Here is a 57671-nt window from a genome sequence, read left to right on the forward strand (position 1 = left end):
CTTTGGCAAGCTTGGCTTTTATAGCTAAACACTCTTTTTCGGTTTTTACTAGAATGTGGTAGGCGCACGCTTTAGGCATGAATAAACTCTCATTACAAAAATAAAAGCGATCATGCAGAGCTTATGCGCCTATGGCAAGTTAAAATGTTACGCTAAAGCCAATAGAAGGGCGCATTTCAAAGTCGTCGCTTTCTTCTTCTATATATAAGTCATTGACTGACTTAACTCTATCATAATCAAGATCGACGTAGGCGGTGTTATCTTGGCCATATGCATTCATCAACTCCAAGATGAGTTTGCCATCTAGGCCAAATAGCGTTGTTTTACGTTCAAAGCGAATATCTAGTCGGTGATAGGTATCAAAGCGTTCAGAGAATGGGTCACCGTATACTGGTAAATATCGGTCCGCAAAGTCAGGATTTTCTTTTACGCCAACAATAGGAGTATAAGCTTGGCCGCTACGAGCGGTAAAATTAAAGCCTCCAGACCATTTTTCACCAAATTCATAATGGAATACAGCGTTAAGAATAAAAGGTGTATCGGCATAGTAATCGCGTGTGATACCAGTGACTTCATCTTCACGTTCACTCTTGGCAAGACTAAGGGCAACCCAACCGTACCAGTCATCGGTTTTGTTTTTATTAACAATAAAGTCAACACCGTAAGCAGTACCCGAAGTACCATTGATATAATTTACACCCGATAGCGGAGCACTTTTAGGAAGGTCATCCATGGTTTTATAATAGCTCTCAATAGAGTATGACCATTCATTTTGAAGCTCTTGTTTAAATCCAAGGGTATAATGTGTGGAGCGCTGTGCTTCAAGCTCGGGGTTACCGATCACCGGTAAAATGTAACCTAGGTCCTGAATTCGGCTGTAGGTTCCTGCTTTGGCCGAGATAGTGGTGTTGTTATCAAAGAAGTAATTGAGCGCAACGCGGGGATGAACAATCGTTTCATCACTGTAGTCGTAGTATTCACCAACCAGTCCTAATTCGCTTTGCCATTTAGGCGAAAACTGCCAAACATGGTTCACACCAATAAAGGCTGAGTCAGTACCAGCGCTTGAACGGCCCTTAATTCTTTCGCCCTTAGTTAAGTCACAGTCTGGATCGAACTCAGTACAGATGTAATTAAAGGCGTCATATCGATAAGTGGACTTTTTGTCATAATAACCAGCGTCAGCAATTAACCGTTGCGCTTTGTTTAGCTTATAGCTGGCACGTATTTTATAGCTGAGCTGTTCTTCTTCAAAGTTTTCAAAGTAACCATCAGACAACGTTGCACGCTGGCCATAGCGCATGGTGGCTTGATGATTGAGATAACCCACACCGGCACGAATGTGTAAATCTTTTGCGTAATGATCCCACAATATGTTTTGGCTGCTAAACTTACGAATATAGCGGGCATCGCCCTGATATTCTGGAGTTTTAAGCGCAAGATCAGAAGTGCCAGAAAATCCAGCTGCGACGGAATCTTCTGCGCCATTGATATTTATCGTCAGAGCGTTATTTGCATCAATATCCCAAAGCCACTTGGCTTGGTAATCGTGATCATCCGGTGGATCGTTGATGAACACTCCCGTTGGTTCCCCATCTTCGTCTTCAATTTCTTCACCATCACTGAAAAAAAGCGGTAAGGTGCTCTTGCGTGCAGAAAGATAAAAAGCGGTGTTTTCTGTTGCTTGACCCTCAACAAACACACCTGCGTTAAACATAGTAAGGTCGACTGTGGTGGCAATGTCTTGATATTTGGGGTTACGTAATGTGACATCAAAAACTGCACCTGTAGCATTGCTATAACTTGTACCAAAGCCTGCGGAGTTTAACTGAAAGTCCTGAATGGTATTGCGGTTGAAGATAGAGCTGCCAAAGTCATGGAAGATATATCCGGCAGGCATAAAATCTACTTCGAAGATATTGTCATCAGGCGAAGAACCCCGCACGGCTGGCGCACCCATTGAACCGCCAGCGGCAACGACACCTGGCAAGGCAAAAGCTGCCCTCAGTGGGTCGCCCATCGCCCCCGGCATGTCTACGAGCTTTTGCGCGTCTTCAGTTATCTCGGAAATGACAGAGCTACGTTTGTAGATAACTTCTATATGTTCAATATCTTTCTCGTTTGCTAGTACGTGAGTGGTAACTGTACCGCAGAGTACAAGCAATGCGAACTTGCTCAGTGTAAATTGGGGAGCGTGGTGCATGGTCGGTTTCCTATTCATCCTTTATTCAGATGTGCGCTAGCCTATAGGAAATAGGTGTTGATTAATTTCAGAGAGTTGTAAATAACTGTAAGCTTTTTCGGGACTTTTTTACAATCTGGCTCTTAAGCCAACCTCTGTTGAGTAACCCATTGAGCGTCCCGTGATGGTAAAGTTCTCATCGAGCACGTAATAGGTTGGGTAAGCTTTAACTTTGTATGCTTGAGCGATGCTTTTATTACCGAGCAAGACAGGCATGGTTAATTGTAGCGAGTTGGCAAACTCCGATACAGCTTCACTTGAGTCATAATCTAACGCGATGGCAACTGCGTTAACTTTACCTTGTTGGTGTAGTTTATCTATGTTTGGCATGCTTAACTTACAAACGCTGCACCAAGGCGCAAAAAAATAAACCACACTTTGTTGTCCTCTGAGTTGAATGGAAGAATAGGTTTGATTGGAGTCTAAGATTGGTAAGTGAAATGATGGCGCTACTTGATCCTGTGAATCCGAAAGCATATTTCGCTCTTGAAAGGCCGACACTACAAAAAACACTAGCGCAATGATGGCGACTTGGCCGATAAATTTGAGCATAAAAACAGGTCCATGATGCACTTTAGTTGATTAACGAATTATTTATCCCGAGTTTGGGTTAAATAATAAAGACCGCAGTGTAGCGATCTTTATTGCAATGGATCAATGCTTTTGTGTTAGCAAAAAGGGTTGTCGCCAAGGTAACGTTTTGCTTTTTGATCTTTTAATTTTGCCAAGTCAACTAAAACCAAACCATCGATACAGTTGTTGAAGTCAGGGTCTATGCTAAAGCTTAAGAAGTTAACCCCTTGTTCTTCACAGAGCTCTGTATATTGCTTAAACAAGGTTGGTACTTGTGCGCCCATATTGGCAAGAATATGCTTAAGCTCGGCAAAGTCTTCTTTGACATCGTTGCCACGAAACATCTGTTGATAACGACTGAGTTGCTCATTACTGAGTTTCATTTCGTTGTTGGGAGTGGCGACACCAGCTAGGTTAGAGAAGTAATGTTGGTAGTGATAAACCAGCATCGCTTTAGCTTCGTCTGGCAATGCGTTTGACAGGCTCACAGCACCAAACATATAACGGTGCTCTGGGTAGCGCTTAACAAATGCACCGATCCCATACCAAAGGTAATCTAGACTTTTACGTCCCCAATACTTGGGTTGTACAAAGCTGCGTCCAAGCTCTAGGCCTTTTTCAAAAAACGGAGCCATAGCTTCACTGTATGAAAATAGACTATCGGTATAAAGGCCAGCTTGTCCATGCTCTTCGATTACTTGTTTAGCACTGGCTAAGCGATAAGCCCCGACTAATTCAAGCTGCTTTGTATCCCACAGTAAGAGGTGATGATAGTGCATGTCGTATTTGTCTATATCACGGCGGTTGCCGCTGCCTTCGCCTACCGCTCTAAACGCGATTTCTCTTAAGCGGCCAAGCTCTCTAAAGATTACCGAGCTGCCAGTATACTGATAGACATATATCTGCATTCCATCTGGGGTTTCACCAATACACTCACAGGCTTCTACCGCTTTTTTTAGTTCTTTACGATTTTCAGGCACTGCAATCGGTGTTTGGGTTTTTAGGGGGAGGGGCTTTTTGCTCGCTAATCGGTAAAGTTGTTTGCGGATCAGTGCGACAATTTCTTTGTCTTTAAGATTGTCAATGAGGTAAGACTCAGGTGGAATACTGGCGCCAATTTCAAACTCAAGTGACTTCTGTCTTTGTTTGAACATTTCTTTAACCAATAACAAACTGGCAAGTGGCTTGTAGATCATACTGGTGCCATAAAAAAGCGGGCTGTTTTTGGCTTTAATAAAAATGGGTAAAATAGGGCAATTGGCTTTTTTCGCTATTCTAAAAAAGCCCGAGTTCCACTTACAATCTTTGATCCCCGTAGGGCTTAAACGCGAGACTTCTCCCGCAGGAAAGATAAGTAATGCGCCTTCCGCTTTTAGGTGTTTGTGGATATTTGCCAGTTCTTGCTTTTTACTGGCACCTGAGAGGTTATCTACGGGTAACAAAAGCGGGTGCATAGGGGTTACAGACATCAGCATGCGGTTGGCAACGACTTTTAAGTCTGGCCTTACTTGGGCAAGTACTTTTATTAAGGCTAGGGCATCCAAAGAGCCGATAGGGTGATTTGCGACAATCACCACAGGCCCCTCACTGGGGATATGCTCAATTTGTTTTGGTTTAAAGCGAGCATCAAAATCTAGCTCATCCAATACCTGTTCAACAAATTCAAGCCCTTCCAAATGCGGGTAAGTATCGGCAAATGCTACAAACTCTTGCTCGTGTAACAAATACCCCAATCCTTTTTTAACTAAACCTTTTACCTTAGGGGAGTTTTCAAGTTGCGGAAGATTTGCTTCAATGACTTTATCTACACTGATCATTTTTCATCACCTGTTGGCGCTTTTTTGCAAGAGTAGAAACTATTCATGACATGCATGTTGCATTGGTGTGTCATTTATCTTGCAGTGATAGAACGCGCCATAAATAAAGGAACAATATGGCTTTACTTATTTGTGTAACAGGGCGTAATAACGACAAGTTAATCGCCAAATTGACAGCGCTATTACCAGAACAAACCATACTGGAATGGCCGTTAGATGACCCAACTCAACTAGAAAAGGTTGAGTTTGTTCTGGCATGGAATGCACCACAGTTCTTATGGGAACAGCTTCCTAACTTAAAGGTGGTGCACTCTTATGGCGCAGGTGTTGACAGTATCCCTATCCACCTTTTACCTGAGCATGTAGAAGTGGCGCGCATCGTTGATCCAAACTTAGCGGATGACATGGCAGAGTATGTGTTAGGCCATATTCTTAGCCATAAACTCAGAGTACGGGAGTATCAACAGAATCAAACAGCACAGGTATGGAAGCCAAAGCGCGCTAACGCTGGCCGTACCGTTGGGATTATGGGCATGGGTCAATTAGGGCTTGCCGTTGCGAATAAACTTATTATTAACCGTTTCACAGTGAAAGGCTGGTCTAATTCAGCTAAACAGCTGGATAATATCGCGCACTTTAGTGGTGAAACAGAGCTTAGCGCTTTTTTACAGGATTTGGATTACCTTGTTTGCCTTTTACCATTGACTGAGCAAACTCAAGGTATGTTGGATGCAACTATTTTTGCTGCAGCGCCTTCGCATTGTGTATTAATTAATGTCGCCCGTGGCCGCCACTTAAATGAAGCAGATTTATTAAGTGCATTAGCTAACGAGTCTTTTGGGGGGGCAATTTTGGATGTATTTGAAACGGAGCCGTTACCTATTGAGCATGGCTTTTGGTTGCACCCCAAAATTACGATTACACCCCATGTTGCGGCATTAACGAGTTTAAGCACGGCAGCTGAGCAAATTGCTAACAATTTTATCGCAATGAGAAACAGCCAAGCGCTGAGTCATACTGTAAAAAAACACCAAGGGTATTAATTAAAAATCAATTGATTAGATAGAGCTGCTAAAAATCATAAGATGATTACACAGTAAAGCACTGTATAAAAAAACATCTTGAGTGTTTATGAACGATGCATTAATTTAACAAAAAAACAATAACAAAAAAGGTCTATCCCATGAAGCAAAGTCAAGGTGGCGCGAAATTATCACTCGTTGTCGTTTCGGTTATTTTGTTAGGTGTGTCTGCTTGGTTTAATCAAGCCGGTGCAAGCGAGCTTCAGGGGGAAACCTCAATCGCTGTTAGTAATACCAATTGAATTATTTCTGTGCTCCAAATAGCGCATTTACTTAATACATTTGGTATCAATAGCCGAGTTAATACTCGGCTTTTTTGTATTTTAGCGCTTTGCGTGGCGCTCTCTATTTTCCTGCTTCTTTTCTTCACTTTTTTTCAGCAGCACATAGGTCGAGCCACTGCCACCATGACATTTAAGTGCAGAATGAAAGGCGAGGACTTGGGGCATCTCTTGTAACCACTTATTGGTGTAACTTTTAAGTACGGCGGGAAATGGCTTACTTTTTAAACCAATTCCGTGTCTTAACAGTAGGACTCTAATACTTTTGCTATGACAGTCTACGACAAAGTCGAATAAAGCTTTTCGTGCCTCTCTGAAAGGCTTGCCATGCAAATCTAAGGTAGCATCAATTTGATACTTGCCGAGCCTGAGGTTTTTATAGACGCCATCTTGCACACCACTTTGCTTAAATGCCAGCAAATCATGTGGGTCTAGTAGCTCAACATACTCGGTAGATAAGTAGTTAGGATCAAAATCAAGCTCTTGTTCTGCCGCTTCTCGTTTAGCGAGTTGCGAAATGGTTGGTTCGTTCTTTTGGCGGCGTAATTGCGCTTTGTTATCTTGGGCGATAGGAGTGACGTCGCCCATCGAAGCTAAAAATAGCTCTTCATCAGTCATGGCCATACTGCTTCTCCATTAACAAGCAATGATAGCCATGATTTTAGCGCACCGAATTGGATTAGGGAACTAGTCGCTAGGAACTAGTTTATGAGAACTAGTGAACTTCCAGTTGACCAAACGTGTAGACTTTGAATAGATAAAATGTATTTATCAAAATCAGGCTAAGGTTAGAAATCACACTGGTATTCATCAGATCAAGGCTAAACGAGATAAAAAGTACGCCACATGCGCACACAGCAGCTACTCTTAGTAGCGTTTTATGGTTAATAAAAAAGGCACCGAAACCTAGCGTTAATAATACTAAGTTAAGTAACCAGTCGAGCTCGCTTGCCATTGTCTGTTTGGTTCTCCAAAGCTGTTTAAAGGAGCGCCATTATGGTGATCATTTATCCTTCATTCAACTGATAAATTTTATTGTTTTCAGATTAGAAATTTTAATGGATTAATGGTGGCTGAATAGTTATGTTGAGTGAAGTGCATAAGTTGCGGAAAAACCAAAATCAAGCGAAATACTTGATCTCACTGGCTGCGCGCGGAATCGGTATATTGCTATGATTTTAGTGAAAAATTTTATAAATCAGCGCAGATTAAGCAATGCATATCTATAATTAATAATAGATTCATAAATTCTCGTGAGATCCGCATAGCGGGATAACAAAAAGCTTTAGGCGACAAAAAATAATTAAGGAAAGGCAATGAAAATGCTCAAGTACTACCTGCTTGCAAGTTTTTGTTTGGCAGCGCTCACAATTTACAGTGTTGGCTCTTGGTTAATGCTACCTTTAGCATGGTTCACCGTCTCTATTTCTTTGGTCACTTTCGCATACGCCAGTAACTATCCACATATATTCAGAAAACACGGCACGGGTAAAATCCCTTGGTACATTACCTGGCTTTTTTGGCCCTATTTAGGTTGTGTTCATCTTTATAATGCCATTGAGCGAGGAAGAGATGTTGTTGATACGTTCCAACCGCTAACGGAAGACCTGTTTGTTGCTTGTCGCCTGTTTCCGAGCGATGTTGATATGTTAAAGGCTGAAGGAATTGAAGCTATTTTGGATGTTACTGCCGAGTTTGATGGCTTAAATTGGTCGGCTGAGCAGCAAGGGCTACATTACTTGAATATTCCCGTACTTGACCATCAAACGCCGACACCTGAGCAGTTGGCTCATGGTATGGCTTGGATAGCAGCCCAACATCAGCTCGGCCGTAAAGTGGTTGTTCATTGTGCACTTGGTCGAGGCCGGTCGGTATTTTTCTGTACAGCTTATTTGCTCGCCACGCATCCAGAATATACAGTGCGAGAGGCGTTGGAGAAAATTCAAAATAGACGTGAAACGGCTAGGTTAAACAAACAGCAACTCAAGGGGTTAACCAAGCTACACCATAGTCAATCGTTTACCCATAGCGCCAAGGCCGCTTTAGTGATCAATCCTGTGGCTGGGGCAAGTAAATGGTCGGAGTATGAGAATGATATTATCGGCATGCTCACAGAAAAGTATGACTTGTCGATCTGTTTTACAGAAAAAGACACCGATGTCGCAAAGCTTGCGGAGCAAGTCGTATCCAAAACGCAGCCGGATATTATTATTGCAGGGGGAGGAGATGGCACATTAGCCAGCGTGGCTCATGGTGTGTATCAACAAGATATTCTATTTGGTATTCTGCCTTTGGGTACAGCCAACTCTCTAGCAACGGTTTTACTCGGTTCTATGTCAAAGTTAGATCCGATCAACCGTGCCTGTGAAGCTATTTTGGCAGGTAAAGCCAAACCTATCGATATAATGAACTGTAATGGCAGAACAGCTTTGTTAGTTGCGGCTATTGGCTTCGGACAAGAGATGATTGAAAGGGCTGACCGAGAAGAAAAGAACAACTCTGGTCAACTGGCTTATATTCGAGGCTTATGGGAAGCCGTAAATGAGAATAAACCACTTGAATTTACAGTAAGTTTTGATGGTGCTGCACAAACACAGATAGAATGTGTTAGTCTGGTTGTAGCGAATGCAGCACCAAAAACGACCATACTAGCTCAAGGCCATGGTGAACCGGTATATGATGACGGTAAGTTGGATATTACCATTTTACCTGTTGAAGCCAAAGGTAATCAAAGCTTTACGGTAGCAGAGCTAATATTACCTAAATTAGAAGACAAACCATCTAATATTCGTACTGAACGATGTGAAAAAATATCGATAGCGTTTGAACAAACACAACATTTTGCCTTAGATGGTGAGGTGCTCAGTGCAAAAAATATTGAAATAACGATCCAAAAACATGCACTAAACGTAATGGTCCCAAATTATATCCATTAGCCAGCTGGTGCTTTGCCAATAAGCGGTTGCTGAAAGGGGATAGGGTTGTATTACGGTGATGTATTACTGTGCAATAGCGATTTAAACATCAAGGCGGAAATGAACTTGTTGTAATGAGAGAGGGACTCAGTTGAAAACCGTATTATTAGTAGACGACGATCAAGACTTTGCAGAGTTGGCATGTCGGATCATTGAATACCTTGGCCACGACGCCTGCTTGGCGATTGATTTAGCATCGGCGAGACAGTGGCTAGACACGCAAAAATTTGATCATATTTTCCTAGACTTTATGCTACCTGACGGCAGTGGTTTGCATCTTGTGGATGAAATTAGAGCTTCGGGAAATCAAACACCAATTACTATGGTTACGGGACATCCGTCGGTCAAATCGGCCTTATCGCAATTATGTCATGATGGTTTAACTTACTTGACTAAACCCGTCGACGCCGATGACTTTAGAAGCGCCTTAAGTCCATCAAAACAAAAAGCCAAGACGACCACGGAAACTCCAGCTCACTTTGGGGTATTGTTAGGTGAGTCTGCAAAGATGAAGCACCTATATAAGATGATCGAAAGGGTATCTGGTACTGATGCCAATGTGATGCTGATGGGCGAAAGCGGTGTCGGTAAAGAAATGTTTGCTCGCGCAATCCACAACGCAAGTCAAGTCAAAGGAGATTTGGTGAACGTAAACTGCGGTGCCATACCTAAAGATCTCATTGGCAGTGAATTATTTGGTCATGAAAAGGGAGCCTTCACGGGAGCAAACGCGCAAAAGGTTGGGGTGTTTGAGCAAGCTGAAAATGGAACTTTGTTTCTCGATGAATTAACCGAAATGCCAATTGAACAGCAGCCTAACCTGTTGCGTGTCCTTGAAACGCAGACAGTTACGCGAGTTGGTGGCACAAAACCCATTAAAGTCAATTGTAGAGTGATTTCAGCAACTAACCGCAGCGTAGAAGACATTGCGGCAAATGATGTGTTGCGTGAAGATATTTACTTTCGATTGGCAGTCTTTCCTATTCATATTCCACCGCTTAGGGAACGCAAAGAGGATATTCCACTGCTTGCCGAACACTTTTTGCAGGGGTTGAATAAAAAGGGTAATAGCCAGTATGTTATCAAAGATACAGACATGAATCGTTTGCTTGAATATGACTGGCCAGGTAACGTGAGGGAGCTCAAACATACCATTCATCGTGCCTATATTATGGCTGATCATGATGAGCAGAACTTAGTATTCGATGCTAATTTTGCCTCTCCGTTTGCCCAAGCAAAACGTATGCTTGAGCATGCTCAGTCAAATCCAGTGGCAATGCCTGCGAAGGTTGGCGGAGCGGTAAACTCTGTGCAGGTGCCAACACCAGAAATGAAGCCAGGGAAGACCATAGAAGAAGTAGAAAGAGAATTGATCTATCAAACATTAGAATCTGTAGATGGGAATAAAACCTTAGCGGCAAGAATGTTAGGGATCAGTACTAAAACGCTTTATAACCGATTAAACGCTTATGAGGGAGAAGTATCATCGTAATTTCAAAGGGGGAAAGATGAAACAAGCCGAGCGAGATGCACTCGCCAAGTTAGTTCATGATGCACGCAAACCTTTAAATCAAATTTCAATGAACGCTGAGCTAATTAAGCTTATGGCCGAACAGCCAGATTCAGAACAGCAGATAGTTGATATCGCCAATACAATTATTAGTGCAACCAAAGAGTGCAGCGCATTATTACAAACGCTGGTGGAGCAAGGAAATGATGAGTGAACAATGAATCAGCGTTTAGTTATTTTATGAATATCAGTAACAAGCTAAATTTTATCTGGTTTGCGGTCGTGGTGAGTGTTGGCTTAGTCGCGTCTAATGCAATGATTGGCTTTAATAACGTCAAAGAGCTCAACCAAGTCCAAGCAAGTATTCGCAATACCAGTGAAGTGATGATGTCTTTGGATCAGCTGCACATTGCAATGCTGAATGCTGAAGCTGGTCAGCGAGCGTTTTTAATATCAAACCAAGAAGGTGATTTAGCACCGTTTAAAAAAGCCTTACAAAATCTAGATAGCAGCCTACAAAACGTTGCGCAAAGCCACTCTGAAAGCGATTTACAGCAGCAAAAAATAAATCAATATGTTGAAGGTGTGAAAGCGCGCTTTAAAACGTTGCAAAGCACCGTGATCGTCGCCCGTAATGCCAATAGTATTAATGAAGCTCGGTTGTTAGAGCGAGCAACAGACTCCGGTGGAGACTTAAGGGAAGCGTTTACGCAAATTATGGCCGCTGAGGTGGACATTAGAACGATACAGTTAAATCAGCTCAAGCGAGTACGTAAAGAAGCACAAATGAATATTGTGGTGTTTACTTTGCTCAGTGCAGTGATGATTTTTGCAATTCTAGTGCTGCTTATTGTCAATTTACGCAGTGCAAAACGCGCAAAGAATGAGCTTGAGCAAGCTAACGACCACCTCGAAGAAAAGGTAAAAGCCCGTACAGAGGCATTGGAACATTATGCCGAAGAACTAAACAGAAGTAACCGAGAGCTAGAAGACTTTGCGTTTGTCGCCTCTCACGATCTGCAAGAGCCGTTACGGAAAATTCGGGCATTTGGCGATCGAATAGAAAAAAACTACGGTGAGCATATAGATGACAAAGGGAAAGACTACTTGGTTCGTATGACAGGTGCAGCGCAACGGATGTCGACCTTGATAACAGATTTGTTGGAACTATCACGAGTCACAACGAGAGCGAAGCCTTTCGAGCAGCAAGATCTTAACCAAGTTTTGCAATTTGTATTGGATGACCTTGAGATTGCCTTAAAAGACAGTAATGCCAACATCAATACGGCTCCACTACCGACGATAAAATGTGATGCAAGCCAGATACACCAATTGTTTTTAAATCTGCTTTCAAACGCAATTAAATTTAGAGTTGAAGGGCGGCAACCGGTTATCGATATCTCTGTTGAGCACAGCGAGTTAATGGGGCAAGAGGCTTTCACATTTGTTGTTGCGGATAATGGCGTTGGTTTTGATACTGAATACGCAGAGAAAATATTCTCGCCTTTTCAAAGGCTTCACGATAGAAAAAAATACGCTGGAACTGGGATTGGGCTAACTGTGTGTCGCCGCATTGTGGAAAGACACAGCGGGGTGATCTCAGCGACCAGCGAAAAAGGCAAAGGGGCGACATTCACCATTACCTTGCCCATTGAGCCAACACCAATAATTCAGGAATTGAAAAATGAACTATAGAAAATCCCAGCCGATCCAAATCTTGATGGCGGATGATGATGAAGATGATCGCCTCTTGGCACAAGATGCACTCGAGGAAAGTCGAGTATTAAATGCATTTCAGTTTGTAAAAGACGGTGTTGAGCTATTGGAATACCTTAGAAATGAAGGCGAATTTTCAGATGCTCAGCGATATCCAAGACCTAATTTAATTCTACTCGACTTAAACATGCCAAGAATGGACGGCAGAGAGGCATTGCAGGAAATTAAAAAAGACCCGAGTTTGCGCTCTATCCCTGTGGTTATCTTAACGACTTCAAAAGAAGAAGAAGATAAGCTCAGAGGGTATGATTCTGGTGCTGCGTCGTATATTACCAAACCGGTTGATTTCGATGGCTTAGTTGAGCTAATGAAAAATTTAGGCAAATACTGGATTGAAATCGTAGAGTTGCCAAACTAACTAGGTTAACTAATCGCGCTTATACACTTCAAGTATGGAGGTCAGTATGACGAAGGAGTCGATCAGCGAAGTCAATGTACTATTGATTGAAGATGACGAAGACGACTATATTCTAACTTTAGATTATTTACAGTCGATCCCTAACTTTAGCTTCAATTTGGTTTGGCAAAGCCAGTACGATCAAGCATTAACAGCATTAGAGAGTAACCGCTTTGACCTTTGCTTACTAGACTATCAATTAGGCCCTCAAACTGGGTTGAGTGTACTTAAAGCCGCAAGAGCGAGAGATGTGCACACACCTATTATCATGTTAACTGGGCAATCAGATGAACTATTAGACAACGAAGCGTTAAAGGCTGGAGCCGAAGATTTTGTACTAAAATCTGAAATTAGCAGTGCGCGGTTTATTCGCTCTATTCGTTATGCTTTAGCGCGTAAAGAGTTAGAGCGCGAACGTCTCGAACGACTACGTGTTGAATCGGATAGCCGAGCTAAAGACCGCTTCCTTGCACACTTAAGTCATGAGCTCAGAACGCCGCTGACCTCTATTCTTGGCTATACAAATTTACTGCTTTCTCGGGAAGAGTTGCAGAATGTTAAGCCTGAACTATCAATTATTAATAATAACAGTGAACACTTGCTCAACTTGTTGAATGATGTACTCGATCTTTCGAAGTTGAACGAAAACCGACTGCAACTGAATAAAGATAAAATTTGCCTAAATAGTTTTTTAAGTGATCTATATAGCTTGTTTAAAATGGCAGCGGCTAAAAAGGGGTTAAGCTTTAGCATAGAAGCTAAAACACCGTTACCGCAAACCGTGAGTATAGATAAAACGCGATTAAAACAGATACTAATCAACATTATTTATAACGCCATCAAATTCACCAGTTCCGGCTTTGTAAAAGTAGAGATAAAGCTAAAAACAGATACTCAATTACAATTTATCGTTATCGATACGGGAATAGGTATACCCAGTGAAAAACTCAAACGGATCTTCAAGCCTTTTGAGCAAGTTCAACATGTTACTACACGCAGCGATGAGGGAGCAGGGCTTGGCTTGGCGATAAGCTCAGCTTTGATCAAGCTTATGGGGGGAGAGTTATCGGTTGAATCGGTTCTCGGTGAGGGCAGTCAGTTTGGCTTTTGTATTGAACTCGACGAAGTGAATGCCGAAAGTTTAGCGCCCCTAACGCTAGATAAAACACAAGACACCAGTGATAGCTCATTGCCTAGCGATCTACACGGCCATATTCTTATTGTTGAAGATATCAGTGAAATCCAGCTTTTATTGCGCACCTTGATTGGACAAACGGGAGCAACTGCTGATATAGCCAATGACGGTGTTGAAGCGCTTGAGATGCTAGCGCAACATCCTGACAAATATCATTTGGTATTTATGGACTTACATATGCCAAGAATGGATGGTCGTGACACTATCGTAGCGCTTAGAGAGCGGGCCTTGCGCTTGCCGGTTGTTGCATTGACGGCAGCGGCACAAAAAGGCACTAAGGAAGAACTGGTGGCGCTAGGCTTTAACGATATGATGAGCAAGCCTGTTAATGTTGCAGAGCTTGGGCGTTGTTTAAAGCATTATTTAAGTGAAGAGCTGGTCGTACCAACACAGGTCGAGTCGCAGTCTTCGGGCAGCCTCAACTTTTTAGTCGTTGAAGATGACAGTGATACACGTAATTTACTTAAACTATTACTTAACTCTCTCGAGGTTAGCGTAGTCACAGCTGAATGCGCTCAAAGCTGCTGGCAGCAATTTAAAGGGACGCAACACTTTGATGCTATTTTGTTAGACATTGGCTTGCCTGATAAGTCTGGTTTACTCTTAGCAAAAGAGATAAAAGCAGAAAGGCCAGAGCAACATATTGTTATTGCGAGTGGTTTCGACCCAGAGCCAGAAAAGCTTGCTGAATCTCAAGTTGACGATGTGCTATTAAAACCAATAACGCTAATGGACTTGAAAGAAATAAAGCAAAAGCTGCTATAAAATGAATGCGCTAAAGTAGCTCAAGGGTTAAATAATACCTTGAGCTATTCGTTGCAGCATCACGACCTTTCTCAGTGCGCCAAAGCGCCCAAATTTGGCACTAAGTACACCAAATAAAAACATAAAGCCAACGCCCTGAGGCGAACTCATTGCTCCGGTAAATACTTTCTTGGCTTTAGTTTGGGTTAGTCGATTGAGCTGCTGTGCATCGATTAACTTTCTTTTTTCAGTCACGACTTCTTGTTGTAGCTTGTCTGTAATAAATTCAGCTAGCTTTGTCATTTTTGGCCTCCGACTTTGCAATAGGGATGTAAAACCCGGAAGTGAGATCATTGATGCTGTTATTAAATAGCCTGAGTCCTGTGACAATCAAGTAATAGATTATGGCGACATTGATGGTCAGCACTATGCCTGCAGAAATGAACCAACTCAACCCAGCATAGGTGAGGGCATAGGCAAATAAAATGTGCAGGCTAGCCCATACCATTGCGGTTAAAAGCAATGAAAAAAATATCAGGCCAAGTGCCACACACAAGGTTTTTAGATTTGCTCTGCACTTTGCGCCGAGTAAGTTAAGCTGAGCTTCGAAAATGTGTTGATAACTAGTAAATAAGAGAGAAACTGAGTCTTTAAGCTCAGCGAGCGCTGGGGTGCGCTCGTGAGCCGTCGCTCTATTACCTCTTGCTTGAGCTTGGTTTTGCATGGTTATTTATTCCTTAACAGCATTGTAGCCAACATACCGAGTGAAAATGCGATACCAGCCGTTTTAACCGGATTTTCTACCGCATACTTCTTAACGCCTGAGGTATTCCAAGCTTGCTCCCACTCTTTACGTTTAGCACCCATGGCTTCACTTGAGTGATGTCCTTTTTCTCTAAGTGCCGTTTCGGTTTGAGAAGCCGAAGCATGGAGAGAATCTACTGAAGCGTGCAAAGAATCTGCTATTTGGTCAGTCACAGGGTGACTTGAGTCGTGACCATTACCTTTAGATTTTGCAGTATTTGAAGCCTGCGTCTGATTTGTTTGATTACTCATAAAGAACTCCTTGTTTACTTGGTTCAAAATAATATGTGCAAATGGTTTGCCAACTAAAAATCCATTGATTATCAATAGGTTAGTGTTTTATTCAAAATAAGGTAAGTAGATGTGATACAGAGGATGTAAAAGTTACAAAGCAGAAACTACATGGAAGCGACTAATATTCAGGTTGTGGCTCGAAGCAACAAGGCAAAAGCGAGGGCGTGTTTAGAAACAATCGAAGGTATTAATGCAATGCATACAAAAAAGGCGCTATCAAAGGTGATAGCGCCGAAACCGGACTCTTTATGTAAGAGCCAGGACTGAGTCAAAGGGAATAAAATAGGGAGGCTATAAAGCCATTATCGCTGCTTAAAACTGATATTCAATGGAAACGGCAGCTACGTCCATATCAGGGTCAATATCTTCTTCTAGTTCATAGCGCGTGTATTCTAAGCGCATGTTTACGTTTTCGTGAATGTGGAACTCTACACCAGCACCGTAAAGCCAATCTCCGCCTTCAAGGCTAGAAGACACACGTCCTACCGCTGGGATATCAGCGTAGACATCGGCATCCCATTCAAGCCACCCACCTTTCGCGTACACCGAGAAATATTCGTTTAGCGGTGCTGATAGTCTGGTTGATAAAGAGATCCCATCAATGTCGGCTGAGTTGTCAATGTCACTGACTTCATCAAAATTTTCGTAGCCGAGCTCAATACTCCAGTAAGGGTTAATTTTAGTACCGACATAGGCCTTCAGCATCGACGAGTCATCGTCGAACGATGTATCATTTTCTCGGTCTTCCCACTGGAAGGAATATTGACCATAGCCAACACCTGTGTAAATTTTGTAATCATCTAGTCCAAAATCAGATTCTGCGTGAGCAGCTGTAGACAGTCCAAAAGTGGCAAATAGCGCAGCGGCGATAGTTAATTGTTTCATCTTTACTCCTTAAATCAATATAAAAGGCGAGGGGGAGCCGCCCCCTCAAACCAAAGTTGGATTATGATTTTTTCGAAACGCGAAGGTTGTCTTCCACTTCTTCAACATCATTGGTATTTTTTGCGATTTGCACTGCTAATTTTCGCTCGGCACTGCTTTGGACATGACCATTTAAGGTTACTACGCGGCCTTCAACATCTACGTCTATGTCTGTGCCATCTACATCGGTGTCAAACAGGTAGCGTGATTTGATAACGGTCGCGATTTTGGCGTCGGTGAAATCACTGTCACTCTCAAAATTGCGCTCTTTTTTACGCTCATCCGACATGTCAACAATGGTCAATTCATTGTCTACTTCTTTGACCCCATCGATCCCCAATACCAACTCCTCGGCAAGCTTCTTATCAACAGAGTGCTCAACTTCGCCTGTTAGCACTACAACACCGTTTTTCACATCTGTATTAATATCGAAGTTATTTAACTCGCCGTTAAACAGTAAGGTGGCTTCGGCTTTACCATCTATCCAAGCATCGCTTGCTTCCTTTTCCCAAGTGTTATCTGCAGCGAAAGCAGAAGCAGTAGTTAGTGAAGATACAAGTACAGTTGTAATTAATGTCTTTTTCATAATTAATCTCCTTTAATTTCGTAGTCGCTGTAACAGTTGCATCTGTTGTGCCAATATTTAAGCTGTTGATTTTTATATATTTGTTGTTTTTGTGATTTTCAACCGGAATAATTTACTGAGAAACAATGAAAGTATTTTTGTAATTATTACCTTTTTAATGAACGGGAAATTAATATAACCAGGAATGAATACTGCATTCCTATCTAAGTAAATCTAAAAGTTAAACTTACTTATATAGGAGTGTTAAGGAATGAATATAGATAAATTTTGGACACTAATTAATGACAAGTTACTATCTTGGCTTGAATCTGCTGTACAGCTACTTCCAAATATGATTTTAGCCTTAATGGTTTTGTTGCTTTTTATTATTCTGGCTAAAATATCATCATTTTGGTTTGCTAAAGCGATAAATAAGGCGATTAAGACGCCACAAGTTGCCTCCCTTATTAGTTCTATCTTTAAGATAGCAGTTATTGCAATTGGTATCTTCTTTGCGCTCGACATTGTTAAATTATCTGGAGCCGTTATGTCCTTGCTGGCGGGAGCTGGGATCATCGGACTTGCCATTGGGTTTGCGTTTCAAGATATGACTGAAAATCTAATTGCAGGCTTTGTGATGGGGGTGAGAAAGCCGTTTGTGGAAGGGGATATTATTCGCACTAAAGACTGCTTTGGTACAGTCACTAAAATTAATTTGAGAAATACACTGGTGGAGAACTTTTATGGCCAGTTGTCATATGTACCCAACAAAATCCTCTTTAAGCATGAATTGCAAAATTATACAAAGCTAGGAAAAAGACGGATTGAAATTCCTGTTGGCATTTCTTATGCGGATAACCCTGAACAAGCAAGAACAGTAATTGTTGAAGCGATAAATAAACTCGATTTTGTTGTGAATCCTAAAGAAACGGATGTGTACGCTGAGTCTTTTGGCGACAGCGCAATTAATTTGTTGCTTTGGTTTTGGATTGATTACCCAGCTGCACCTGGTTTTATGGCGGTGAGACACCAAGCTATTTGTACCGTTCACCAAGTATTAGCTGAAAACGATATTCTTATACCTTTCCCCATTAGAACTATCGACTTTAATGCAAAAGGTGGTGAGAAATTAAGTGCGCAATTATCACAGGAATAATTTACATCCCACTTGTAATATTTTCAGTAAAGCTAAAATTAAAATCAATAAAATCCATTTAAAACATGGTGTTATGTTTTGGCATCTAATCTGCATTAATCAGTTTGAAACAAACAAAACATTTATCACTTATTACTATTGCAATGAAAGGAGTTATTTATGGCAGATTCAAATTACGATATGGAGCCGGTAAAAGAGCTCATTAAAGTACTCAATGGTGGTGTGGATTTTTACACCGAAGCGAAGAAGAAATTGGACAACATAGAATTAAGCCGCGTGTTTGACCAAATGATTGTAGATAAGGCGCAGGCAATCTCTGATCTACAACCATTTGTTTTGATAGATGATGGTGAAATTGAGACAGACTCAGCACTTAGCGTTGAAATTCGAGAGTCTTATACCAAGCTAATTGGCGCAGTCAGCACAGACAAAGCGCATACTTATGTGTCTCAATTAGAGGAAGTGGAAGACAAAGTATTAAGCAAGCTCGATAAAGCGTTGAGCAAAGATCTTCCACCTAAATGCAAGAGTGTATTGCTGCAGATGCAAACGAATATGCAAGCTTGTCATGACCAAATGAAGCAGTTACAAGAGCTAACTGCCTAAGGAGAATATTATGTTGAGTTGGGCAGTTATGTTTCTATTCCTAGCATTGGTTGCTGCTGTGTTAGGGTTCACTGGAATCGCAGGTGCTGCGGCTGGTATGGCGAAAATTCTATTTTTTGTTTTTATCGCCTTTATGATTATTTCGTTTATTTTCGGTAAGGCACGATCTCCCAGGTAAAGGGATTTAATACCAAATGTATTAAGTAAATGCGCTATTTCATCCTTCAAATTGATTAGAGAATTAATTCAATTGGTATAAAGCACTGACAACAAATTAAGGAGTCACACTATGAAAACGGCAATCACATTAGCGAAAGTATTGGGTTTTGTATCTATTTTAGCACTTTTCGGTTGTAGCGAAGGGCCAGCAGAAGAAGCCGGTGAGCGTTTCGATGAAACCGTGCAAGAGGTCGAAAACAGTGTAGAAGATGCATGTGAAGATGTAAAAGAAAACATGAACGCTGAAAATGAAGAGTGTTAAATAAGCATTTCGACGTGGAACGTAAAGGGGAGGCATAAATTGCTTCCCTTTTTTTTGAAAATCTCAATAGAACAAAGCCTTGAGCTTATCTTAACGAGATAATAGTGTGATGCATATCAATAGAGAGCTGCTTTATTTGCAATTATTGTTTGTAATCCAAGCACTTTAAGTAATACTTTATTTTAGTGTTCACTCAATGAAAACTAGATTATGCTAAACAAGGTTTCAGTCAAAAGCAGATTGTTGTCGCTTTCAGGAATACCAGCTGTATTTTTCGTCCTTGCTACTACTTTTACTATCGCTACATTATCAAATCTAACCAATTACATTGACCGTATCTACGACGATAGAGTGGTTCCCCTTAGGCAAATTAAGGTCGTATCGGACAATTACGCGGTAGTCATCGTAGATACTTTCCACAAACTGAGAGGCAATCAATTATCCAATCGTGACGCATTAGCGCAAATAGAACAAGCCAGCGGAATTGCGCAAAAGGAGTGGGATAAATACTTAGCAACGGATCTGACGAAGGACGAGCAGAGACTTATTGCGCAGACTGAAAAAGCAGAGCGACAGGTTCAACAGTTGCTTTCTGACTATACTGCTCGCATCAACTCGGGTACGTTTTTATCTATCCCATACGATAAGTTTGTTCGTGATTTGTACGCGGCTTTTGACCCTTTAAGTGAGAGTTATAATGACTTAATTGAGCTACAGCTTGCCGAGGCGAAAACACTAAGAAGTGTTGGTCACGATGAGGCTGAAGACACCGAAAACTTTATGATTGTTTCGTCGGTTGTCATTGTGGTTGTTATGGTTTTCATTGGTATTTTGATATTTAAGTCAATTAACGAGCCGCTTAATCGACTGCGTATGCGGATAGGCAATATAGCCAGAGATGCCGACTTAACTCAACGCGTTATCGTGGAAGGGAATGATGAGCTCAGTGAGATTGGTAATGATTTTAACAGTATGGTCTCTAGCTTACATGAGCTGGTCATTAACCTGGTGACTATCGTTAATAGTCTTTCGAAGACCTCTAACGAGCTTAATGGGATCAGTCAATCGATTGCTGGAACCTCACAAGAGCAGGAACAACAAACGGTAATGATAGCAACAGCTGCCACAGAAATGAGTAGTGCGATACAAGAAGTTGCGCATAATGCAATGAACACAGCTAATAAAGCAGAAATGTCGGGCAAATTAGCAAAACAGGGAATGGAAGTGATCGCCCTAAACATTGAAGCAATTGAAAGGCTTGCCAGTGAAGTGGGAGATAACGCTCAATTAATCAAAGCGCTCAACGACCAATCCAATGAAATCAACCAGGTTGTATTGATGATCCAAGGGGTAGCAGAGCAAACAAACTTATTGGCTTTGAACGCAGCTATTGAAGCGGCTAGGGCGGGTGAGTCTGGTCGTGGTTTCGCAGTTGTTGCTGATGAAGTAAGACAATTGGCGCACAATACACAAAAGGCGACAGAATCTATTCGCGATATGATTGGTAAACTTCAAGGTATGGCACAAAATGCTGTGTCGTCAATGGAGAATGCGCAAACTAGCGCTGCCTCAGGTGTCGAACGCGCCAATGAATCGGCACAGATCATGACTGATATAGACCAAGCAGTCGATGAAATTGTTGGTATGAATATTCAAGTATCAACAGCAACGGAAGAGCAAACTACCGTGGTTGCTGAGATAAGTGAAAATATCAATGACTTCAGTAGTAGCATTTCGGAAATAACCCAAAACGCGCAGAGTAATGCGGATGTCAGTAATGACTTGGAAGAACTTGCACAGCAGCTAAACCGCCAAGTGCTAGTGTTTAAAGTGTAGGTGTAGGCACAACAGTGTGCTGGCCTACACTCAATCTATTTAACCTTCACTCGGGATAACAACTTGCTCTATGGCAGCTGTTATCCCTTACTACTAACGCTATTTCTCCGTTTCAAAATAGCTAGTTTACTTAATACAATTGGTATCACTTAATGAAGCAAAACGAAGCAAATTGGTATCAATATCTTAAAAACGGTACTTAGCACTTAATTGGTAAGCGCGTGGTTCATTATACTTTTTAGGAACAAAGCCAAAGGTATCGTAAAAGGTTTCATCTGTAAGATTGCTGACGCTTAATTTAAGGCTTAATTGTTCAGAATAATCATACTTGATGTGAGCATTTGCTAATATTTGACTTTCTTTCACAGCTCGCACAGCACCGCGTCGATCACCAGTAGGAAGGCCAAGGTCGACGCCTGGGACATTAAGAACATTTACTTGGCGGTCTGTATCCCAAGTTAGAGCCAGACCAAAGCTCCAAGTTTCGTAAGTGTATTTTGTACTGGCGTTAATTGACTGCCTAGGCGCATATAAATTGAGGTCATTGTCGTTTTCATCAACCACGTCAAAATCGCTATAACCCAAGTTTACCTGCCAGTCATCGGTAATATTACCTTCGATCTCAAGCTCAAACCCGTCGGCTTTAGCTCCATCGACAGAACGGTATCTTGCTGGTCGTTGATCGGCGTATTTGGGAATGACCACACCGAAATCTTGTTTTAAACTGTCAAAGTAAGCAAAGTTTACTCGTAAGCTGTCATCAAATAAATTTGTTTTAACCCCCACTTCAATATTGCGTGCCGTGATTGGGTCGAGTTGCTTCAAGTTCTCGTCAACTTTATCTAGTTGTGGCTCATAAGCGTCGGTATAGCTGACATAAGTACTAACTTGCGTATTAATATCGTAAACGAAACCAAGGTATAAGCTTTGACCTGATTCATTCCCCTTGTCGCTGGAAAAACCACTCCATGCAAAGTCACGCTCGTTACTGCGCTCATAATCGAATAGTTTGATACCAGCAATGGCATGAAGTGCATCTGTTAATACAAGTTTACTACTTATAGCTAAACTTTGTTCTTTTGTGGTTTTATCCCAATAGCCAATAAATTGTTTGTCTGTAGCAGTTAAATGCGATGCGGGATGAAGGGTGTTAATTGATTGCAGAGGGTAAAAAATGGTTCGTGCATTTTCATCTAGTTCCTCATAGCGATTATCGGTAGATTCAAAGTCAGCATTTAGATAAGTGATATTGACCTGATGATCGCGATCAAATAGCTCAAAGCGGCCAACAAGTCCCAAAATAATGTTGCTCCCATCAACCGTTTCAACCCACCTACGATCACCACCTAACAAGCCTAATCCCGTCTGTTTATCCGGATTACCGCTAAAATAGGTCATGGTAATGTCAGCTTTTGTTTTACTATACTGAGCACCAAAGTTCAGTGCCCAGTCTAAATTAATTTGATGGGATAGCTTAAAGTGGTAACTTTGATGCGTATTACTGTTGAAGCCATCTGGTGAAGATAAGTTGGTCTTTTTGTCAACATCAACTTCAGTGCCATCCGCGTAGAAGATGGGCAGCCCCCATGGTGACAGTTTTAGCTCATTGTCCTGATAGTGTATGGTAAATGAAGCTTCAGTCTCATCAGAAAAATAATGATGCAATTGAGTATACGCCACAACTTTATTGCTATTTTCTTTGTCTACAAAGCTGTCTTTGTCTTCGTAGGCTAGAATAATACGACCTGCAAGGGCTTTATCATCGGTAAGCGCACCTGTCGCATCGATGTGTGATCGCACTTTGTTCCATGAACCGAGCTCGGCACCAACTTCGATGAAACCATCGCGATCGGGCTGCTTGGTGATAACATTCAATGTGGCTGAAGGTTGTCCGGCTCCGGACATTAAGCCAGCTGCACCTCTAAGCACTTCAACTCGATCATAGACAATTGTATCTAAGCGGCTTTCTTGAGGCCCAGCAATAGAAGTTGGTAAGCCATCTTTCACCAGCGCATTAACTAAATAGCCCCGAGAGGTAAATTCTGTGTTGTCACCAGCACCATACTTGTAGCGAGAGATACCTGTCGCTTGTACCATGACGTCCTCTAAGTCCTCCAGCTCAAAGTCATCAATATAATCATGATTCAATACAGTAACTGATTGTGGAGTTTCTTTAATGCTCAGATCGAGTCCTGTAGGACCGGAGTTTCGCTTAATAGGCTGACCGACAATATCAATCCGTTCAATATCGTTATTACCTTTAGGAACATTAGCCAAGGTATACGGAGAGAAATATGCCAATGACAACAATAAGGTTAAAGCTGCAGATTGCTGAGCGTTGCTTCGCATGGGAATTCCTTTATTGAAATTATTCTTTGTTTGATTAAACACAATACTGTGCTTTATAAGGACGAATAATGGGAACGAAAATTTTGCGAAAGTTTGTAAAAAGCCGCTATACACGTTTTTAATGTCATAGGTCTTATCTCGTGTTGAAGTGTTTTTAAATAAGAATAGCTTCTGTTACCTTATTGGGTAAATTTGGCGCAGAGCTTAATCTGACATCGGGTATAAAATGACGATAAAAAAGTGGTTTCATTGGCATAGTCTGAGTGGAGTATGGTGTGGTTTGTTATTGTTTCTAATCTGCTGGACTGGCGCGTTTGCTAGCATCTCTTATGAACTAGACTGGTTATTTGATAACAAAGTCAGAGCTGGAAATGGTGTCCAGAAGGTGGATTTAGCGAGTGCTTATGAAAAAGTAAAGCAGACATACCCTCAGGCTCGAATAGGGATTGCATTTGCTGGGCAAGCAACTAATTTTGCTCATGATTTTGTGTTACGTTTCCCTGATGGCCCATGGCAACATGTTTATGTTGATCCAAGTACTGGTCGCATTCAAGGAAAAACGAGTTTTCTGAATACTCAGCGGTTTTTTCGAGATTTTCATATGCACTTTTTTAATGTGTTTGATCATCCAGTTTCATATTACTTAGTATTACTATTTTCGATTCCACTGAGTTTATCTATCATAACAGCGCTGTATTTATATAGAGGGTGGTGGAGAAAGCTGCTGTCGTTGCACCGAACAGGTGATACTCGGGCCAAAGTAGCCAGCTTGCATAAGCTATCTGGGGTATGGAGTGTGTGGTTTGCTGTTGTTATTGCATTAACCAGCATTTGGTATCTTTTTGAATTCATCAGGATGGACTTAGGCGACGGTAAAACAGCTTTTTCGGATGTCGGTATGTTTGCGGTACACTCATTACCAGAACTTAAGCCCCAAGATAAACCTAGGCTATCAGTGACTGCACTGACAGCCATAGTAAAAAAGATGAGACCAAGCTTTGAAGTAAAAGCTATTCGTTATTCTGGTGGGTATTTTTATGTTGAGGGACAGTCGGATGAGTGGCTGGTAAGAGATAGAGGCAATAAAGTGTACTTGAATCCCTATTCGGGGACTGTGGTATACAGCCAAACGGCCTCAAGCCAAGGGTTGTACTGGCGTTTGTCAGATACAGTAGATCCCTTACATTTTGGTAATTTTGCCGGTATGTGGGTTAAAATATTGTGGTGTGTATTTGCACTGTTACTTGCATTTTTAGCACTGAGCGGCACATATATGTATATTAAACGGCAGCTAAAGTTACGCCGTAAAGAAACTGTGTTGGGAGTGAAAATCTCGTTAGCTTTTAGTGTTGGCTTACTGTTATGTATCACAAATTATGCCTATGAGACTTTAATGAGTTATGGTGAAGGCGGTAATTTCCCACTATTACCAACCAGTACCTCATTGTTTTTACTGGGTTGGACCTTGCTAACTGGTTTAATCATTACACTTTGGGTTGGGGCATTAATACGCCTATGCCGAGAAGTAAAAACCAAAAACAAAGTTCACTTGAGGGAAAAAATCTGACACGCGTTCTGCGGTGCTTATTTAGAGCAACTAATACCGATTGTATTAAATAAACTAGCTCTTTTGAAGCGGAGGGGTAGCGTTAGTAGCAAGGCAAAAGTTTTGCTATTTAGTTGTTCTCAATGAGAAATTTTTAACGATACTAATATGGAATTTCAGCCTTAAAATTGATTGGAGACTGAATTCAATTGGTATAAATAGCAACGTTTTTTCCTTGCCTATATGGATATAGGTATTTTGGCGATAGCAGGGCGCGAGAGCTGTGCAGCTGAAGTTATTCTCCTGCTGAAAAATAGATCATTTACTTAATATAATTGCTTTGTATAAAAATAAAAAAACCTCGCTATGGCGAGGTTTTTTTAACGGGGTTGTTGTTAAACAACGCCACGAGGTAAGCGGCAATCGTGGTCTTTTGCTGCAAGTTCAGCAATCCACTGCTCTTCCGCTTTAAAGCCTTCTTCGTTTTCTTTAACGACAGTAAAGCTCACTGACTTTTCAGCTGCTACTTTAGGGGCCTTTTTAGTCGTTTTCGCTTTTTTAGCAGGCGCCTGCGTTGTCTCACTTGCTACAGCTGACCCTGAAGTTAGCTCTTCTGTTAATGCCGCTACTTCAGCAAGACGCATGTTTTTGCCGCCATCGATGCTATACCAACCTGGTTTTGCAGTGATCTCAGGCTTTTTGCCATGTGCAGCTTCGTACGCAGCTTCGAAAGCGCTTAGTACTTCAGTTTTATCTAGTTTACTCATCGTAGATCCTAGTCGTGTTGTACGCGGATACGCGGGTTAAGATTAAACTCTATTTATACCCATATTTGCGTAAATTTTCAATTTTTTACGTTTTTCAGCGCCAATTTATCGAAATTTCGCTATTATTTGTTCCCTTTTTCATCGTTCAGAGAGCCTCGGGGTCAATTGTTCGCCGGATCGAGATCCATGCACTTCCCACCTGCTCATGCCAAATTCGAGTGACAATTTCGAGCGCTTTGTGCTGGGGGATAAACTGTCTGCTCCATGGATACTGGTTAAAGTTATAAAACTCAGTGGGTGCCGAAATCACATTCACTCCTTGTGCTTCAAACAGATCTTTTGCCCTTTGCATATGTGAGGCGGAGGTCACTAAGGCAACGTCATAGTCTACCAGTTTGCTGGCCAGCATTCTTGCCTCATCTGCGGTATCTTTTGCACTGGGGTTTTGTTTGATTCTTGAAGCTGGAATTCCTAAGCTTTGCGCCGTTTTTGCCATGAGCCCCGCGCTTGTTGCATGACCGTACCCATAACCAGGTACAAATAACTGAGCGTTCGGATACATATTCGCAAGTCTAATGCCTTCGACAAGCCGAGCTAGGCCACAACTTCCAAGTTGAGCGTTACTAGGGAGGGAGTTATTTGGATACAAATCACAACCGAGGACGACAATTTTATCTATGTTCCTATGCTTTGCAGGGTTAAAAGCCCGAAGGTGATTGGAATCCCATTCAATAACGCGTTGGGCGACATAGGGGGTTGATATTCCCCAAATAGATAACACAGTAAACCAACAGGCTACATAGGGGGCTTTGCGTGTTTTTGCGACAAAAAGCAGCAATAGCATCAGTATTATCAAAGCAAGTGGTAACGGCATAAGCAATTGACCGATCACCTTTTTAACTTCAAACATCTAAAATCCTTGTGCTAGAACCATTAAGCTTATCGTTATGCTAGCACGGGAATGACATCCTACAAACGAAACGCACTTAAAAGTGCGAGTCTTAACTTGTTGAAGAGGCAGCTTCTACCTTTGTCACCTGGCTGTGGTTTTGCGGCAGGTGTTTAAGAAGTGGCGGTACACAGGGTTATCTTTCATGCTTTTTTTCATTGCCAAATACATAGGACGGTTCAATCCAAGTGCACCAAGTGGAATTGACTTGATCAACCCTTGGCTTTCATACGGCGTTACCAACCAATCTGGTAATGCAGCGACACCCATACCCGCACTGACGAGTTGAAAAATAAGTAACCCTTGATCTACGGTTTTTAATGTTCCGTCAAAACGGGCATTTTGGATGAAGTGCTTAAAAATATCTTGGCGTTCACGGGGAATAGGGTAAGAGATAATTGTTTCGTCTTTTAGGTCAAGCGCAGTGACGTAAGCTTTTTTAGCCAGTTCATGGTCTGGGGCGACGATTAGTTTTAATTTAAAGTCAAATAAATGGGCGTATTCAAGCTGTTCAGGTTCACGAATGTCTGAGGTTAGAACCAAATCTAGCTCATCTTCAATTAGGTCGGGGATCGCGTCGTAGCTAAATCCACGCTCGTAATCCACCTTAATATCTGGCCAAAAGGTGTTGAACTCTTTAATGGTAGGCAGTAGCCAATGAAAGCAAGCATGGCACTCTACACTTAATCTTAGCTGAGAAATCGGTTGATTAAGGCTTTCTTTCAAACGACATTTGGTTGCTTCTACTTTTGGTAAGACGTCATTAGCTAGTTCTAATAGCAACATACCTTGTGGAGTGAAGCGAACAGGCTGCGTCTTGCGCTCAAATAATTGACAGTCAAGTTTGCTCTCGAGATCTTTGATCTGATGAGATAAAGCGGATTGAGTGAGGAATAGCTCTCTGGCTGTGTTTACAAGAGAACCAGTTTCTTTCAAGGTGGAGATGGTTTTTAGGTGCTTAATATCAATCATTATCAACAATTCTCATATTTTAAGTGAGCAAATCTCAGCTTTGTTCAATATTACGATTATATTTACTTGTTATCAATGTCTAGACGTCTAAATGCCTGTGTTAAATTGTTCAAAAATTCACAAATCCACTATAGCACTAAAGATGACAGCGTTGTCAGTAGTTGTGTAAAAATTTTGCAAAAAATTACAATTTAGTTTTCTTCATATCCATTTTGAAAAAGGATCAGTTGTGATTAATGGACTTGGAGTTTAATTTTTAGACGTCTAAACATCTAAAAGGAAATATTACCATGGCATTAACTCACAACCTCGGGTTTCCACGTATCGGGAAAAAGCGGGAACTTAAATTTGCAATCGAAAACTATTGGGCTGGCAAGCTGAGTCAAGCCGACTTGGTCGCAGAAGGCAAACGGATCCGCGCTGAAAACTGGGCGTTGCAAGCTGAGTCTGGCGTCAATCTCGTGCCCGTTGGCGATTTTGCTTGGTATGACCATGTATTGAATACTTCGTTGCTTGTAGGGGCTATTCCAAGTCGTCATCAACATCAAAGTGACGTTGATTTGGATACCTTATTTAGAATTGGTCGCGGTAAAGCTCCAACTGGGTGCGCATGTGCCGCAAGTGAAATGACAAAATGGTTCAATACTAACTATCATTATATTGTACCTGAGCTGACAGAAAACCAGACCTTCTCGTTGACCTGGACCGAACTATTTGAGCAAGTCGCTGAAGCTCAAGCTCTTGGCTACCAAAGCAAACCTGTACTATTGGGACCGGTAACATATCTCTACTTGGCTAAATGTGCGGGCTCAGAATTTAATAAATTATCTTTGCTAGAGGGGCTATTAGAAGTTTATCAAACCGTATTAGCAAAATTGGCCGCGCAAGGCGTAGAATGGGTACAAATTGATGAACCCATTCTAGCGCTAGAAATTGATACAGCCTACCTTAACGCACTCAAGCATAGCTTTGATACGCTAAGTGGTCATGGTGTAAAGCTGTTATTAGCGAGTTACTTTGACTCTGTTCATGGTTATATCGATGAGATAAAAACCTACTCGGTCGACGGAGTGCATCTAGACTGTGTGACTGCTGACTATGAATGGGAATTGTTAGCGCCAATCGTTAAAGAAGAAAAGGTCTTATCTCTTGGGGTGATTAACGGGCGTAACATTTGGCGGTCGGATCTTGAGCGCATTTATAACCAAGTGGTTGACATCAACGCGCGACTTGGCGATAGATTGTGGTTAGCTCCTTCATGCTCTTTGCTACATACCCCGGTTGACTTAGACTTAGAGGCTGAACTCGATCCGCAAATCAAATCATGGCTTGCATTTGCTAAGCAAAAGGGTCAAGAACTAAATTTACTGCAACAAGCACTCTGTAGCGGCAATACGGAAGCATTAATTGAATATTCAAAACCCGTAAAGGAAAGGCAAACTTCAACACGGGTTAATAATATTCAGGTGCAACAACGTGTTGCAAAACTAAGCGAGCAAGATGGACAGCGTAGTCATGTGTTTGATGTTCGCATTGAAAAACAGGCGAAGTCCTTAAACCTGCCATTATTACCAACAACAACGATTGGGTCGTTCCCGCAAACTAAGGCTATTCGTAGGGCACGTCGAGATTATAAACAGGGGACAATCACCGAGGCTGCGTATCAAAATCAAATGGAAGCTGAGATCCGTTATGCAATAGAAGCGCAAGAAGCGCTCGACCTTGATGTTCTTGTGCATGGTGAAGCTGAGCGTAATGACATGGTTGAATACTTTGGTGAATTACTAGAAGGCTTCGCATTTACGCAATTTGGTTGGGTACAAAGCTACGGCTCTCGTTGTGTTAAACCTCCTATTATTTGGGGGGATGTCTCTCGCACTAAGCAAATGACAATAGAGTGGACAAGTTATGCACAAAGCTTAACGAACAAACCGATGAAAGGCATGTTAACGGGCCCTGTGACCATCTTGTTCTGGTCGTTTGTTCGCGACGACCTTGATAAACCAACGATTGCAAACCAAATTGCGTTGGCACTGAGAGATGAAGTCAATGATTTGGAGCAAGCAGGAATAAAAGTGATCCAAATTGATGAGCCTGCTTTTAGGGAAGGAATGCCCCTTAAAGCGAGTCAATGGCAGTCATACTTACAGTGGGCAGCTTATGCGTTTCGTGTATCGGCAAGTGGAGTACAAGACGAAACACAAATTCATACGCACATGTGTTATTCGGAGTTTAACGATATCATCGCAGCCATTGCAGATATGGACGCGGATGTGATCACCATCGAAACTTCTCGCTCCAATATGGAGTTACTGGATGCTTTCGAAGATTTTAATTATCCGAATGATATTGGGCCTGGTGTATATGACATTCATACTCCAAATATACCAGAAGTCGAATGGATAAAGAGATTACTCCACCAAGCGGCGAAAAAAATTCCGGTTGAGCGCTTGTGGGTAAACCCTGATTGTGGTCTAAAAACAAGAGGATGGCAGGAAACTCGGGCAGCGCTTCATAATATGGTAATCGCTGCAAAGTCGCTACGAGACGAGCTTGGCTGAAATTAGTCCTTGATACGAATAGCTCCCGCTACCTTCACTGTGTTGAACTAGAGGGAGTTATATCGCTGCGTTGTTTAGCTGCGGCTTAGCAAAAATGCCATCGCTTGGTCTGCAGGTAAAGGCTTAGAAATAATATAGCCTTGTCCAAATTGGCAGCCCTTTTGCTTCAATAATTGCCATTGAGTTTGTGACTCTATGCCTTCTGCTACCACGGTCAAGTTGAGAGATTGAGCCAGCTTTAAAATAGCATCGACTAGTGGGTTTTCCTTTTCAGTTAGCTGATCAATAAAGCTTTTATCAATCTTGAGCACATGGATTGGTAATTGGTGTAAGTACCCCAATGCGGAGTATCCCGTACCAAAGTCATCGAGGTAGAGTTTTACACCAAGTGACTCCAACCCCTTAATAATTTTAGTCGCAAGGGCAAGGTTTGCGATGAGTCCTGATTCGGTTATCTCTAAACAAAGGGAGCCAGGTGTTAGATCATAATCCTGATAGAGTCGTTTCACTATGTCGACAAACTCAAGGCTTGCAAAATGGCGGGAAGAAACGTTAACGGTGATCCGTGCCTTGGGCTGCTTTTGATCTTTCCATCGTTTGAGTTGTTTGGCAGCCAGTGTGAGCAGATGTAAATCCAATTCAATGATTTGCCCCGTTTGCTCTGCGATTGGTATAAAAGCATCGGGAGACACTAAGCCGTTTTTTGGGTGGAACCAGCGAACCAGCGCTTCAAAACTAACAATAGCCCCAGAGGTTAATGAAAATATCGGCTGATAATACAGAGTAAACTCGTCATTTTTGATGCCGTGTTGCAGGTCGTTTTCTATGTCAGCCTGTTGCTTGAGGCGTTTGCGCATCGCGTTATTAAAATAACAAATCTGACCACGGCCGGATGATTTGGCCTCATACATGGCCGCATCGGCTTGTTGTAGTAAGTTAATGGCACTGTCAGATTCTTTGTCTGTAAAGGCCACCCCTATACTCCCAGAGGCCTGCAGCACATGCCCGTCGATATGCAATGGTTTAGTGATAGCTTTTGTGATCCGATCAAGCAGTATCGCGACCTGTTGTTTGTCTTTTACATTCTCGATAAAAATAGCGAACTCATCACCACCTAACCGAGAGAAGGTGTCGGTCTTACGAATGCAGGCATTAATCTTTTCTACAATGGCGATGAGGAAGTGATCTCCAACATCATGCCCCAGTGAGTCATTTATGCTTTTGAACCTATCTAAGTCGAGATAAACCAGACAGTGCATATTGGCAGACTCTACTCTTGCGAGTCTCAAAATAGCGTGTTTAACGCGCTCTAATAGTAAATAGCGATTGGCCAGTCCTGTTAGGTCATCGTGTAATGCTCGGTGCTCAAGTGCCTGTCTCGAAAGCTGGCGGTCTATTGCCATGCTAACTTGACGGCTGATATAAGTTAAAATAGACAAGTCGTGGTTAATAAATGCCTGATCGTTATTATAACTTTGTAATACAATCACCCCTTGGTATTGCTCATTTACTAAAAATGGCACACCCAACCAAGAGCGAGGAGAGCGACCCACCATTTTGAAATCACCACGCTGAATATGAGCGCTAAATTGGTCATTATCACATAATAATGGGCGTTGATTTTTTAAGATAAAATAAGAAGCACTGTGTTTGATTTGGTCTTTAGAAACTTTTTGATGCGCGCTGCATTTTTCGCCGCCTTCAATTAAGTAGTCGATCTCTAGAATATCTTGCTGAGTATCGTATAAACCAATGAAGAAGTTTTCTGCACAGAGTTGTGAAGCAATAATTTTATATAAATCGTCGTAGAACGCCTCAAGGTTCTCAAAGCGATAGGTAATATTTGCAATTTTGAGCAAAGACTTTTCTAAGTTTTGTGCCTGATGCAGCTGAGCAATCGTCGATTGCAGGTTTTCTAAGGTTCTAAGTTGATGAATTTTGGCGCTGAGTAAATGGGCTACGGTGGACAATATTTGCAAATGCGCAGAAGTAAAGTAATTGGGCTGTGGATGCTCACAGTCAATCACACCGATTAAGTGCTCATCATATTCAAGCGGTACACACAGCTCTGACATAGCAGGCCTTAAATCTGCAATATACATAGGGTGAGATGCCACATCACCTGAGATAAAAGGCGCTCGAGTTATCGCCACTTGTCCGGTGATACCTGAGCCAATTTTTATTCTGGTTTGCTCAACACGATAGTCCCCATTATTGCCTGTGCCAGAGACGCCCATGCTGGCGGCTACTTCGAGGTATTCTTGATAAGGGTCGGCAAGATAAATAACACAATCGACAAACCCAAGCCTGTTGACCACTTGTGTGGTCACGTATTCAAATAGCTCGTCTAATTTTGTCAAGTGCAGCAGCGACGAGGAAAATTGGTTGATGATGCTAAGCTGCTCGGTTTTTGATTCTAATTTTTGATTCTCAGATAGCATACATATTTCTCATAAAAAGCTACTAATAAGTTAACTTAATTTGCACATATTTACCAATGTTGAAAAATTTAAAAGGTGTAGTGGGAGCCTAACAACGTGAAATAACCTAAGGTTTACCGTAAAAACTTTACTATCACGGTAGTGCGGCCTATGATCGGGCAAATTCAGCAGTGGAAGAGAGCAATGACCAGCAAACAAACTCTAACGATTACAAGACCTGATGATTGGCACGTACACTTGCGTGACGGCGACGTATTAGTTGATACGGTAAGAGATATCAGCCGTTATATGGGCCGGGCGATTATCATGCCTAATTTAGTTCCCCCTGCCACTTGTACTGACAGCGCCTTAGCCTATCGTGACCGTATCATGTCGGCTAATCCACAAGGTAACTTTCAGCCGCTTATGGTGTTATACCTTACGGATAATACGACTCCTGAAGAAATCAGAAAAGCTAAGGCTACAGGTCATATTGTTGCCGCCAAGCTATATCCAGCCGGCGCAACGACTAACTCAGCATCTGGGGTAACAGATATTGAGAATGTTTACCCAGCGCTTGAAGCAATGCAAGAAGTAGGTATGTTGCTGCTTGTCCACGGTGAAGTAACAGATTCATCAATTGATATTTTTGATAGAGAAAAAGTCTTTCTTGAGACCAAGTTATCAAAAGTTGTCGATAATTTTCCAACATTAAAAATCGTGCTTGAGCATATTACGACAAAAGATGCCGTTGACTTTGTCAATCAAGCACCAGACAACGTGGCTGCAACAATTACGGCACATCACCTTCTTTATAATCGTAACCATATGCTGGCTGGTGGTATTCGCCCACATTACTATTGCTTACCAATCTTGAAGCGTAATACGCACCAACAAGCATTAATTGAAGCAGCAACTAGCGGAAGTAAAAAGTTTTTCTTGGGCACGGATTCGGCGCCTCATGCCAAAGATAAAAAAGAAGCGGCTTGTGGATGTGCAGGTGCTTATACAGCCCATGCTGCCATTGAACTCTATGCTGAGGCATTCGAAGAAGCGGGTGCACTAGATAAACTTGAGGGCTTTGCAAGTCATTATGGCCCCGACTTTTATAATCTGCCGCGCAATCAAGATACAATCAGTTTAATTAAAGCACCTTGGCAAGTACCGGAAACGTATAAATTGGGTGATGGGTCAGTAGTGCCAATCAAAGCGGGTGGTACAATTGACTGGAAAGTTGAATGAGATTTAAACAAAATGTAATTAAAAGTTCTTAAATCTCATAAAAGGGCGCCATTAAGGCGCTTTTTTTGTAACAAATTTAAAATTCATAGAATAGAATTTGTTTTTTAAAAATTTTAATATAGTATTCAATATAAATATTAAAACAAAGCTTAAATGAGAGAGTATCAATGCGTGAGATCAAGTCTTTTGTAAAAAATGCAAGTTATAGTGATTTAGAAAAAGCGTTAGAGCTTATCCAAAAAGCACTGGACGAGCAAAAGGAACAACAACAAGCCAAGCAAGAAGTAATGGCAATGTTGAAAGAAAAAGGACTGACGCTTGATGATTTAGTAGGTAATGGCCCATCAGATCGTCGCTCAAAAGTAAAAGCGAAATATCGTATTGAGAAAGACGGTGAAGTTATTGAGTGGACTGGCCGCGGTAAAACACCAAAAGTTTTCCAAGGTGTAAACCTTGATGATTATCTAATCTAGGAATTATCTGATTACTGGCGCTTTATATATTGCGCTGGTTTAAAGCCTACACAAAAGGCGTATCATAAAGATACGCCTTTTTTGAATCTATTTGTTATGTCCTGAGGCGCTTATTTACGTATTACGACCTTATCAGCAAGAGGCGGTACAAAATACCTTGGCACACTTTCGTAAAACGAGTGAGTCTGCGGTAATTGTACTTCCTACAGGCGCTGGTAAAAGCTTAGTCATTGCGGAACTAGCAAAACTTGCTAAACATAAAATTCTGGTATTAACCCATGTAAAAGAGCTAGTTGAGCAAAATGCACAAAAGTATAAAAATTATGGTTTACAAGCCAGTATTTTCTCTGCGGGGTTAAGAGAAAAATCATTACAACACCAAGTCACTTTTGCTAGCGTACAATCATTGTCTCGAAATTTGTCACAGTTAGACCAGTTTTATTCTTTAGTGATCATTGATGAATGTCATAGAGTGAGCAATGAGGATAATAGTCAGTATCAAAAAATATTAACTCAGTTGATGCAGTTTAATCCTGACTTAAAGTTGCTCGGACTAACGGCAACACCATATCGCTTGGGGCTAGGTTGGATTTATCATAAACATTATCATGGCTTTATTCGAGGAAAAGAGGATTCGCCATTTAGGCATTGTATTTACGAGCTGCCACTTAGGTATATGATAAAAAATGAGTATCTAACACCGCCAAACAAAATCGATCCGGCAGTAGAAAATTACGACTTTTCCAGTTTAAGTACAGATTCATTTGGGCGCTATTCTGAGTCTGATATGAATACTTTACTCCAGTCTCAGACCCGAGCGACTAAAAGTATAATCGAACACTTATTGAGTATTAGCGAAGCCCGAAAAGGCGTGATGATATTTGCAGCAACGGTAATGCACGCAAAAGAAATACTAGGATATTTGCCATCTGATTGCAGTGCATTAATTACTGGAGAAACCCAGTCTCAGGTACGAGACAAATTGATCACACAATTTAAAAGCAAAAAAATTAAGTATCTGGTTAATGTTTCCGTACTGACCACTGGGTTTGATGCCCCCCATGTAGATGTTATTGCTATTTTGAGGCCAACAGAGTCGGTTAGCCTTTATCAACAGATTGTTGGTCGTGGGTTGAGATTGGATAACAGCAAAGAAGATTGCCTAGTGATAGATTATGCTGGCAATGACTTTGATTTGTTTGCGCCTGAAGTCGGCGCTAAAAAGCCCAACTCTGATAATGAGCCAGTGCAAGTGCTTTGCCCTGGTTGCGGCTTTGCCAACATATTTTGGGGGAAAGTGGATGAGCAGGGTAAAGTAATTGAGCATTTTGGTCGCCGTTGCCAAGGATTACTTGAAGACGATGAAGGGGACGCACAGCAATGTGACTACCGATTTAAATTTAAAGAGTGCGATCACTGTGGTGCAGAAAATGATATCGCTGCGCGACAATGCCATCAGTGTGGTGAAGTAATGGCCGATCCTGATGATAAGCTTCGTGCTGCGCTGAATTTAAAGCATGCTATGGTGCTACGTTGTTGTGGACTGAGTTGCGAGCCTCTCAATGGCAATAAACTAAAGCTCACCTACTTTGATGAAGACGGTGCCAGTTGCAGTGAAGTGTATGATTTTTCTAATCAAAAAAGTGTGTTTGTGTTTCACCAGCAATTTGCAAAAAGACGCAAATCAACAACAGAAGCTGGTAAATGGCAGAAGGCTGAAGAGGTCGATGGAACTGAACTTATCGCGCCGGATTTTGTGATAGCAAAACTACATAAAAAGTTTGGCTGGCAGGTATCAGAAAAGTTATTCGATTATCAAGGAAACTACAGAAAGGCTGACAAAAGTTAGCCTTTCTATTCTGTCAGCTGATTATTCGTCAGCCATTAAACCCCAGCCATCGCCATAACCTTCGTGACTATTTGCAATGCTCTCTAAGTATTGCTCGGTCTGACTGAGTAGCTCATGCATAGGAACCATAGTGACGGTAGTGATCACTTCCCATACACCAGTATCTGGGCATTTTTGTAATTGGGTTTTTGGTGCCAAGTCATCCTTCTCAATGGCGTCGATAAAGCGTTTTGCATCATCCGCTTGTTCAAAAAGAATATAAAAATCGATATTCTGCATTTGCGTTAAGTCAACGCCAGCAGCGGCTATTTCAGCTAAGAGTTCACCGTTATCATCATTTGGGAATTGCATAATTTCACTCTGCAGGTTCAATTGCTGCTATTGTCCGTCATCTCTGAGAAAATAAAAAGGATGAATGCGAATAAATGTGCGATAAAAGTGCGGTGTTACAACAAAATACACCTGATGTTCAGCTTATAATCAGTAAAATAGCGGTTTGTCTAAAAAGTCGTTTTACAGTATTCAATTTCACAAGCACAATGGCAGTAGCAAAGCCTTTAAATCACGATATGTAGGTCGTTTTACATCAATGAAGCCGTATTTCTTTTTTTTACATTTAGCACTACTGGTGTGTTATTTTTCAGCGTCTAAAGCGGTGGCCGAGTCTCGACCAACGGTGCCGAAAATAACCAGTATAGAAGTAAATGTCGATAACAGCGCAGTACAAGACAATATTGCTGGTTTTCTAAAGTCTTACCAAGGCAAACCCAAAGCACCAAGAGTGATCAAAGAAATGCGTGCAGATATACGCCGTGCTTTACATGCGTTGGGTTTTTATCATTTTACGATTAATTTGAGTGGTGAGGGCAGTGAAATTAAGGCTTTGGTCAAGCTTGAGGCTCCGCTTAAATGGAAAGATATTAAAATTGAGCTCATCGGCTCTGGAAAAGATAACTCAGACTTAGTTGCACTGATAAAAGATGTTCCTATTCAAATCGACAAACAAGTCAATCACAGTGATTACCAAGCAACGAAAAGCCGCTTCGAGAGCGAGCTTTTGGAGCTTGGCTATTTTGATTATCAATGGCAAGAGTCTAAGCTGCTGATCCATAAAGGTAATCGTTACGCGGGTGTACGTCTGTTACTAGATACAGGCAAACGCTATCAATTTGGCGCACTTGCCATTGAAGGCGATACCAAAGCGGCCAATTATATTCGCTCATTAAGCCCCTTTTCTAAGGGACAGCCATTTGAGGCAAGCTTACTCTCTGACTTTAACTTATCATTAAATGAAACGCCTTATTTTAGTGCCATCAAAGTATATCCACTACTTAAAGACCGAACTGGCGACCAGATCCCGGTGAGGGTTAGCGTTGAGGATAAGCCGGCAAATAGCTTTGAAGTTGGCGCCGGTTACAGCGACGATGTTGGTGCAAAAATGCGTTTCAAGTGGATAAAACCATGGATAACCGAAGATGGTCACTCCTTTGAGTCAAACCTCCGTGTATCTCAAAAACAACAGGATGTGACCGCAAGCTATACCATTCCAGTAGATAACCCCAACGACGATTTATGGCGTGTGTTAGGTGGGTATCAGTTGCAGGACGAGGTAACGGAAGGTATTAATAGCCGGATCTGGAATGTACAAGTACAGCGGCAATGGTTAACTGAAGATGATTGGGTAAGGACTGCCTTTATAAAACGTGAGCACGAATCGACAGAGCAAAAAAACGAAACACAAAAAACCGAAATGCTAATACCTGGGATCAGCTATTTGAAAAAAGAGAGCAAGGGTGGCGCTTTACCTTACTGGGGTAACAAACGCTTGATTTCTATAGAAGGGGCTGCCGATTCATTGCTGTCTTCAGCGAACATGTTAAAAGTGCGATGGAATAATGAATGGCTGAGAAGTTTTGACACCAAACATCTTTTCTTTGGCCGTTTAGACCTTGGCGCCATCGTTACTAAAAATATAGATCAAATACCGTTTACCCATCGCTTTCTTGCCGGTGGTGATCAGAGTATTCGCGGTTTTGCTTACGAATCGGTCGGCCCGCGAGACGACGAAGGGCGGATCTTAGGGGGTAAATATTTAGCAACGGGAACGTTGGAATACAACTATCAGTTCCACCCAAGTTGGCGAGCTGCTTTGTTTGTGGATGCCGGGACTGCGACCAATGACTTTTCCGATGCATGGGAAGTAGGCGCTGGGTTTGGTTTTCGTTATCTAACTCCAGTAGGCCCCATCCGACTCGACCACGCATGGGGATTAACGAAAGACAGTAAAAGCACTCGATTAAGTATTGTTATAGGGCCAGAGATCTAATGCAGTTTAGAAACTTAAGAATCAAAATCGTTACTGCCATTATCAGCCTGTTTATTTTATTGGTTTGCGTGTGTTTTACATTACCAGGGCAGAAATTACTGGTTTGGGTAGCCAATAAAACGGTTTCAGGTCTGCAAATTGAGAGTATCGACAAACGAATATTATCTGGTGCTAACCTTACGTTACGGTATGAAAATGACGATATCGCGATCCGCCTGCGAAACACTCAGGTGAACGTAGAATGGCTAACGTGTGCCAGTATTTGTATCTCCATGGATGCGAACACGATTGCCATAGTACAAAAGCGCGAAGGTTCCCGTGAAGCCAACGACGAAGCGTCCGGCCCAATAGTGCTGCCGTTACCAGTGGCGATAAAACAGGCAAGAATCCAGCAGTTATCTTTGGAAACGCCTACCATTACAGTGAATTTGAAAGCACTTAATATGCAGGTTGCTGGGTCTGATTCTCACTTTCAAGTGCCACAATTATCGCTAGATACACTGCAGCTGACGACCAAGGCTACGACGCCGCCGGCATCAGCTAAGTCGTCGGTGTCACTTGATGAGTTAGCGCCTTTGCAGCTGCCCAATATTAGTTTGCCACTGACAGCTGAGGTGGGTGAGCTAACCATTGATACCTTGTCGTTGGATGAGCAAACGCTCAACAATATTAAACTTGTTCATGTGGTGCTAGACAAAAACATTACAGTTGAAAACGCTCAGCTTAATTATCAATCCTACTTTTTATCCACGGCAGCTGATGTTGCACTCGAAAGTTGGACTGTTGATTTGCGAGCCACCTTAAGTGCGCCAGAGGGCTTGGCCAATTTTAACTTAACTGGGCAGCCAAGCGAGCTTTTATTGCGAGTGAACACACAAGGCATGGCGTTTGCAACACTTCAGGCCGAGGTTGACTTAACACGTCAGAACTGGCCATTTGAGGTGCAAGGGCAAATAGATAAAATGGTGTCACCGTCACAACCTGTAAGGTTAAACAATGCGAACTTAACGCTGCGAGGCGATGCTTCGAACTACAGTTTGTCTAGTGCATTGTCTTTATACTCCCGCCAGTTTGGTGACATAACCTCAGCACTCAGCGGACAAGGAGGGCTTCAAGCGTTTACCTTGGACAAAGCGGAGCTAGCACTGGAGCAGGCAAAAGCTCAGCTCAATGGGCAAGTTAATTGGTCTAAAGGGGTAAAAGGGCAACTCGCTGGTAATTTTTCAAAGCTTCCAATTGATAGGCTGCTGGGCATATTACAATACGACGCTGGGTTAACAGCAAGCGATATGTTGGGCGGACAGTTTGCGCTGGGCTTTGCTAGTGAACAACAGCAGTGGCAGCTTGATATAGATAGTTTTACGCTTGCAGGAAAAGTGGCAGGAACGCCATTGAATGCAGACGTGAAAGTGAAGGTGGATGAACGTCTACTCGGTGAGCTGAGCCATGCTCGCGTGAATTACGGAAAGAACACTCTATCGGTAAGCGGAGCGCTCGGTCAGACCTTAGATTTAGATGTTGATTTTCAGCTTGATCAAACCGCTAATGCATTAATTCCAGCAGATGTTAAAGGCCACGGTGAAGTCTTTATTCAGGGCAACCATCTGCAACCTGTCATCCAAACGAATGTACAAATTGAGTCAGTGCGATACCAAGATATGCTACTGCAAGGGTTATCCACTCATGGCAAAGTCGATATTGCTAATGCAGTGACGGGACAAGTTGGGGTGGCACTGGACAAGGTGGTGTTCAATTCAGAAACCGTTGAAGATATTCGCCTCAGCGCTAAAGGAGATCAACAAAACCATACAGTGACCCTTGATGTTCGTGATAAGCGAGCAATTGCGAGTATTACTGTCAATGGCAAAGTTCAGCAGGCTAAATGGCATGGCGAATTAACCGCAGGAGAGCTGACCTCACAAGGCCGAACGCTAGCACTGAGAGAGCCTGCAGCAATAATCCTAGGGAAACAAACTCAACAACTTGCGCAGCAGTGTTGGCAAATGGATAGCACTAATTTGTGTTTTTCAGCAAAACAAGAGGGTTTACAGGGACAAGCAGAGTTCAGCTTAGACAAGTTAGCGCTCGAACAGCTACAAAGCTGGTTACCTCAAACGTTAAAAGTCCAAGGTGAAACGAAGGCAAATGCTACCTTAGCCTGGAACAAAGGAAAAGTGACTCAAGCTAATGGTCAACTGGAGGTCATTGAGGCTGGAGTTACAACTCATGGCCAAACGTTTACTATTTCTGAGTTTAAGGCCTTACTCAACACCGATAACAAACAGTTGCACGCTGATTGGCATATGAACTCGGATACCTTAGGGCGATTTAGCGGCGATACCCAAATACCGTTGAACAAGCAAGTCCCTGAGCTGTTGGGCAATATTCAAATTGAGTCGATTGAACTGGCTAAGTTATCGGCACTTCTTAATCGGGTGACAGAGCAAAGTTTTGATCTACAAGGAGAGGTGCAGGGAGACATCAAACTTTCTGGGAGCTTGGCTGCGCCTGAGGTTAACGGTAAAGTAACCGCTCAGCGTTTATTTTTGGCGTCAGATTCATTACCTGTTGAAGTGGACTCAGGCCATATCAATGTGAATTTTAATACCACATCTGCTCAACTTGAAGCGCAGCTGAACGCCGCTCGAGGCGGAAATGTGGCGCTTACAGGGGAAGCGAATTGGGCGTCAGGTGTAGCGGCTGAGGTTAAAATAAAAGGGGAGAATATCTATGTACAACCCGACTCGCAAATTGAGTTAACCGCAAGCCCAGATCTGACCTTAGCATACAAAGATAAGGTTGCTCGGGTACTTGGAGAAATTATTGTACCGTTTGGACGAGTAAACATCGAGTCTTTGCCAGAGGGCGTAACCTCCCCGAGTGACGATGAAATCATTGTTGATGCTAAAGTGAAAAAGCAGATGTCGGTGCCTATTCAACATGAGATCGACCTCAAGCTTGCCGTAAAAGACAATTTCAGAGTTAAAGCATTAGGGTTAGATAGCTTTGTAACGGGGTCAATCGAGATCGACAAACAGCTAGAATCCCCTATGTTAGCAACAGGTGAGCTGCAACTGAGAGAGGGTAAATACCGTGCCTTTGGACAAGACTTGCTCATTCGTACGGGTCAAATTGGCTTTAACGGGGCGCTAGATAAACCTTACTTAAACATTCGTGCTATTCGTAATCCAGCAGCGACTGCCAATGATGTCATTGCCGGAGTTGAGCTAACAGGAAATATTGCGAAGCCAAGATTGACTGTCTTTTCTGAGCCAGCAATGGATCAGGCCAAAGCCTTGTCTTATTTGCTGAACGGCCAGCCGTTAGGCGAGTCTGAAACCTCTAATAATGCCTTGCTTACCCAGTTTTTGCTCTCACAAGGGATAGACCGAAGCGAAGGGTTTTTTAGTAAAGCAGGGGAGTCTTTGGGCTTTTCTGATGTGAATTTATCGGCAAAAGGCAGTGGCGACGATACCCAAGTTGAAGTGTCTGGTTATATCACCCCTAATGTTCAAGTCAGTTATCGTGTTGGAGTATTTGAGTCGATTAATGAAATTGCGTTGCGCTATCGGGTCTTTTCAAAGTTTTATGTTGAAGCAACGAGCGGCTTGTATAATAGCATAGACTTCCTATACAAGTTTGATTGGGATGATAAATGAGGTTGCTGTGGCTGGTGCTGAGCTGTATTTTGTTTTCGGCTAAAGCGCAAGAAACATCAGAGATAAGAATTAGCGCAGGTGCTGATCCCTATATCATTGAATTACTCACCCTTGCCTTGTCTTATCATTCAGAGCCAAGCAGGTTGGTATCGGTTCGAAGCATACCAACACAAGACAGAGCGCTCCGATTATTAGGAGAACCAGGCGGGCTAGATATTAGTTGGTTAGTAACCAATTCGCAGCGGGAACAGGTGGCGAGGGCTATTCGTATTCCTCTGGTAAAGGGGATCCTTGGTTATCGTATTCCCTTGGTACACCAAGACAATCGAGATTTACTTAAACCTGTGCGCTACATAGGCGATTTACGAGGCATTACTTTCGGTCTTCGACATGATTGGCCAGACCGAGAAATCTTTGAACAAAATGGGTTAACCGTTACTGCTTTTACACAAGAAGCGAGTGGCTATGAAATGCTTACAAAAAAACGCTTTGATATTTTGCCAAGCGATTTGATCAGCATTGAAACGGTAGTAAATGAGCCACAATTAGTCGCAGATCAAAATGTAGTGTTTTACTACCCATCGGCAGTCTACTTTTTTGTCGCAAAAGCTAATCAACAGTTACACAGCAAATTAAGGAGGGGCCTCAAAAGCGCACTTCAAGATGGTCGCTTTGAGGCACTCTTTTTGCAGTATTTCTCCACTCGCCTCGAAAAGCTGGACCTTAAAAACAAAACGGTCATAGAATTAGACAATCAAAACCTGCCGCCCAGTGCGCCGCTGGAGGTGCCATTTTATTGGTATAAACAAGGAAAATAATAATGAAAAAGGCCTTACTACTCATCGCGCTTGCCGCTACTTCATCACTTGTATTTGCAAAGCCATATGCAAAATCACCGTCGGAGGTGCTTGCAGCAGCAGAGCCCAAAGATTGGCAGCAACTAGACCCAGAAAACATTCTCAAAATTGATTTGCAAACGGGGCCTGTATATGTCGCACTGAATCCAGAGCTTGCGCCCAATCATGTAGCAAACATCAAAGCGCTCGCGCGCGAGGGGTTTTATAACAACTTAAGCATGTATCGATTCGTGGAGAACTTTGTGGCGCAAGGGGGTGACATGTCGGATAAAAAAGTACCACAGAAAGGCAAAAAAGCCGTTGCAGCGGAGTTTTATTATCCTACAGATACCAAGCTTGCCATTACTCCTATCAACGCTGTTGATGGGTATGCTCCTCGCACCGGGTTTCGTAACGGTTTTGCGGTTGCACAAAATGAAGCAGGGACGAAAACTTGGATGACCCATTGCGTAGGTGCTTTTGCCATGGCTAGAACTAATGAGGTGAACAGTGGCGGAACTGAGTTTTATATCACACTAACACCGCAGCGATATCTTGATAAAAATACAACTGTATTTGGTCAGTTACTGGCGGGGATGGAGCATGTTCAGCACTTAGATCGAGCACCAACTAAGGGGCAAGCTTACAACGTGATAAATGCCGTGTCGGTGCTTGCAGATATTCAAGGGGCACCTTCTTTTAAACGCTTAAAAACAGAGACACCCATATTTTCAGCACTGATTGCTGCACGTAAAAATAGAGCGGGGGATTGGTTTGTGGATACGCCTGATCACACCGATGTATGTTCGGTGCCTGTACCTGTAGAAATGCAAGAAAGCGCTGATTAACAATAAAGTAGCAGCACTAAGTCTAATAAAAAGCCATGTGTTACATGGCTTTTTATTATTTATTGTCTGTTGGTTCTGACCGTGTAAGGTGTTTGGTCTTGTTCGCTTGAGCGATATGGGTTGATGTCTAACCCTCCGCGCCGTGTATAGCGTGCATAAACCGATAGTTTCTCGGGATTAAATGTGCGCCATAACTCACAGTAAATACGCTCAACACACTGTTCATGGAACTCGTTGTGATCACGAAAAGAAATGAGATACCTCAGCAAAGCGGCACGGTCGATTTGCTTGCCGCGATAACTTATCACTACACTTGCCCAATCAGGTTGTGAGGTGATCAAACAGTTAGATTTAAGTAGGTGACTATGCAGTGTTTCTTCAACAATATCATCAGATGCAAGCTTGAGTAAGTCACTGTTTGGTGTATAGGTATCAACCTCAATGTCTAGCTCGTCAATGCACTCACCTGGAAGCCGAGAAAAAGGAATACAATCGAAATCATCGGCCCCAAACAGCGTTACCTTAACCTCGCTATTTGACGCAGCTGATAAATCGGCGGCAAGCGTTTGACGTACAGTTTCCATTGATTCAAATCGGCTTTGATTGAAGCTATTCAAATATAGCTTAAACGACTTTGACTCAATGATATGAGCGCTCTGACAAGGAAAAACAAAAGTGGCAACGGCGACTTGCGGTTTGCCTTTGTTATTCAACCAAGATAGCTCATAGCCAGTCCAAGTGTCTTCACCTTTGAACGGCAACGCAGCACCATCGACGTTGATTTGGTCACGGTTGAGCTTACGAGCGATTGGGTGCAGTAAGCTGGGGGTATAAACACTGGCATATTCTGTGGTTTTTCCAAGTACAGAAGATTGCAGCTCTGGCGAGTTATTGTAGTCTGTCATGTTCATTCAATTCTCGTTACAATGCGCTTATTATAACGAATGTTCACCACGGGATTAATCCCAATTTGCTTTATTATACCAATTGTATTTTATAAACGAGCTATTTTCCGCATTATCTTAGCTGGAGAATTAAGTCGATTGGTGTTAAGTGAAAAGGTGAGACAAATATCTAGAGAGCCTTATTTATGACTCAGTCTGTTGCGATGGCGCGCTTACATCAAGCCCATGCAGAATATTACCAAAAAACCTTTCAAGATTTACCTAGCACTGAACATGACGCCAGTTGGCCAAGCCCATGTGAGCAAGGCGAACCAAATAAGCTCAATGAAATCAAGTGGCAAGCGGTTGAACGTTCACCAGCTGGCCGCCTTGATGACTTAGCCCTTGCGTTAGAAACACCGTTTCCCGAAGGGATTAATGCGCTGTATGGTGATTGCTTTGCTGGCAATATTATTGCCTTTATTGAAGGTAGACAAATCGAGTTGTTGCAAGCTTGGAACGAAGATGACTTTGAGCGCTTGCAGCAGAACATCACTGGTCATATTTTAATGAAGCGCCGACTTAAGCAACCTGAAACCATTTTTATTGGCCTCACCGAGGCGGATGATTTACTGGTATCGGTAGATATCGCGACGGGCAAGGTTGGGCTAGAGTTTGTCGGGAAAAAACAGCATCATGTGCTGGCAGACTCAATTGCAGAGTTTGTGGATAGCTTGATTGCAAACTATCCATAAGCTGTTGGCAACTTGGTCAATGAAGTGAGCTATTGATGCACAAATTTGTCTTATATTAATAAAGAACTTCTGGCTGAAGTGATATTACGCTTTTTAGCTTAGGTTTCTTACTGAAAGTCCCAAGATATATTAGAGACAAGCTGACAGGTTTCACAGCGAAAATCAAATAGACCGAACCAAGGTGTTTCTAGCAGCCAATCCCCCTCACAGCTTGGGCATTTTCGGGCTTGCTCTGCTGCTAGGTTTTCTCCGCCAACACGGTATAAATAGTAGTAAACTGGCTTTTTCGTGAGGTAGCGGATACGTTTGCTCAAGTCCATTCCTCGCCTAAATAAGTCGCTATCAGTACTAGAGATCTCGTCCAGCGCTGCAAACTCACACCGTGTTGCACCATTTATTTGAATTTGGTCACACGCTTGCCAATCTTCTTTCCATTTGATCAAGGCTTTGTAGTCACCATTGGCAATCGCAGGAATTTTGTATAGCGGAACAGGTAAGAAGTCATCGCCACAATAAAGTGGGCTACAGGTATGCACGTAAGTTGTGTATAGAATGTAGCTTGAAGGCTCATGACAAGCATCGGTGCTGTTTGCATGTATGTCTTGCCCAAAAACTTTGACTTTGGGTGCGAGCAAGCCTGATTGCTGTAGTTGTTCAATCGCAAACTTAACAAATGGGCTGTGGTTCAATGGGTGTAACGAATCTTCTTCTGGGCACATTACACGGGTAACAAAATACCCATCTTTCAGTACGGTAGGGAATTCATCACCTATAATTTGACCGTTAAACCGCAGTGCGTTGACCACGCGATTAATGGCTTGCTCGGCTGCCTCTAGAGTCGTTTCTGCATAGCAATCAAAAGTTAAATCAACAACAAACACTACGCCTTCTCCAATAACGCGAGAAGCTTGTCTAGTTTTGCTTCTATTCTGTCAAGCTGAGTGGGCGAAGAGAGGTTGTTAGTCTCTTCAATAGGTTGGCACTGTTCGATACAAGTGGGGTCTTGTTTGTACGCAGCGATGCCCGCAATGATGTCGGGCATTGCAACGCTCTGGGTTAATTTACTTTTTGTTAGCGCGACGGTTGGAGTGATTCCACTGTCGGCCAACTTTTTAATAGCTCTGGCAACTGCAGGGTGCATAGAAGTTCCTAAACGCCTTAACTTAGTTTATTGGAGTGGATCATAGCACCAAGTCGTAATGCGGGCTATCTGTGTAGCCCTTATTACCGTTATATGATTTACCGGAGCATGGCGTCGAGTTCGTCGATGAGTTCGCTCCAATCAGCATCTTCTTTTAGCGATTCTTCAATAAAATGGCGCTGGCCTTCATTCCAAAATGGGGCTTGGCTCAATAGCATGTCATTAGGAAGGCGATGTTGTTTGACAAAGGTTTCTATAGCTTTGGGATCGTTATCTAATCCGAGTTGGGCAAATAACGTGCTCATGGTGTGCTGGCTGGTGTCCATTTCGTTCTCCCTCGTTTGCTTGAATTTTACTCACTAACTATAGTAAAGGTGGTTGCAAAACCTTTCGCAAGTTATGAGTGACAAAAACTAGTGTGACTTACGTAATGTGCAATATAGTCGATGAATATATTGTGACTTGTATCAATGTTGGACGCGACGCCTTAGCCGTACATTGGTGGAGTGTAACTAAAGAAGCTGGATTTAAGGGGGAGCGGATGTCAATTATCCCTTATTAACAGCGTGACTAATAACAATAAGGAACCGCTATGTCAGTACAAACCGCTGTAAATGAACTCGTTGTGAGATATTTAAGCCCTGAAGACGTTAATGTAGCCGCGAGCGTGTTGTATCAAGCTTACCATGATGATCCACTTCTTAAACAAGTACTTGAAGCAAAAGAACAGGCCACATTTGAGAAAAAGCTCCGCGCGTTAATCCGAGAGGAGTTGTCAGCGTTTGGTCATACTGGACAGCCCATGATTGGATTGTACAAAGAAGACAAGCTACTGGCTGTAGCTTGTGTGATTGCAAACAGTGGCGAGCTGGAAGCAAGCCGTCAGTGGCATTGGCGTTTAAGGTTGATGCTAAGCGCCGGTTACCTGCAGACGCAGCAGTTAATAGATAAAGAAAAGGCGATCAGAACCGCACTTCAAGAGCTAGAGCCCTATCACTTTTTATCTCTAATTGCCGTGGACCCACATGTACAAGGCTTAGGGTATGGACATTACCTATTAACAGCGCTGGATGATTTGATTGCCCAAAGCGATGACACCAAAGGCATGGCGGTGTTTATTACACAGCAAGCGCAAGCCCAGTTTTTTGAAGGTCATGGCTATCACATTTTACAGAATATGGTGTTTAGCTCAGTGGAGGGCACACTGCTATTTAAGAATAAATAGCAACAACGGAAATTACCCTGTGAGAAATCTCTTACATGGATGTGGGTTAAGGCGTTTTGTAGTACCGAATTTGTAGTTTGTTTCTAAGTTAAAGTGTTGTTTTTAAAGTGTTTTGTTTATTTGTCGTTAAAATGACAGCAAAAAGATAGCGCTCAGCTATCTGCCAAAAAAACCAGAACACCGTAAACTTAACAATGTAAGGAAACACAAGAGCAGGAGCTCAGCGTCAAAGGATAAGGAATTTGACAACAACAGAGGGAAGTAACTCATAAGGCAAGGAAGATCAGGAACTCGAGGAAGCGAGTGTGAAGCGGAGCTTCATAAAGGAAATGGAAGCACAGGGTGTGATAGGAGCGCGGGAAGCGAAGTGGAACATGGAAGATAATTAAGGACGAGCAAAGCTCTAGGATTAAGGAGCGCAATCCGGATGGTTGCGAAGTGGATGGGTTACACTGGACGTAACAATGTAAAGGGAGCACATAAGGAGTGTGTGAAGCGGAGCCAAGAAGGCATAGGAGCGCAGGAAGCGAAGTGGAGGCCAAGAGGCTAAAAAGGAGATGCACGGGATGTGCTTATGGATGACACAAGGATGAGAATCGGGTAGGTCGGAGTATATACCCGTTCAGGGGAAGAAAAATTGGCGGATTGCTTTTGGGTTGTGAAGCAGAGGGAGCGGAAACCTCTTGGGATAATCGTCAGGATTGAGGCGCGGCAAACAGGCTAGCGCCTTAGTTTTTTGTGCTACTTATAAAAATCAACATGGATGTAGTGTAGCACTGCCAAATTTTAAGCGTCTGTATGTCTCGTTACTGTAGCTATTACTTACTTTGAAAGCCCTAACATGTCCTCCTGCAAATCACCCTGTGATCCGATATGCAGGCAGCTCCTTTTTTACTAATCGTTCATTTTCTAGGTAAAGTTTGCCCTGGTAGGCAGACTCGCCATCAGAACTAAACTCAAACATAAATTGGCTTTTTATACCCAGTTTGCCGCCTTTTAGCACGCCTATTCTGCGCTTGGTACAAGCTACACTTAATAGTTGAACCTGCAAACTCTCAGCCTGATGCTGAGCGTGTCTATTTGCGGCCTCAGCAATTTGACGACTATACCAAAATAGTGCGATCACAGCTGAGACGATGATAAAAAGCCAAAGTGTTGTCATTTAAGAAAATAACCTTCCAATAGCGCGAGACAGAGTTTCACTGCGATTTTCTGCTCTAATCATCCCTAAAGCATGTGGGCGTAACATGGGGATTGCAACTAAGTCTGCGAAAATACTGTTGAACAGGCCATCAATTTGGTTGTGCTCAGCGGCTTTTTCCATGTAGGCATGTAGCCTGTTTTGGTCTGTAAGTGTTTCCCATGCACGTCCGGCAATCGTCAGTAAGCAATCGGCATCTAATGCAAGTTCAGAAGCCAAAATAGAGTCTACTGCTTGCGCTATAAGACCAAGCGCATGGCTACCAGACATTGCACGTAAATTTGTTACAACCGCATCTTTGTTTTGCTGCTGACAAGCGAGGGTGAGCGACCCCAGAAAGTCTTCCGTTTGTGTAGTGGACACCGCAACATGTTCGAGCATCGCTGCTAATGGGGTTTTAACCTCCATAGGGAGAGCTGTCCAAGCCTTTTGAAGCTTCTCGGCATTATTGCCATGGTCAAGACGCTGTGAAAAATCAGCGATCCCCTGCAATGCAATTTCCTGCCAGCGGTCAAACCCGAGCTTGCCTGAAAAATAAAGCTCAGCATGCTCATAATATTGTGACGCAGGGCGGTTTAATTCGCGTTTCAGTAAGGCGTTAAAAGCGGCTAATTTATTCGCATTTGGTGTAAAAACATAGGGATTGTTATCAAGCTTACCTTGCGCTGCTTCCCCTGTTAATTGTGTGCCTAACGCTTCAAGCACCATTGAGGCAAAGTGATCTCTGCTGGCGATAATGAGTTTACTTTGCTCATCCAGTGGAAACTTTAAAAACCACACATAGGGATCAACTGTTGCTTGGTTATCCCAAAATTGAATTGCCATAATAGCGTGACCACCTAACGGGTATGGGTAAGGAGCCTGTGTGTTTTCAATTTGCGCAAACTGCTTTTTATCGATCTTTGTGATGCGACGGCCCATATCGTACACACGCCATTGTGTGCCGGCATTTGTTAGTAGTTCACCTAAAGTAGAAATTTGCGCGCTCATGAATACTCTATTGTTACTGGTACATAAATTAGCGGCAATTATAGCGGTTTTTGCAGGCACTGATAAGCCTCATAAAAGTAGCAAAGAGAGAATAGGCTAGCTGAGCAATCGCGCATATAGTTATAATATCTAAAATTGAAAAAGAGAAAGTACCGATGACTTCGGAAGTATTGATTCAGTTAGATGAACTAGAAGCTTGCTTAAAGGCGGCAGGTCTTTGGCAGGAAACGCCAATTGCAGCAGAGGCATTAGCGTCCACAGAACCATTTTGTTGCGATACCATGGCATTCGAACAATGGTTACAGTTTGTATTTTTAGATAAAGTACGAACCATGATAGCAGAAGGTGAGGCGCTCCCAACAAACATGGCCATTGCCCCTATGGCCGAAATGGTATTAAGTGAGCACCTCTACTTCAATTCGGTGCACCAGTGTTTGAAGAACTTAGATAATACGTTTGCAAAGGGACGCTAATGCTTGAAATTTTGTATCAAGATGAGCATTACGTCGCCATCAATAAACCGTCAGGTTTACTCGTTCACCGCTCTTTTTTAGACAAACGCGAAACTCAATTCGCCATGCAGATGCTGCGTGATCAACTCGGTCAACACGTCTTTCCTGTGCATCGCCTAGATAGGCCAACTTCTGGGGTGCTGTTGTTTGCACTGAGCTCAGAGGCAGCGCGAGCCATGAATGAGGTTTTTATCGCGGGCAAAATTAAAAAGCGGTACTTGGCTTTGGTGCGTGGCTTTGCACCCGACTCCAGATTTGTCGATAAGCCGCTAAAAGAAGAGTTGGATAAGATTGCGGATAAGTTTGCTGATCAGAATAAAGCGCCCCAAGAGGCACAAACGCAGATCAACTGCTTATTACAGGCTACACTACCAGTCCCTTTTGGTAAGTATCCCAGCATTCGTTACTCTTTGGTTGAGTGTTTTCCCCAAACAGGTCGTAAGCATCAGATCAGGCGGCACTTGAATCATCTAGCACATCCAATTATTGGTGATGTAAATCATGGTGATAACAAGCACAACCACTTTTTCGTTGAGCACTTTGGTTTACGCCGGTTGATGCTATTTGCAACGCGGCTGGAATTTGTTCATCCTTACACCAACGTTGAAATTTCAATTACCGCCAATCTAGGAGAAGCTGCGCTTGCGGTCTTTTCTAGTCTTGGTTGGTCAGACAATGAGAAGGATTATAAATAATGGCAAAAGTTTCCATTTTTGTGGGCAGTATGTATGGCAACGCAGAAAACTTGGCGAATGATAGCGCTGAGTTTTTGAATAAGTCAGGGCATGAAGCACATGTTGTTGAGCCTGCTACGTTGGCAGAGCTTAAACAAGCCGAGAACATCTTGTTTATATCGTCAACAACTGGGTCGGGGGATATTCCTGATAACTTATTGCCTTTGTTTTTACAGATGCAAAGCGAATTTCCTATGCTCACCGGTAAGCAGGTGGCAGTTATTGCGCTAGGAGACACAAGTTATGGTGATACCTATTGTGGTGCGGGTAAGCAAATTGATGCACTTATCGAAGAATTAAATGCCACGCGAGTGCAAGCGCGTTTAGATATTGATGCTTGTGAGTATTTTGAACCTTGGGAGTGCGCTGAGCCTTGGCTTCAAACGTTAGCCGATAAACTATAAAAAATAGAGCCAGTAGGCTCTATTTTTCGTTTTGTTGCTGAACGTGTACTACACGCGTTTAGTCTGTACTTTTAGCTTTAACTTTTGCCCTGGCTGTAGGTACTTTTGCCCGGCCAGGTTATTCCACTTTACGATTTCGTTAACGCTCACATTAAACTTAGTAGCGATACGAGCAAGTGAATCACCCTTGCGCACTTTGTAGGTAATGGTACGCTGCGAGTCGATTAGTACCGTTTGACGTGCAGCTTTTTCGTCTTTAAAGACGGTAAGCTTTTGGCCTAGGCGCAGTACTGCATTGGTTTTGAGCTTGTTCCAGCTTGCAAGTTGTTTCACGGTGACATCGTATTCACGACTAATATCCCACAAGGTATCGCCAGATTTAACAGTATGACTCAGTTTTTGCTTCGTCACCTTGTTGGCTGCTAGGCGTACTTCAGGAGGTAAATGTTCGCTTTGTAATTCACCGTCACTAAGTGGTACAAGCAGCTTTTGGCCAACGCGGATCATATTACCGTCAATACTATTGAGTGAACGGATCGCGCCAATACTGGTGTTGAACTTAGTTGCGACCACAGAAAGGCTATCGCCTCGTTGTACGGTATAGTATTGCCAGCGTAATCGGTCCTTAACTTGGGTTTTTGCCAGCTTGTCCTTGAATGCATCGACTTTCTCCATCGGCAACAGTAATTGATGCGGACCATCAGGGTCGGTTGCCCAGCGGTTAAAGCCTGGGTTTAATCGGTAAAGCTCCGTTAAGGAAATATCCGCCATTTCTGCTGCTAGTGCTAAATCAATTTGTGAACCGACTTCTACAGTATCAACCACTTGTGCATTAATTATCGGTTGCCAAGTGACTTTAAACTCGTCTGAGCGCTTCAATAAGTCAGATAAAGCCAATAGCTTTGGTACATATGCGGTGGTTTCTCTTGGTAAGTCAAGAGACCAAAAATCGGTAGGAAGATGCTTCTTACGATTCTTACGTATTGCTCTGAGCAGCCTGCCTTCACCTGAGTTATAGGCGGCTATGGCATTGAGCCAGTCACCTTCAAGTGTCTTATGCAGGTAGGTTAGGTAATCAAGCGCTGCTTGTGTCGAGGCCACAATATCGCGACGGCCGTCGTACCACCAATTTTGTTTTAAGTTAAAGCGCTCACCCGTTTGTGGCATAAACTGCCAAATACCAGAAGCGGTTCGGTGAGAATAACCAAAAGGGTCAAATGCACTTTCAACTATCGGGAGTAAGGCAATCTCTACGGGCATATTACGCTTTTCCACTTCCTCGACAATATAGTAAAGGTATGGCTCAGCACGTTTTGCAATACGGTCTAAGTATGCTTGGTGACGTTGATAATAATTGCGCTCAGCAACCACAGGACGGTTTTGTGGCACTTCAATAGAGAGTTGATAACGGATCCGCTCCCATACGTCATCAAATACAGGTACTACTTCTTCATCCTCATCTTGCCATGAGGTGCTAAGTGTTTGAGAGATATCATAAGGGCTCGCATGGTCTAAATTAGCCTGCTTAACTTGTTCTGTTGCAGTCTCTAGGGATGTTTCTTGGGTGATTTCACAACCACTTAAAATTGCTGCAGATGCAACAATGAAGGCGAGCTTTTTCATAAATGCGTTCTTTCGTTTGGAGGTTCGGACAAAAACTCGGCAATATTACCGAGTTTGTTTCTGCATTTAAAGCTTCTTTATTATTTTCTTTGCATCCATTTTGATGTGTCGCAAGTCGTATTGTGCCACGAAAGCGAGAAATAAATCGTTTTTAAGTGGCAGCGGGGACAGGCAACGTCAAAGAAAATGCCATATTGACGTTACACTCAGTCACTGTTGATTATTTTAAAAGTTATCTTTCCATTTTCGTAGTGCAGCAAAGCGAGCTTCAGGTGTATCTTTAGCCTGGATAAACTGTTTTGGTGTATGTGAGAGAATATCTGGCTGAGCTGCTCGCGCAAATGGGTTAATCGCCTTTTGCTGCCCGATGGTTGTCGGGACGGTGCGTCTATTGGCTTTACGCAGAGCTTGCGCTTGTTGATGATAGTGGGCGATAGCATGATTGTTTGGCTCAACCGCTTGTGCAAACGTTAAGTTCGCCAGTGTGTACTCATGAGTACAGTAAACTTGGCAGGTGTCTGGCAGGGTGAGGAGCTTACTAAATGAGTGCCACATGTGTTCGGGCGTTCCTTCAAATAATCGTCCGCAGCCGGCGTTAAACAGCGTATCTCCAGTAAAGGCGATTTCATTATTCACATAGCAAATATGATCTAGGGTATGCCCAGGTGTGGCGATAACGTTTAGGGTAATCCCCGCTAAGACGATTGAATCATGTTCCACGAGTGGCTGTGTGATCCCTTGATATTTTCCATTTTTTGGTCCATATACGGTAAGGTCTGGAAAACACGATAGCAACGGCGCGATGCCATCGGTATGATCCCAGTGATGGTGGGTAACCAAAATGCCTTCAAGGGTAAGATTGTGCTGGCTTAAGTAGTCTAGAACGGGTTTTTCGTCACCGGGGTCGACGACCCAACAGGTTGAGTGAGTAGGGTCTTTTATCACCCAAATATAATTATCATCAAATGCTTTGATTGCATCGACTTGCACCATAACGCAATGCTCTATAAAGTGATTGATAACACCAGTATAACGAGCTTAGTAAATGAAACCAGCGTTAAGTTTTTTACAAGGACCTAAACCGGACGAGTGGCAAGACTTCCCTCACGGTGAATACTTAAAAGTAGGGATCCAAAAACGACTGGATGCATGGTTGCCGAGAATGTTCGGTTATCACATGTTAAAACTCGGGTGTTTAAGCGGTCAAATAGATACATCAGCAAGCCCGATCAAGCATCAGGTTTGTGTGGCACCGCAAGGTAAGCACGTGGGAGTATTTGCCGAGATTGATGAACTGCCGTTTTATGAAAACTCGGTGGATGCTTGTATCTTAAGCCAATGTTTAGAATATCACTCCGATCCCCATCATATTTTGCGAGAAGCCCACCGAACCTTGATCCCCGGTGGCTATATTGTGATCTCAGGCTTTAACCCATTTAGTCTTTGTGGGATAGCACAAATGTTGCCCTTTAGCAGAGAAAAACTGCCTTGGTCGGGGCGTTTCTTTACGCCGTCGCGGGTAAAAGACTGGCTAGATTTGCTTGGCTTTGAAATTGTCGGCGATGAACGCTTTATTTATGCTTCGTTGGCACGAGGGTCGAGGTTATCTCGCTTTGCCCCTTGGCGTCGTTTTTGTCGGCATTACTTAAAGCCGATGGGCAGCGTTTATATGCTGGTGGCAAGAAAACGAGTAATGCCTCTAACACCAATTAAGCCTAAGTGGCATGTAAAGCCTAAGTGGACGCCTGCTGTAAAAGGAGCAGGACTCAGACAAACCTGCCAAGACAAAGACTAAGGTCATGTGTTCAGGGCGCTGCTACATAACGCACTGCTCTTTCGAAGTGTTTATTAGGGCCTGCTACCTTTGCTGCTGCAAAAACAAACTGGAAAGCTCAACAGGCCCAAGCATTAGATACTGGCTTCGTAGCCTTCATCGACGAGCAAGTTCGAACCTGACGCGGCTTCTCGTGCTAGGTCATCGACCAATTCGTTATATTTGTTTCCAGCATGGCCTTTTACCCAACGCCATTGGATAGTGTGACGACTAGTTGCAGCATCTAACCGTTGCCATAAATCGACATTTTTAACTGGCTGTTTTGCAGCGGTTTTCCAATTGCGCTTTTTCCAGTTTTCTAGCCATGACTCGATCCCTTGTTTCACATATTGGCTATCGGTGTACAGAATCACCTCGCACGGGCGCTTTAGTGTTTCAAGTGCAACAATAGCAGCGAGCATTTCCATGCGATTATTAGTCGTGAGCTTATACCCCTCGCTCATTTCTTTTTCATGTCCTTGATAGGAAAGATAAACGCCATATCCCCCTGGTCCCGGATTACCTAAACATGAGCCATCGGTATAAATCTCTACGGTTTTTTGCACTGATTTGCCTATTTTTATGTAAAATGTGCGAATAGGGCAAAATAATAGCAAAGTTAAGCGAGCAACGATATGCACACTCGGCAAATAGTACTGGATACAGAAACCACAGGTATTGACCCTAAGGCTGGACATAGGATCATCGAGATAGGTTGTGTTGAGCTGGTCAATCGCAGACTAACGGGAAATAACTTTCACGTATACATTAACCCTCAACGTGATATTGAAGAAGAGGCTATTGATGTTCACGGTATTACTAATGAGTTTTTGCGTGATAAACCCTTCTTCCATCAGGTTGCTCAAGAGTTTTTCGACTATATTAAAGGGGCTGAGCTGGTTATTCATAACGCACCATTTGACGTCGGCTTTATGGATCATGAGTTTGCCAAGTTAAATCAAGGCTTTCCGGCAACCCATGAGTATTGCAAAGTACTCGACACGTTAGTAATGGCAAGGGATCTTCACCCGGGTCAAAAAAACAGTCTAGATGCCTTATGCCGCCGTTATGATATAGATAACTCTAAACGAACATTGCACGGCGCATTGCTGGATTCCGAGATCTTAGCTGATGTGTACCTGTCGATGACCGGCGGACAAAAGAAATTAAATCTAGCGAGCCAAAATAAAGGCAATCAAGACAATTCAGCAGGTGGCATTGTTAGACTAGACAGCAACCGTCCAGCACTTAAAGTTTTGCGTGCAACTGCCGATGAAGAACAAGCACATACAGAACGTTTAGAACTCGTTAATAAAGCCGCAGGGCAAAGTCTGTGGCAACAATAACGAGAGACGTACAATCAACTTTTCCACCAAAGTGACAGAAGGTTAATGCATGAATCTACAGCGGCTTATCTTGGGACTTATGTTGTTAGTCAGCACGGTAGTGAGCGCGCAAACACCGCAGATCACTATGTTGCAGCGAGATGGTAAGGTCAATGAGATCCCGCTATTAGATAACCGCTTTCGCATCGATCACAATATAGAAGAGATCACGCTGTTGTTCTTTCGAGCTCCAGGTACACCCGCGGTGGTATTAGTAAAACCCGACGGTAGTAAGTATTATGCGACGAGCTCTTTGGATGATGAGTCGTTACAATGGTATGACGAAGTCAGTTATGATTTGATCATTTTAAAAAATCCGACGCCAGGGCCTTGGCAGGTGATTGGGCAAATTCAGAAGAACAGCCGGATTATGGTGCTGGGTGATATAGAACTTGAAGTGGAAGCCCTGCCACCGTTACTTTTTCGTGGTGAGATTTTAAAAGTAACAGGTCAGGTTACCAATGACGATCAACCCATTGATGTGGGCTATTTTCGCGATGTCGTAACTTTATACGTAGAATTTTCTAGTACCAATAATGATGAATATGCCAACTTTGGGGCAGGCACCCAAAGTGTAACTGACTTTAAGGATGATGGTCGTGAGTTTGACGAAAGACCGCTGGACGGTATTTTTACCGGTGAGTTTAAACTTAATTTTCCGGCAGGAGAGTGGCAGCCTGAGTTTTTTATAGAAACGCCAATTCTGAAGCGCAGGGTGATTAAGCCGCCTATTATTATCGCTGAGCCACCATTTAACTTTGAACTGATGTTGGCGGGGGAGAATGAGTTTGAACACGGCCTCACAATCTCGATAGACGACTCGGTGGTAAAACCAGAGACTATTATTCTACAAGGTAAGATCTTCTATCCAAACGGTGAAGAGCAAATGTTTACCCTAGATGCACAGGAGCGCCTGTATCGTCAGTTAGCAATAAAAAATTATGACTGG

56 protein-coding genes (2 of these 56 cut by a window edge) are annotated in these 57671 nt (G+C 42.7%); 30 read left to right on the forward strand and 26 right to left on the reverse strand.

Annotated elements, in window-relative coordinates:
- The 4 genes from CEX98_RS15005 to CEX98_RS15020 form a co-directional block, all read right to left on the reverse strand.
- Positions 1-79: the start of a peptidylprolyl isomerase gene (locus CEX98_RS15005; RefSeq protein WP_099642858.1), read on the reverse strand. Its footprint begins 200 nt before the window's first position; the window shows 79 of its 279 coding nt (coding positions 1-79); it begins with the start codon at positions 77-79; its stop codon lies off the left edge, out of view.
- Positions 80-139: 60 nt separating this feature from the next.
- The gene (locus tag CEX98_RS15010) at positions 140-2203 is read right to left on the reverse strand and encodes a TonB-dependent receptor plug domain-containing protein (RefSeq protein WP_099642859.1); all 2064 of its coding nucleotides are present in this window, start codon (positions 2201-2203) and stop codon (positions 140-142) included.
- A 108-nt stretch (positions 2204-2311) separates the two neighbouring features.
- Complete coding sequence (locus tag CEX98_RS15015) at positions 2312-2794, reverse strand: TlpA family protein disulfide reductase (protein WP_099642860.1); 483 nt, start codon at positions 2792-2794, stop codon at positions 2312-2314.
- A gap of 116 nt (positions 2795-2910) precedes the next feature.
- Positions 2911-4632: a GNAT family N-acyltransferase gene (locus CEX98_RS15020; protein WP_099642861.1), complete on the reverse strand. Its 1722-nt coding sequence runs from the start codon at positions 4630-4632 to the stop codon at positions 2911-2913.
- A gap of 116 nt (positions 4633-4748) precedes the next feature.
- Here CEX98_RS15020 and CEX98_RS15025 point away from each other — a divergent pair, with 116 nt between their 5' ends.
- Both CEX98_RS15025 and CEX98_RS22905 read left to right on the forward strand, forming a co-directional pair.
- Positions 4749-5675: a 2-hydroxyacid dehydrogenase gene (locus CEX98_RS15025; RefSeq protein ID WP_099642862.1), complete on the forward strand. Its 927-nt coding sequence runs from the start codon at positions 4749-4751 to the stop codon at positions 5673-5675.
- A 140-nt stretch (positions 5676-5815) separates the two neighbouring features.
- Positions 5816-5956 (forward strand): hypothetical protein, encoded by a 141-nt coding sequence (locus tag CEX98_RS22905; protein ID WP_172439782.1) that lies wholly within the window; start codon positions 5816-5818, stop codon positions 5954-5956.
- A gap of 81 nt (positions 5957-6037) precedes the next feature.
- Here CEX98_RS22905 and smrA read toward each other — a convergent pair whose 3' ends face one another.
- Both smrA and CEX98_RS15035 read right to left on the reverse strand, forming a co-directional pair.
- Entirely contained in the window at positions 6038-6619 is a 582-nt protein-coding gene (gene smrA, locus CEX98_RS15030) for a DNA endonuclease SmrA (RefSeq protein WP_099642863.1), read from the reverse strand.
- Between the two features lie 91 nt (positions 6620-6710).
- Positions 6711-6950, reverse strand: coding sequence for a hypothetical protein (locus CEX98_RS15035; RefSeq protein ID WP_099642864.1), 240 nt, complete (start codon positions 6948-6950; stop codon positions 6711-6713).
- Positions 6951-7311: 361 nt separating this feature from the next.
- On the opposite strand from CEX98_RS15035, the gene CEX98_RS15040 reads away from it, so the two are divergent.
- The 6 genes from CEX98_RS15040 to CEX98_RS15065 all read left to right on the forward strand — a co-directional run bounded on the left by CEX98_RS15040 (position 7312) and on the right by CEX98_RS15065 (position 14613).
- Positions 7312-8931, forward strand: coding sequence for a diacylglycerol kinase family protein (locus tag CEX98_RS15040; RefSeq protein WP_099642865.1), 1620 nt, complete (start codon positions 7312-7314; stop codon positions 8929-8931).
- A gap of 130 nt (positions 8932-9061) precedes the next feature.
- Positions 9062-10462 (forward strand): sigma-54-dependent transcriptional regulator, encoded by a 1401-nt coding sequence (locus CEX98_RS15045; protein ID WP_099642866.1) that lies wholly within the window; start codon positions 9062-9064, stop codon positions 10460-10462.
- Between the two features lie 16 nt (positions 10463-10478).
- A complete protein-coding gene (locus tag CEX98_RS15050) occupies positions 10479-10694 on the forward strand; it encodes a histidine kinase dimerization/phospho-acceptor domain-containing protein (RefSeq protein ID WP_099642867.1) in 216 nt (71 codons plus the stop codon).
- A complete protein-coding gene (locus tag CEX98_RS15055) occupies positions 10691-12175 on the forward strand; it encodes a sensor histidine kinase (protein ID WP_099642868.1) in 1485 nt (494 codons plus the stop codon). Before CEX98_RS15050 ends, CEX98_RS15055 begins: the two co-directional genes overlap by 4 nt.
- A complete protein-coding gene (locus CEX98_RS15060; protein ID WP_099642869.1) occupies positions 12165-12614 on the forward strand; it encodes a response regulator in 450 nt (149 codons plus the stop codon). Before CEX98_RS15055 ends, CEX98_RS15060 begins: the two co-directional genes overlap by 11 nt.
- A gap of 46 nt (positions 12615-12660) precedes the next feature.
- Positions 12661-14613 carry a response regulator gene (locus CEX98_RS15065; RefSeq protein ID WP_099642870.1) on the forward strand — a complete coding sequence of 651 codons (1953 nt, stop codon included), beginning with the start codon at positions 12661-12663 and terminating at the stop codon, positions 14611-14613.
- A gap of 27 nt (positions 14614-14640) precedes the next feature.
- On the opposite strand, the gene CEX98_RS15070 is transcribed toward CEX98_RS15065, so the two are convergent.
- From CEX98_RS15070 to CEX98_RS15090, 5 genes are all read right to left on the reverse strand, one after another.
- Entirely contained in the window at positions 14641-14895 is a 255-nt protein-coding gene (locus CEX98_RS15070) for a hypothetical protein (protein WP_099642871.1), read from the reverse strand.
- The gene (locus CEX98_RS15075) at positions 14879-15316 is read right to left on the reverse strand and encodes a hypothetical protein (RefSeq protein ID WP_099642872.1); all 438 of its coding nucleotides are present in this window, start codon (positions 15314-15316) and stop codon (positions 14879-14881) included. Before CEX98_RS15075 ends, CEX98_RS15070 begins: the two co-directional genes overlap by 17 nt.
- Positions 15317-15318: 2 nt before the next feature.
- On the reverse strand, positions 15319-15648 hold the full coding sequence (locus CEX98_RS15080; protein ID WP_099642873.1) for a hypothetical protein: 330 nt from the start codon (positions 15646-15648) through the stop codon (positions 15319-15321).
- 354 nt (positions 15649-16002) lie between these two features.
- Positions 16003-16575 (reverse strand): outer membrane beta-barrel protein, encoded by a 573-nt coding sequence (locus CEX98_RS15085; protein ID WP_099642874.1) that lies wholly within the window; start codon positions 16573-16575, stop codon positions 16003-16005.
- A 61-nt stretch (positions 16576-16636) separates the two neighbouring features.
- A complete protein-coding gene (locus CEX98_RS15090) occupies positions 16637-17200 on the reverse strand; it encodes a BON domain-containing protein (RefSeq protein WP_099642875.1) in 564 nt (187 codons plus the stop codon).
- A 250-nt stretch (positions 17201-17450) separates the two neighbouring features.
- Between CEX98_RS15090 and CEX98_RS15095 the strand changes: the two genes are divergently transcribed.
- The 5 genes from CEX98_RS15095 (at position 17451) to CEX98_RS15115 (ending at position 21258) form a co-directional block, all read left to right on the forward strand.
- The gene (locus tag CEX98_RS15095) at positions 17451-18335 is read left to right on the forward strand and encodes a mechanosensitive ion channel family protein (protein WP_099642876.1); all 885 of its coding nucleotides are present in this window, start codon (positions 17451-17453) and stop codon (positions 18333-18335) included.
- 159 nt (positions 18336-18494) lie between these two features.
- Positions 18495-18941: a PA2169 family four-helix-bundle protein gene (locus tag CEX98_RS15100; RefSeq protein ID WP_099642877.1), complete on the forward strand. Its 447-nt coding sequence runs from the start codon at positions 18495-18497 to the stop codon at positions 18939-18941.
- Positions 18942-18951: 10 nt separating this feature from the next.
- Positions 18952-19119 carry a DUF1328 domain-containing protein gene (locus tag CEX98_RS15105; protein ID WP_099642878.1) on the forward strand — a complete coding sequence of 56 codons (168 nt, stop codon included), beginning with the start codon at positions 18952-18954 and terminating at the stop codon, positions 19117-19119.
- A 111-nt stretch (positions 19120-19230) separates the two neighbouring features.
- Positions 19231-19422, forward strand: coding sequence for a hypothetical protein (locus CEX98_RS15110; protein WP_099642879.1), 192 nt, complete (start codon positions 19231-19233; stop codon positions 19420-19422).
- Between the two features lie 210 nt (positions 19423-19632).
- Positions 19633-21258, forward strand: coding sequence for a methyl-accepting chemotaxis protein (locus CEX98_RS15115; RefSeq protein ID WP_099642880.1), 1626 nt, complete (start codon positions 19633-19635; stop codon positions 21256-21258).
- Positions 21259-21444: 186 nt separating this feature from the next.
- On the opposite strand, the gene CEX98_RS15120 is transcribed toward CEX98_RS15115, so the two are convergent.
- Positions 21445-23607 carry a TonB-dependent siderophore receptor gene (locus CEX98_RS15120; RefSeq protein ID WP_099642881.1) on the reverse strand — a complete coding sequence of 721 codons (2163 nt, stop codon included), beginning with the start codon at positions 23605-23607 and terminating at the stop codon, positions 21445-21447.
- Positions 23608-23833: 226 nt separating this feature from the next.
- Here CEX98_RS15120 and CEX98_RS15125 point away from each other — a divergent pair, with 226 nt between their 5' ends.
- Positions 23834-25174, forward strand: a complete 1341-nt coding sequence (locus CEX98_RS15125) for a PepSY-associated TM helix domain-containing protein (RefSeq protein ID WP_099642882.1) — start codon at positions 23834-23836, stop codon at positions 25172-25174.
- A 374-nt stretch (positions 25175-25548) separates the two neighbouring features.
- Here the strand turns inward: CEX98_RS15125 and CEX98_RS15130 are convergent, their stop codons facing one another.
- The 3 genes from CEX98_RS15130 to CEX98_RS15140 form a co-directional block, all read right to left on the reverse strand.
- Positions 25549-25920, reverse strand: coding sequence for a hypothetical protein (locus tag CEX98_RS15130; RefSeq protein WP_099642883.1), 372 nt, complete (start codon positions 25918-25920; stop codon positions 25549-25551).
- 145 nt (positions 25921-26065) lie between these two features.
- Entirely contained in the window at positions 26066-26830 is a 765-nt protein-coding gene (locus CEX98_RS15135) for a YdcF family protein (RefSeq protein WP_099642884.1), read from the reverse strand.
- Positions 26831-26953: 123 nt separating this feature from the next.
- Entirely contained in the window at positions 26954-27841 is an 888-nt protein-coding gene (locus CEX98_RS15140; RefSeq protein WP_010370874.1) for a LysR substrate-binding domain-containing protein, read from the reverse strand.
- A 290-nt stretch (positions 27842-28131) separates the two neighbouring features.
- Here CEX98_RS15140 and metE point away from each other — a divergent pair, with 290 nt between their 5' ends.
- Positions 28132-30402 carry a 5-methyltetrahydropteroyltriglutamate--homocysteine S-methyltransferase gene (gene metE, locus CEX98_RS15145; RefSeq protein ID WP_099642885.1) on the forward strand — a complete coding sequence of 757 codons (2271 nt, stop codon included), beginning with the start codon at positions 28132-28134 and terminating at the stop codon, positions 30400-30402.
- A gap of 74 nt (positions 30403-30476) precedes the next feature.
- Here metE and CEX98_RS15150 read toward each other — a convergent pair whose 3' ends face one another.
- A complete protein-coding gene (locus tag CEX98_RS15150) occupies positions 30477-32843 on the reverse strand; it encodes a bifunctional diguanylate cyclase/phosphodiesterase (RefSeq protein ID WP_099642886.1) in 2367 nt (788 codons plus the stop codon).
- Between the two features lie 183 nt (positions 32844-33026).
- Between CEX98_RS15150 and pyrC the strand changes: the two genes are divergently transcribed.
- The 3 genes from pyrC to CEX98_RS15165 all read left to right on the forward strand — a co-directional run bounded on the left by pyrC (position 33027) and on the right by CEX98_RS15165 (position 36386).
- On the forward strand, positions 33027-34064 hold the full coding sequence (gene pyrC / locus CEX98_RS15155) for a dihydroorotase (RefSeq protein ID WP_099642887.1): 1038 nt from the start codon (positions 33027-33029) through the stop codon (positions 34062-34064).
- Between the two features lie 167 nt (positions 34065-34231).
- Positions 34232-34537 carry an H-NS family nucleoid-associated regulatory protein gene (locus CEX98_RS15160; protein WP_099642888.1) on the forward strand — a complete coding sequence of 102 codons (306 nt, stop codon included), beginning with the start codon at positions 34232-34234 and terminating at the stop codon, positions 34535-34537.
- Between the two features lie 91 nt (positions 34538-34628).
- Positions 34629-36386, forward strand: coding sequence for a DEAD/DEAH box helicase family protein (locus CEX98_RS15165; RefSeq protein WP_099642889.1), 1758 nt, complete (start codon positions 34629-34631; stop codon positions 36384-36386).
- A gap of 21 nt (positions 36387-36407) precedes the next feature.
- On the opposite strand, the gene CEX98_RS15170 is transcribed toward CEX98_RS15165, so the two are convergent.
- Entirely contained in the window at positions 36408-36737 is a 330-nt protein-coding gene (locus CEX98_RS15170) for a ribonuclease E inhibitor RraB (RefSeq protein ID WP_099642890.1), read from the reverse strand.
- Positions 36738-36975: 238 nt separating this feature from the next.
- Between CEX98_RS15170 and CEX98_RS15175 the strand changes: the two genes are divergently transcribed.
- The 4 genes from CEX98_RS15175 to CEX98_RS15190 are packed head-to-tail and all read left to right on the forward strand — an operon-like array spanning position 36976 to position 44055.
- Entirely contained in the window at positions 36976-38712 is a 1737-nt protein-coding gene (locus CEX98_RS15175) for an autotransporter assembly complex protein TamA (protein ID WP_099642891.1), read from the forward strand.
- Complete coding sequence (gene tamB, locus CEX98_RS15180; RefSeq protein ID WP_099642892.1) at positions 38712-42371, forward strand: autotransporter assembly complex protein TamB; 3660 nt, start codon at positions 38712-38714, stop codon at positions 42369-42371. The genes CEX98_RS15175 and tamB overlap by 1 nt, the downstream gene beginning before the upstream one ends.
- The gene (locus CEX98_RS15185; protein ID WP_099642893.1) at positions 42368-43189 is read left to right on the forward strand and encodes a transporter substrate-binding domain-containing protein; all 822 of its coding nucleotides are present in this window, start codon (positions 42368-42370) and stop codon (positions 43187-43189) included. Before tamB ends, CEX98_RS15185 begins: the two co-directional genes overlap by 4 nt.
- 2 nt (positions 43190-43191) lie before the next feature.
- Complete coding sequence (locus CEX98_RS15190; RefSeq protein WP_099642894.1) at positions 43192-44055, forward strand: peptidylprolyl isomerase; 864 nt, start codon at positions 43192-43194, stop codon at positions 44053-44055.
- Between the two features lie 59 nt (positions 44056-44114).
- Here CEX98_RS15190 and queF read toward each other — a convergent pair whose 3' ends face one another.
- Complete coding sequence (gene queF, locus CEX98_RS15195) at positions 44115-44960, reverse strand: NADPH-dependent 7-cyano-7-deazaguanine reductase QueF (RefSeq protein ID WP_099642913.1); 846 nt, start codon at positions 44958-44960, stop codon at positions 44115-44117.
- A gap of 185 nt (positions 44961-45145) precedes the next feature.
- Here queF and syd point away from each other — a divergent pair, with 185 nt between their 5' ends.
- A complete protein-coding gene (gene syd / locus CEX98_RS15200) occupies positions 45146-45694 on the forward strand; it encodes a SecY-interacting protein (RefSeq protein WP_099642895.1) in 549 nt (182 codons plus the stop codon).
- Positions 45695-45801: 107 nt separating this feature from the next.
- On the opposite strand, the gene CEX98_RS15205 is transcribed toward syd, so the two are convergent.
- From CEX98_RS15205 to CEX98_RS15215, 3 genes are all read right to left on the reverse strand, one after another.
- Positions 45802-46575 carry a Zn-ribbon-containing protein gene (locus tag CEX98_RS15205; protein ID WP_099642896.1) on the reverse strand — a complete coding sequence of 258 codons (774 nt, stop codon included), beginning with the start codon at positions 46573-46575 and terminating at the stop codon, positions 45802-45804.
- On the reverse strand, positions 46575-46835 hold the full coding sequence (locus CEX98_RS15210; RefSeq protein WP_099642897.1) for a hypothetical protein: 261 nt from the start codon (positions 46833-46835) through the stop codon (positions 46575-46577). The genes CEX98_RS15205 and CEX98_RS15210 overlap by 1 nt, the downstream gene beginning before the upstream one ends.
- Positions 46836-46933: 98 nt before the next feature.
- Positions 46934-47161, reverse strand: coding sequence for a DUF2789 domain-containing protein (locus CEX98_RS15215; protein WP_099642898.1), 228 nt, complete (start codon positions 47159-47161; stop codon positions 46934-46936).
- 266 nt (positions 47162-47427) lie between these two features.
- Between CEX98_RS15215 and CEX98_RS15220 the strand changes: the two genes are divergently transcribed.
- Positions 47428-48060, forward strand: coding sequence for a GNAT family N-acetyltransferase (locus CEX98_RS15220; protein WP_099642899.1), 633 nt, complete (start codon positions 47428-47430; stop codon positions 48058-48060).
- Positions 48061-48916: 856 nt separating this feature from the next.
- Here CEX98_RS15220 and CEX98_RS15225 read toward each other — a convergent pair.
- Positions 48917-49222 carry a DUF3301 domain-containing protein gene (locus CEX98_RS15225; RefSeq protein ID WP_099642900.1) on the reverse strand — a complete coding sequence of 102 codons (306 nt, stop codon included), beginning with the start codon at positions 49220-49222 and terminating at the stop codon, positions 48917-48919.
- Positions 49223-50251, reverse strand: a complete 1029-nt coding sequence (locus tag CEX98_RS15230; protein ID WP_099642901.1) for a DUF3549 family protein — start codon at positions 50249-50251, stop codon at positions 49223-49225.
- Between the two features lie 155 nt (positions 50252-50406).
- On the opposite strand from CEX98_RS15230, the gene CEX98_RS15235 reads away from it, so the two are divergent.
- Genes CEX98_RS15235 through CEX98_RS15245 form a run of 3 tightly spaced genes read left to right on the forward strand, consistent with a single transcriptional unit; the run spans position 50407 to position 51901 of the window.
- Positions 50407-50724, forward strand: a complete 318-nt coding sequence (locus CEX98_RS15235) for a YqcC family protein (protein WP_099642902.1) — start codon at positions 50407-50409, stop codon at positions 50722-50724.
- Positions 50724-51458, forward strand: coding sequence for a tRNA pseudouridine(65) synthase TruC (gene truC, locus CEX98_RS15240; RefSeq protein WP_099642903.1), 735 nt, complete (start codon positions 50724-50726; stop codon positions 51456-51458). The genes CEX98_RS15235 and truC overlap by 1 nt, the downstream gene beginning before the upstream one ends.
- Positions 51458-51901: a flavodoxin gene (locus CEX98_RS15245; protein ID WP_099642904.1), complete on the forward strand. Its 444-nt coding sequence runs from the start codon at positions 51458-51460 to the stop codon at positions 51899-51901. The genes truC and CEX98_RS15245 overlap by 1 nt, the downstream gene beginning before the upstream one ends.
- A gap of 48 nt (positions 51902-51949) precedes the next feature.
- On the opposite strand, the gene CEX98_RS15250 is transcribed toward CEX98_RS15245, so the two are convergent.
- Both CEX98_RS15250 and gloB read right to left on the reverse strand, forming a co-directional pair.
- Positions 51950-53524 carry a lytic transglycosylase gene (locus tag CEX98_RS15250; RefSeq protein ID WP_099642905.1) on the reverse strand — a complete coding sequence of 525 codons (1575 nt, stop codon included), beginning with the start codon at positions 53522-53524 and terminating at the stop codon, positions 51950-51952.
- A 225-nt stretch (positions 53525-53749) separates the two neighbouring features.
- Positions 53750-54517 carry a hydroxyacylglutathione hydrolase gene (gene gloB / locus CEX98_RS15255; protein WP_099642906.1) on the reverse strand — a complete coding sequence of 256 codons (768 nt, stop codon included), beginning with the start codon at positions 54515-54517 and terminating at the stop codon, positions 53750-53752.
- A 52-nt stretch (positions 54518-54569) separates the two neighbouring features.
- On the opposite strand from gloB, the gene CEX98_RS15260 reads away from it, so the two are divergent.
- Positions 54570-55319, forward strand: a complete 750-nt coding sequence (locus CEX98_RS15260; RefSeq protein WP_099642907.1) for a class I SAM-dependent methyltransferase — start codon at positions 54570-54572, stop codon at positions 55317-55319.
- 113 nt (positions 55320-55432) lie between these two features.
- Here the strand turns inward: CEX98_RS15260 and rnhA are convergent, their stop codons facing one another.
- Positions 55433-55903: a ribonuclease HI gene (rnhA, locus tag CEX98_RS15265; protein ID WP_099642908.1), complete on the reverse strand. Its 471-nt coding sequence runs from the start codon at positions 55901-55903 to the stop codon at positions 55433-55435.
- Between the two features lie 69 nt (positions 55904-55972).
- Here rnhA and dnaQ point away from each other — a divergent pair, with 69 nt between their 5' ends.
- Positions 55973-56683, forward strand: a complete 711-nt coding sequence (dnaQ, locus tag CEX98_RS15270) for a DNA polymerase III subunit epsilon (protein WP_099642909.1) — start codon at positions 55973-55975, stop codon at positions 56681-56683.
- 49 nt (positions 56684-56732) lie between these two features.
- Positions 56733-57671 carry the 5' portion of a TIGR03503 family protein gene (locus CEX98_RS15275; protein ID WP_099642910.1) on the forward strand. The gene runs 432 nt beyond the window's last position, so only the first 939 of its 1371 coding nucleotides appear in the window; the start codon lies at positions 56733-56735; the stop codon falls past the right edge of the window.

Origin of the sequence: Pseudoalteromonas piscicida (assembly GCF_002744175.1) — a bacterium.
Classification (GTDB): Bacteria; Pseudomonadota; Gammaproteobacteria; order Enterobacterales; family Alteromonadaceae; genus Pseudoalteromonas; species Pseudoalteromonas piscicida_B.

Excerpts from the sequence above, each read along its gene's own strand:
- CEX98_RS15220 (WP_099642899.1), top strand. The coding sequence starts at position 47,428 with ATGTCAGTACAAACCGCTGTAAATGAACTCGTTGTGAGATATTTAAGC.
- CEX98_RS15170 (WP_099642890.1), bottom strand. The coding sequence starts at position 36,737 with ATGCAATTCCCAAATGATGATAACGGTGAACTCTTAGCTGAAATAGCC.
- CEX98_RS15230 (WP_099642901.1), bottom strand. The coding sequence starts at position 50,251 with ATGAGCGCGCAAATTTCTACTTTAGGTGAACTACTAACAAATGCCGGC.
- CEX98_RS15020 (WP_099642861.1), bottom strand. The coding sequence starts at position 4,632 with ATGATCAGTGTAGATAAAGTCATTGAAGCAAATCTTCCGCAACTTGAA.
- CEX98_RS15015 (WP_099642860.1), bottom strand. The coding sequence starts at position 2,794 with ATGCTCAAATTTATCGGCCAAGTCGCCATCATTGCGCTAGTGTTTTTT.
- smrA (WP_099642863.1), bottom strand. The coding sequence starts at position 6,619 with ATGGCCATGACTGATGAAGAGCTATTTTTAGCTTCGATGGGCGACGTC.
- dnaQ (WP_099642909.1), top strand. The coding sequence starts at position 55,973 with ATGCACACTCGGCAAATAGTACTGGATACAGAAACCACAGGTATTGAC.
- CEX98_RS15215 (WP_099642898.1), bottom strand. The coding sequence starts at position 47,161 with ATGGACACCAGCCAGCACACCATGAGCACGTTATTTGCCCAACTCGGA.
- CEX98_RS15160 (WP_099642888.1), top strand. The coding sequence starts at position 34,232 with ATGCGTGAGATCAAGTCTTTTGTAAAAAATGCAAGTTATAGTGATTTA.
- CEX98_RS15120 (WP_099642881.1), bottom strand. The coding sequence starts at position 23,607 with ATGCGAAGCAACGCTCAGCAATCTGCAGCTTTAACCTTATTGTTGTCA.
- CEX98_RS15100 (WP_099642877.1), top strand. The coding sequence starts at position 18,495 with ATGGCAGATTCAAATTACGATATGGAGCCGGTAAAAGAGCTCATTAAA.
- CEX98_RS15235 (WP_099642902.1), top strand. The coding sequence starts at position 50,407 with ATGACTTCGGAAGTATTGATTCAGTTAGATGAACTAGAAGCTTGCTTA.
- CEX98_RS15185 (WP_099642893.1), top strand. The coding sequence starts at position 42,368 with ATGAGGTTGCTGTGGCTGGTGCTGAGCTGTATTTTGTTTTCGGCTAAA.
- CEX98_RS15080 (WP_099642873.1), bottom strand. The coding sequence starts at position 15,648 with ATGAGTAATCAAACAAATCAGACGCAGGCTTCAAATACTGCAAAATCT.
- CEX98_RS15090 (WP_099642875.1), bottom strand. The coding sequence starts at position 17,200 with ATGAAAAAGACATTAATTACAACTGTACTTGTATCTTCACTAACTACT.
- CEX98_RS15245 (WP_099642904.1), top strand. The coding sequence starts at position 51,458 with ATGGCAAAAGTTTCCATTTTTGTGGGCAGTATGTATGGCAACGCAGAA.
- CEX98_RS15190 (WP_099642894.1), top strand. The coding sequence starts at position 43,192 with ATGAAAAAGGCCTTACTACTCATCGCGCTTGCCGCTACTTCATCACTT.
- CEX98_RS15010 (WP_099642859.1), bottom strand. The coding sequence starts at position 2,203 with ATGCACCACGCTCCCCAATTTACACTGAGCAAGTTCGCATTGCTTGTA.
- CEX98_RS15250 (WP_099642905.1), bottom strand. The coding sequence starts at position 53,524 with ATGAAAAAGCTCGCCTTCATTGTTGCATCTGCAGCAATTTTAAGTGGT.
- pyrC (WP_099642887.1), top strand. The coding sequence starts at position 33,027 with ATGACCAGCAAACAAACTCTAACGATTACAAGACCTGATGATTGGCAC.
- CEX98_RS15130 (WP_099642883.1), bottom strand. The coding sequence starts at position 25,920 with ATGAGTAAACTAGATAAAACTGAAGTACTAAGCGCTTTCGAAGCTGCG.
- CEX98_RS15175 (WP_099642891.1), top strand. The coding sequence starts at position 36,976 with ATGAAGCCGTATTTCTTTTTTTTACATTTAGCACTACTGGTGTGTTAT.
- CEX98_RS15110 (WP_099642879.1), top strand. The coding sequence starts at position 19,231 with ATGAAAACGGCAATCACATTAGCGAAAGTATTGGGTTTTGTATCTATT.
- metE (WP_099642885.1), top strand. The coding sequence starts at position 28,132 with ATGGCATTAACTCACAACCTCGGGTTTCCACGTATCGGGAAAAAGCGG.
- CEX98_RS15050 (WP_099642867.1), top strand. The coding sequence starts at position 10,479 with ATGAAACAAGCCGAGCGAGATGCACTCGCCAAGTTAGTTCATGATGCA.
- CEX98_RS15210 (WP_099642897.1), bottom strand. The coding sequence starts at position 46,835 with ATGCACCCTGCAGTTGCCAGAGCTATTAAAAAGTTGGCCGACAGTGGA.
- CEX98_RS15125 (WP_099642882.1), top strand. The coding sequence starts at position 23,834 with ATGACGATAAAAAAGTGGTTTCATTGGCATAGTCTGAGTGGAGTATGG.
- syd (WP_099642895.1), top strand. The coding sequence starts at position 45,146 with ATGACTCAGTCTGTTGCGATGGCGCGCTTACATCAAGCCCATGCAGAA.
- CEX98_RS15075 (WP_099642872.1), bottom strand. The coding sequence starts at position 15,316 with ATGCAAAACCAAGCTCAAGCAAGAGGTAATAGAGCGACGGCTCACGAG.
- CEX98_RS15060 (WP_099642869.1), top strand. The coding sequence starts at position 12,165 with ATGAACTATAGAAAATCCCAGCCGATCCAAATCTTGATGGCGGATGAT.
- CEX98_RS15095 (WP_099642876.1), top strand. The coding sequence starts at position 17,451 with ATGAATATAGATAAATTTTGGACACTAATTAATGACAAGTTACTATCT.
- CEX98_RS15260 (WP_099642907.1), top strand. The coding sequence starts at position 54,570 with ATGAAACCAGCGTTAAGTTTTTTACAAGGACCTAAACCGGACGAGTGG.
- CEX98_RS15225 (WP_099642900.1), bottom strand. The coding sequence starts at position 49,222 with ATGACAACACTTTGGCTTTTTATCATCGTCTCAGCTGTGATCGCACTA.
- CEX98_RS15040 (WP_099642865.1), top strand. The coding sequence starts at position 7,312 with ATGAAAATGCTCAAGTACTACCTGCTTGCAAGTTTTTGTTTGGCAGCG.
- tamB (WP_099642892.1), top strand. The coding sequence starts at position 38,712 with ATGCAGTTTAGAAACTTAAGAATCAAAATCGTTACTGCCATTATCAGC.
- CEX98_RS15065 (WP_099642870.1), top strand. The coding sequence starts at position 12,661 with ATGACGAAGGAGTCGATCAGCGAAGTCAATGTACTATTGATTGAAGAT.
- CEX98_RS15070 (WP_099642871.1), bottom strand. The coding sequence starts at position 14,895 with ATGACAAAGCTAGCTGAATTTATTACAGACAAGCTACAACAAGAAGTC.
- CEX98_RS15035 (WP_099642864.1), bottom strand. The coding sequence starts at position 6,950 with ATGGCAAGCGAGCTCGACTGGTTACTTAACTTAGTATTATTAACGCTA.
- CEX98_RS15150 (WP_099642886.1), bottom strand. The coding sequence starts at position 32,843 with ATGCTATCTGAGAATCAAAAATTAGAATCAAAAACCGAGCAGCTTAGC.
- CEX98_RS22905 (WP_172439782.1), top strand. The coding sequence starts at position 5,816 with ATGAAGCAAAGTCAAGGTGGCGCGAAATTATCACTCGTTGTCGTTTCG.
- CEX98_RS15085 (WP_099642874.1), bottom strand. The coding sequence starts at position 16,575 with ATGAAACAATTAACTATCGCCGCTGCGCTATTTGCCACTTTTGGACTG.
- queF (WP_099642913.1), bottom strand. The coding sequence starts at position 44,960 with ATGACAGACTACAATAACTCGCCAGAGCTGCAATCTTCTGTACTTGGA.
- gloB (WP_099642906.1), bottom strand. The coding sequence starts at position 54,517 with ATGGTGCAAGTCGATGCAATCAAAGCATTTGATGATAATTATATTTGG.
- CEX98_RS15140 (WP_010370874.1), bottom strand. The coding sequence starts at position 27,841 with ATGATTGATATTAAGCACCTAAAAACCATCTCCACCTTGAAAGAAACT.
- truC (WP_099642903.1), top strand. The coding sequence starts at position 50,724 with ATGCTTGAAATTTTGTATCAAGATGAGCATTACGTCGCCATCAATAAA.
- CEX98_RS15105 (WP_099642878.1), top strand. The coding sequence starts at position 18,952 with ATGTTGAGTTGGGCAGTTATGTTTCTATTCCTAGCATTGGTTGCTGCT.
- CEX98_RS15025 (WP_099642862.1), top strand. The coding sequence starts at position 4,749 with ATGGCTTTACTTATTTGTGTAACAGGGCGTAATAACGACAAGTTAATC.
- CEX98_RS15115 (WP_099642880.1), top strand. The coding sequence starts at position 19,633 with ATGCTAAACAAGGTTTCAGTCAAAAGCAGATTGTTGTCGCTTTCAGGA.
- CEX98_RS15135 (WP_099642884.1), bottom strand. The coding sequence starts at position 26,830 with ATGTTTGAAGTTAAAAAGGTGATCGGTCAATTGCTTATGCCGTTACCA.